At 71.4% G+C, this 57,127-nt stretch carries 52 protein-coding genes and 1 tRNA gene (1 of these 53 running past the window's edge); 38 read left to right on the forward strand and 15 right to left on the reverse strand.

The genetic code is table 11. The features are described from left to right. The 3 genes from AB0N02_RS02490 to AB0N02_RS02500 all read right to left on the reverse strand — a co-directional run. A protein-coding gene (locus AB0N02_RS02490; protein ID WP_363941725.1) for a hypothetical protein crosses the window boundary here: on the reverse strand, positions 1–509 show its 5' portion. Its footprint begins 49 nt before the window's first position; only the first 509 of its 558 coding nucleotides appear in the window; its start codon is at positions 507–509; the stop codon falls past the left edge of the window. A gap of 130 nt (positions 510–639) precedes the next feature. Further along, positions 640–1,029 carry a signal peptidase I gene (locus AB0N02_RS02495; RefSeq protein ID WP_363941727.1) on the reverse strand — a complete coding sequence of 130 codons (390 nt, stop codon included), beginning with the start codon at positions 1,027–1,029 and terminating at the stop codon, positions 640–642. A 33-nt stretch (positions 1,030–1,062) separates the two neighbouring features. Next, positions 1,063–1,827: a hypothetical protein gene (locus tag AB0N02_RS02500; RefSeq protein ID WP_363941729.1), complete on the reverse strand. Its 765-nt coding sequence runs from the start codon at positions 1,825–1,827 to the stop codon at positions 1,063–1,065. 233 nt (positions 1,828–2,060) lie between these two features. Between AB0N02_RS02500 and AB0N02_RS02505 the strand changes: the two genes are divergently transcribed. From AB0N02_RS02505 to AB0N02_RS02560, 12 genes are all read left to right on the forward strand, one after another. Further along, entirely contained in the window at positions 2,061–2,672 is a 612-nt protein-coding gene (locus tag AB0N02_RS02505; protein WP_363941732.1) for a flavoprotein, read from the forward strand. A gap of 206 nt (positions 2,673–2,878) precedes the next feature. Continuing rightward, positions 2,879–3,382: a hypothetical protein gene (locus AB0N02_RS02510; protein ID WP_363941734.1), complete on the forward strand. Its 504-nt coding sequence runs from the start codon at positions 2,879–2,881 to the stop codon at positions 3,380–3,382. Between the two features lie 177 nt (positions 3,383–3,559). Continuing rightward, positions 3,560–4,426, forward strand: coding sequence for a hypothetical protein (locus tag AB0N02_RS02515; RefSeq protein WP_363941737.1), 867 nt, complete (start codon positions 3,560–3,562; stop codon positions 4,424–4,426). Positions 4,427–4,764: 338 nt separating this feature from the next. Then, positions 4,765–6,834, forward strand: coding sequence for a glycosyltransferase family 2 protein (locus tag AB0N02_RS02520; protein ID WP_363941739.1), 2,070 nt, complete (start codon positions 4,765–4,767; stop codon positions 6,832–6,834). A gap of 68 nt (positions 6,835–6,902) precedes the next feature. Next, a complete protein-coding gene (locus AB0N02_RS02525) occupies positions 6,903–7,940 on the forward strand; it encodes an energy-coupling factor ABC transporter permease (protein ID WP_363941740.1) in 1,038 nt (345 codons plus the stop codon). Beyond that, the gene (cbiQ, locus tag AB0N02_RS02530) at positions 7,940–8,716 is read left to right on the forward strand and encodes a cobalt ECF transporter T component CbiQ (protein WP_363941743.1); all 777 of its coding nucleotides are present in this window, start codon (positions 7,940–7,942) and stop codon (positions 8,714–8,716) included. Before AB0N02_RS02525 ends, cbiQ begins: the two co-directional genes overlap by 1 nt. Beyond that, complete coding sequence (locus AB0N02_RS02535) at positions 8,713–9,444, forward strand: ABC transporter ATP-binding protein (protein WP_363941744.1); 732 nt, start codon at positions 8,713–8,715, stop codon at positions 9,442–9,444. The genes cbiQ and AB0N02_RS02535 overlap by 4 nt, the downstream gene beginning before the upstream one ends. Before the next feature lie 336 nt (positions 9,445–9,780). Beyond that, positions 9,781–10,119: an STAS domain-containing protein gene (locus tag AB0N02_RS02540; protein WP_363941747.1), complete on the forward strand. Its 339-nt coding sequence runs from the start codon at positions 9,781–9,783 to the stop codon at positions 10,117–10,119. A 46-nt stretch (positions 10,120–10,165) separates the two neighbouring features. After that, positions 10,166–10,939, forward strand: coding sequence for an SDR family NAD(P)-dependent oxidoreductase (locus AB0N02_RS02545; protein WP_363941749.1), 774 nt, complete (start codon positions 10,166–10,168; stop codon positions 10,937–10,939). Between the two features lie 9 nt (positions 10,940–10,948). Then, entirely contained in the window at positions 10,949–11,713 is a 765-nt protein-coding gene (locus tag AB0N02_RS02550; RefSeq protein WP_363941752.1) for a crotonase/enoyl-CoA hydratase family protein, read from the forward strand. A 351-nt stretch (positions 11,714–12,064) separates the two neighbouring features. After that, positions 12,065–12,709, forward strand: a complete 645-nt coding sequence (locus tag AB0N02_RS02555; protein ID WP_363941755.1) for a rhomboid family intramembrane serine protease — start codon at positions 12,065–12,067, stop codon at positions 12,707–12,709. A 350-nt stretch (positions 12,710–13,059) separates the two neighbouring features. Then, the gene (locus tag AB0N02_RS02560; protein ID WP_363941757.1) at positions 13,060–13,689 is read left to right on the forward strand and encodes a UTRA domain-containing protein; all 630 of its coding nucleotides are present in this window, start codon (positions 13,060–13,062) and stop codon (positions 13,687–13,689) included. A 213-nt stretch (positions 13,690–13,902) separates the two neighbouring features. On the opposite strand, the gene serC is transcribed toward AB0N02_RS02560, so the two are convergent. Beyond that, entirely contained in the window at positions 13,903–15,012 is a 1,110-nt protein-coding gene (gene serC / locus AB0N02_RS02565; protein ID WP_363941760.1) for a phosphoserine transaminase, read from the reverse strand. 169 nt (positions 15,013–15,181) lie between these two features. Then, positions 15,182–16,288 (reverse strand): citrate synthase 2, encoded by a 1,107-nt coding sequence (locus AB0N02_RS02570; protein WP_363941763.1) that lies wholly within the window; start codon positions 16,286–16,288, stop codon positions 15,182–15,184. 168 nt (positions 16,289–16,456) lie between these two features. Here AB0N02_RS02570 and pdxH point away from each other — a divergent pair, with 168 nt between their 5' ends. From pdxH to AB0N02_RS02595, 5 genes are all read left to right on the forward strand, one after another. Then, positions 16,457–17,110 carry a pyridoxamine 5'-phosphate oxidase gene (gene pdxH, locus AB0N02_RS02575; RefSeq protein ID WP_363941766.1) on the forward strand — a complete coding sequence of 218 codons (654 nt, stop codon included), beginning with the start codon at positions 16,457–16,459 and terminating at the stop codon, positions 17,108–17,110. Between the two features lie 112 nt (positions 17,111–17,222). Further along, on the forward strand, positions 17,223–18,434 hold the full coding sequence (locus tag AB0N02_RS02580; RefSeq protein ID WP_363941769.1) for an MFS transporter: 1,212 nt from the start codon (positions 17,223–17,225) through the stop codon (positions 18,432–18,434). Positions 18,435–18,593: 159 nt separating this feature from the next. After that, complete coding sequence (locus AB0N02_RS02585) at positions 18,594–19,298, forward strand: metal-dependent transcriptional regulator (RefSeq protein ID WP_363941771.1); 705 nt, start codon at positions 18,594–18,596, stop codon at positions 19,296–19,298. Between the two features lie 120 nt (positions 19,299–19,418). Next, positions 19,419–21,647, forward strand: coding sequence for a SpoIIE family protein phosphatase (locus AB0N02_RS02590; RefSeq protein ID WP_363941773.1), 2,229 nt, complete (start codon positions 19,419–19,421; stop codon positions 21,645–21,647). Positions 21,648–21,862: 215 nt separating this feature from the next. Beyond that, complete coding sequence (locus tag AB0N02_RS02595; RefSeq protein ID WP_363941776.1) at positions 21,863–22,639, forward strand: alpha/beta fold hydrolase; 777 nt, start codon at positions 21,863–21,865, stop codon at positions 22,637–22,639. Positions 22,640–22,650: 11 nt separating this feature from the next. Here the strand turns inward: AB0N02_RS02595 and AB0N02_RS02600 are convergent, their stop codons facing one another. Continuing rightward, on the reverse strand, positions 22,651–22,812 hold the full coding sequence (locus tag AB0N02_RS02600; RefSeq protein ID WP_363941777.1) for a hypothetical protein: 162 nt from the start codon (positions 22,810–22,812) through the stop codon (positions 22,651–22,653). A 125-nt stretch (positions 22,813–22,937) separates the two neighbouring features. Here AB0N02_RS02600 and AB0N02_RS02605 point away from each other — a divergent pair, with 125 nt between their 5' ends. Then, positions 22,938–23,459, forward strand: coding sequence for a hypothetical protein (locus tag AB0N02_RS02605; protein ID WP_363941779.1), 522 nt, complete (start codon positions 22,938–22,940; stop codon positions 23,457–23,459). Then, complete coding sequence (locus tag AB0N02_RS02610; protein WP_363941780.1) at positions 23,456–24,004, forward strand: hypothetical protein; 549 nt, start codon at positions 23,456–23,458, stop codon at positions 24,002–24,004. Before AB0N02_RS02605 ends, AB0N02_RS02610 begins: the two co-directional genes overlap by 4 nt. Here AB0N02_RS02610 and AB0N02_RS02615 read toward each other — a convergent pair. After that, entirely contained in the window at positions 23,979–25,124 is a 1,146-nt protein-coding gene (locus tag AB0N02_RS02615; protein WP_363941782.1) for an acyl-CoA dehydrogenase family protein, read from the reverse strand. The two genes, AB0N02_RS02610 and AB0N02_RS02615, sit on opposite strands and share 26 nt — an antisense overlap. 287 nt (positions 25,125–25,411) lie before the next feature. Between AB0N02_RS02615 and AB0N02_RS02620 the strand changes: the two genes are divergently transcribed. The 3 genes from AB0N02_RS02620 (at position 25,412) to AB0N02_RS02630 (ending at position 29,017) form a co-directional block, all read left to right on the forward strand. Then, on the forward strand, positions 25,412–27,004 hold the full coding sequence (locus tag AB0N02_RS02620; protein ID WP_363941785.1) for a hypothetical protein: 1,593 nt from the start codon (positions 25,412–25,414) through the stop codon (positions 27,002–27,004). A gap of 16 nt (positions 27,005–27,020) precedes the next feature. After that, positions 27,021–27,860: a class F sortase gene (locus tag AB0N02_RS02625; RefSeq protein ID WP_363941788.1), complete on the forward strand. Its 840-nt coding sequence runs from the start codon at positions 27,021–27,023 to the stop codon at positions 27,858–27,860. A 194-nt stretch (positions 27,861–28,054) separates the two neighbouring features. Then, positions 28,055–29,017 carry a threo-3-hydroxy-L-aspartate ammonia-lyase gene (locus tag AB0N02_RS02630; protein ID WP_363941790.1) on the forward strand — a complete coding sequence of 321 codons (963 nt, stop codon included), beginning with the start codon at positions 28,055–28,057 and terminating at the stop codon, positions 29,015–29,017. A gap of 25 nt (positions 29,018–29,042) precedes the next feature. Here the strand turns inward: AB0N02_RS02630 and AB0N02_RS02635 are convergent, their stop codons facing one another. Next, positions 29,043–29,825: a methylenetetrahydrofolate reductase gene (locus tag AB0N02_RS02635; RefSeq protein WP_363941792.1), complete on the reverse strand. Its 783-nt coding sequence runs from the start codon at positions 29,823–29,825 to the stop codon at positions 29,043–29,045. 116 nt (positions 29,826–29,941) lie between these two features. Beyond that, on the reverse strand, positions 29,942–30,733 hold the full coding sequence (locus AB0N02_RS02640) for a GNAT family N-acetyltransferase (RefSeq protein WP_363941794.1): 792 nt from the start codon (positions 30,731–30,733) through the stop codon (positions 29,942–29,944). A 264-nt stretch (positions 30,734–30,997) separates the two neighbouring features. On the opposite strand from AB0N02_RS02640, the gene AB0N02_RS02645 reads away from it, so the two are divergent. Beyond that, positions 30,998–32,281: a glycerophosphodiester phosphodiesterase family protein gene (locus AB0N02_RS02645; protein WP_363941796.1), complete on the forward strand. Its 1,284-nt coding sequence runs from the start codon at positions 30,998–31,000 to the stop codon at positions 32,279–32,281. A 21-nt stretch (positions 32,282–32,302) separates the two neighbouring features. Here the strand turns inward: AB0N02_RS02645 and AB0N02_RS02650 are convergent, their stop codons facing one another. Then, on the reverse strand, positions 32,303–32,701 hold the full coding sequence (locus AB0N02_RS02650) for a DUF4259 domain-containing protein (protein ID WP_363941798.1): 399 nt from the start codon (positions 32,699–32,701) through the stop codon (positions 32,303–32,305). Positions 32,702–32,978: 277 nt separating this feature from the next. Here AB0N02_RS02650 and AB0N02_RS02655 point away from each other — a divergent pair, with 277 nt between their 5' ends. After that, the gene (locus AB0N02_RS02655; protein WP_363941800.1) at positions 32,979–33,920 is read left to right on the forward strand and encodes an alpha/beta hydrolase; all 942 of its coding nucleotides are present in this window, start codon (positions 32,979–32,981) and stop codon (positions 33,918–33,920) included. 186 nt (positions 33,921–34,106) lie between these two features. After that, on the forward strand, positions 34,107–34,559 hold the full coding sequence (locus tag AB0N02_RS02660; RefSeq protein ID WP_363941802.1) for a hypothetical protein: 453 nt from the start codon (positions 34,107–34,109) through the stop codon (positions 34,557–34,559). A 71-nt stretch (positions 34,560–34,630) separates the two neighbouring features. On the opposite strand, the gene AB0N02_RS02665 is transcribed toward AB0N02_RS02660, so the two are convergent. Next, a complete protein-coding gene (locus AB0N02_RS02665) occupies positions 34,631–36,010 on the reverse strand; it encodes a carotenoid oxygenase family protein (protein ID WP_363941803.1) in 1,380 nt (459 codons plus the stop codon). A gap of 314 nt (positions 36,011–36,324) precedes the next feature. Here AB0N02_RS02665 and AB0N02_RS02670 point away from each other — a divergent pair, with 314 nt between their 5' ends. The 5 genes from AB0N02_RS02670 to AB0N02_RS02690 all read left to right on the forward strand — a co-directional run bounded on the left by AB0N02_RS02670 (position 36,325) and on the right by AB0N02_RS02690 (position 42,505). Then, positions 36,325–37,461: a glycerophosphodiester phosphodiesterase family protein gene (locus tag AB0N02_RS02670; RefSeq protein ID WP_363942499.1), complete on the forward strand. Its 1,137-nt coding sequence runs from the start codon at positions 36,325–36,327 to the stop codon at positions 37,459–37,461. 332 nt (positions 37,462–37,793) lie between these two features. After that, positions 37,794–38,723 (forward strand): hypothetical protein, encoded by a 930-nt coding sequence (locus AB0N02_RS02675; protein ID WP_363941806.1) that lies wholly within the window; start codon positions 37,794–37,796, stop codon positions 38,721–38,723. Between the two features lie 13 nt (positions 38,724–38,736). Continuing rightward, entirely contained in the window at positions 38,737–39,606 is an 870-nt protein-coding gene (locus AB0N02_RS02680; RefSeq protein WP_363941808.1) for a class F sortase, read from the forward strand. Further along, positions 39,603–41,120 (forward strand): DUF2079 domain-containing protein, encoded by a 1,518-nt coding sequence (locus tag AB0N02_RS02685; RefSeq protein WP_363941811.1) that lies wholly within the window; start codon positions 39,603–39,605, stop codon positions 41,118–41,120. Before AB0N02_RS02680 ends, AB0N02_RS02685 begins: the two co-directional genes overlap by 4 nt. 239 nt (positions 41,121–41,359) lie before the next feature. Then, positions 41,360–42,505 carry an acetyl-CoA C-acetyltransferase gene (locus AB0N02_RS02690; RefSeq protein ID WP_363941814.1) on the forward strand — a complete coding sequence of 382 codons (1,146 nt, stop codon included), beginning with the start codon at positions 41,360–41,362 and terminating at the stop codon, positions 42,503–42,505. 63 nt (positions 42,506–42,568) lie between these two features. Here AB0N02_RS02690 and AB0N02_RS02695 read toward each other — a convergent pair whose 3' ends face one another. Then, the gene (locus AB0N02_RS02695; protein ID WP_363941816.1) at positions 42,569–42,742 is read right to left on the reverse strand and encodes a hypothetical protein; all 174 of its coding nucleotides are present in this window, start codon (positions 42,740–42,742) and stop codon (positions 42,569–42,571) included. A gap of 265 nt (positions 42,743–43,007) precedes the next feature. After that, entirely contained in the window at positions 43,008–43,742 is a 735-nt protein-coding gene (locus AB0N02_RS02700) for a class I SAM-dependent methyltransferase (protein ID WP_363941819.1), read from the reverse strand. Positions 43,743–43,869: 127 nt separating this feature from the next. Between AB0N02_RS02700 and AB0N02_RS02705 the strand changes: the two genes are divergently transcribed. The 4 genes from AB0N02_RS02705 to AB0N02_RS02720 all read left to right on the forward strand — a co-directional run bounded on the left by AB0N02_RS02705 (position 43,870) and on the right by AB0N02_RS02720 (position 52,387). Next, complete coding sequence (locus AB0N02_RS02705; RefSeq protein WP_363941822.1) at positions 43,870–46,050, forward strand: NB-ARC domain-containing protein; 2,181 nt, start codon at positions 43,870–43,872, stop codon at positions 46,048–46,050. A gap of 79 nt (positions 46,051–46,129) precedes the next feature. After that, entirely contained in the window at positions 46,130–48,160 is a 2,031-nt protein-coding gene (locus AB0N02_RS02710) for an AAA family ATPase (RefSeq protein WP_363941824.1), read from the forward strand. A 32-nt stretch (positions 48,161–48,192) separates the two neighbouring features. Continuing rightward, the gene (locus AB0N02_RS02715; RefSeq protein WP_363941827.1) at positions 48,193–50,136 is read left to right on the forward strand and encodes a hypothetical protein; all 1,944 of its coding nucleotides are present in this window, start codon (positions 48,193–48,195) and stop codon (positions 50,134–50,136) included. A 61-nt stretch (positions 50,137–50,197) separates the two neighbouring features. After that, positions 50,198–52,387, forward strand: coding sequence for an AAA family ATPase (locus AB0N02_RS02720; RefSeq protein ID WP_363941829.1), 2,190 nt, complete (start codon positions 50,198–50,200; stop codon positions 52,385–52,387). Here AB0N02_RS02720 and AB0N02_RS02725 read toward each other — a convergent pair. After that, a complete protein-coding gene (locus AB0N02_RS02725; protein ID WP_363941831.1) occupies positions 52,372–53,448 on the reverse strand; it encodes an adenosine deaminase in 1,077 nt (358 codons plus the stop codon). The genes AB0N02_RS02720 and AB0N02_RS02725 overlap by 16 nt on opposite strands. Before the next feature lie 154 nt (positions 53,449–53,602). Beyond that, on the reverse strand, positions 53,603–54,805 hold the full coding sequence (locus AB0N02_RS02730) for a pyridoxal phosphate-dependent aminotransferase (protein WP_363941834.1): 1,203 nt from the start codon (positions 54,803–54,805) through the stop codon (positions 53,603–53,605). Between the two features lie 306 nt (positions 54,806–55,111). Between AB0N02_RS02730 and AB0N02_RS02735 the strand changes: the two genes are divergently transcribed. From AB0N02_RS02735 to rplK, 4 genes are all read left to right on the forward strand, one after another. Continuing rightward, positions 55,112–55,184, forward strand: a tRNA-Trp gene (locus AB0N02_RS02735). A 75-nt stretch (positions 55,185–55,259) separates the two neighbouring features. Then, entirely contained in the window at positions 55,260–55,508 is a 249-nt protein-coding gene (gene secE / locus AB0N02_RS02740; protein WP_363941836.1) for a preprotein translocase subunit SecE, read from the forward strand. 65 nt (positions 55,509–55,573) lie between these two features. Then, the gene (nusG, locus tag AB0N02_RS02745; protein WP_363941839.1) at positions 55,574–56,401 is read left to right on the forward strand and encodes a transcription termination/antitermination protein NusG; all 828 of its coding nucleotides are present in this window, start codon (positions 55,574–55,576) and stop codon (positions 56,399–56,401) included. Positions 56,402–56,516: 115 nt separating this feature from the next. Continuing rightward, positions 56,517–56,948 carry a 50S ribosomal protein L11 gene (rplK, locus tag AB0N02_RS02750; protein WP_184712590.1) on the forward strand — a complete coding sequence of 144 codons (432 nt, stop codon included), beginning with the start codon at positions 56,517–56,519 and terminating at the stop codon, positions 56,946–56,948. Positions 56,949–57,127: the final 179 nt, after the last annotated feature.

Consider the following 57,127-nt stretch of genomic DNA (forward strand, 5'->3'; position numbering starts at 1 on the left):
TCGAGGCTCTCCACATCGTCTTCGGGCATCTGGCCCGCCGGGCTCCACACGAAGCCTGCCGACGTCTGGATCAGCCAGTCGTCGACCGAGAAGCGGGCACCGCCGCCAGGTGTCGCCTCCGACCAGCAGACGCTGTAGAGGCCGACGAGCCGGCACTCGTGCGAGACCTGCCCGCTCTTGGCGACGGTCTCGGCGAAGGACGTCAGGGCGGGCTGCGACAACGCGAATCGTGCGTAGAACGGGGCGTCGACGAAGATCGAGAGGGCGACACCGCCGAGAATCATCCACGGTACGAACCAGCGCCATTGGTGCGCGGACACCGCGTTGGAGTCCGCCGCCGCCGCGAGGGTGATCCGTACGAGCCACAGCGGGAGGAGCACGCCACCCGCGCAGAAGGCGAAGATGAACAACTCGACGTACGGATAGGGAGCGCTGGCCCACCACAGACACACGAACGCCGCGAACGAGAATGCCATGAGCAATGGCCAACCGAGCGGCTTGGCGATCATTTCGTCACCCTAGCCCTCCGCCGGTGCCCGGCGACAGCGGCGATTCCGGACGTGCCGTTCGTGCGCCGAACACGAGGGCCACCGATCGGGGGGATTCGGCCGGCGGCGACCCAGGCCACCGCCCGGTCGGCTACTCGGACTCCGGAACGGCTTGCGGGGCGGGGGCCGCGTAGCCCGGGACGGAGGGCCAGCGGACGGTGAGCACCACCGACTCCTCCTCGGCGTACCAGGAGTGGTCGACACCGTGGCCCCACACGACGTAGTCGCCCCGCCGGGAGAGCACCACGCTGCGGCCCGGCAGCTCCACCCGGAAACGGCCGCTGATCAGCAGGAGCAGTGCCGTGCGCTTCTCGCCGGTGACCCACTGCGCGCGCTCGTCGCCACGGGGGTGCACGCCCCACTTGATCTCGACGTCCTCGCTGTGCCGGGCGTCGCCGGCCGGTTTGAAGTGCCCGAGCAGCCAGCCGCGGTCACCGGCCGCGTCCACGTCCGCGTTACCCACATATACGTTCTCCAGCACGAGCCGCGACGTTAGCACGGCACCCGGCCGGGCTCAGCGGTCCCGCCGCGGGGCGCATATCTCACCGGACAGGACGTCCTGCCAGGACGCGCCGGAGGCCTCTCCCGCGCTGCCCGTGCGCTTCGCCGGAACCATCCGCATGGAGGCGTAGGCCAGTGCCGGAGCACCGTCCTGTTCCAGCCTGATCGGGATCGGCCAGTCTCCCCTCGGTACGGCTCGGCAGTCGGTGACCTCGTACCTCAGGTCGAAGCCCGTGGCCTGCTCGGGTGGAAGGGAGTGGGGGATAGGCCTCCGGGAGGACAGCAGCCTCAGACCGGGACCGTTCCGGCCGACCCCGAAGACCGTCACGGGCCCGTCGTTCAGGTTCCGCACGTTGACCCGGACGCTGAACCGTCCGCGGCTTCCGCGTTCGGTGCGGACGGCCTCGCTGGAGGTCTCCGCGGACGCCAGCCCGAAACGGAGCGCCGTGCCGTCCGGGGAGAATCCCGTCCTCGCGGTCCTGAGCCGTGCCGTGGAGACGGCCGGGCGTGCCCTCGCGGTGCCCCGATACGCCCGTGGAAGGCCGGAGCGCGCTCGTGAGACGCCGGAGCGCGCCCGTGGGACACGGAAGCGTGATCGCCAGATGCCGGAGTGCGACCTCGACGCGCCGGAGGCGGAGCGTGAGGTGCTGGAGTTCGCCTTCGAGCCGCCGAAGCGCGTCTTCGAGCCGTGGGTCGGCGCGGAGGCGTGCGGCGCCGCGAGCAGCCCGCACGCCAGCATCAACGCCAGGGCGGACACAAGACCTGGATTGCCAGCCATGCCGGAGGTCATTCACCGGATCGGTCACCGGGAAAACCCATGGTGTGATCATGATCGGCCAAACGTTCGGGCAGGACTCCGGTGCGGGCCGTGAGCGGCGTGAGGTAGCGGCGTGAAGTTCCGGGGCCGCGCCGCGTTTCCGAGGACCGAGCGTTCCGGGACCGTGCCGCGTTTCCCGAGGGCCGGGGGTTCCCGGGCCGCGCCGCGCCTTCCGGAGGGCCGAGACTTGTGCCATGAGTATGCCTCCGCCCCCGTTCTCGCCCCCGCCTTCGTCACCGTCGCCGCTCCCGGTACCACCCTCGGCCTCCTCCGGGGCCAGGGGCGTGCTCTACGTGATCGTGTGCGCGGCCGGTGCCGCCGTCGGGGTCGGCGACCTGGTCGTGATCGCCCAGGACGAGGGATGGGCCGTACAGATCGTCACCACCCCCTCCGCGCTGGACTTCGTCGACGTCCCGGAGCTGGAGCGGTTGACCGGCCGTCCCGTCAGGAGCAGGTACCGCAGGCCGGACGAGCCGAAGCCGCCCCGGGCCGACGCGATCGTCGTCGCTCCCGCGACCTACAACACCGTCAACAAGTTCGCCCAGGGCATCGCCGACACCTACGCGCTCGGCCTTCTCGCCGAGGCTCCCGGGCTGGGCATCCCGGTGGTCGTGGTGCCCTTCGTCAACGAGGCGCTCGCCTCCCGGATCCCGTTCCGCCGCAGTGTCGAGACGCTGCGCGCCGAGGACGTGGCCGTGATCTTCGGCCAGGGGGAGGACGAGGGCCGGGGAGCCGGGGACGGTACCCCGTGGCGGTCCGCGCTGGACGAGATCGGGGCGCGGGCCGCCCGGAAGGCGAGCGGGTGAGGCTTCCACCGGGAGGGGCAGCCGGAACATGACTTTCCCCTCACGCGCTGACACATCTACATAAAAGGCCCTCTAGGGCGAGAACACGACCTCCAAGGAGCTTGCACTCCACGTCACTGCATAACTACTATCGGTGAAAAAGATCTTGGGGGGGTCTTATGTCATCGATCTTCATGTCAGTGGCGCCGAGAGCCAAATCACTTCTGTTGTCGCTGGCGCTGGCGGGGGCGACAGTCGCGGCACTGCCCGGGCAGGTGCCGCAGGCGCGGGCGGACTCCGACACCGGTAGCACGGTGGCGAACGTCCAGGTGGGTCTGTCGATCACGTTGAGCGACCTGACCGCCGCGTTCACCTTGGCGGGCAACCCCGGGCAGACCGTGGCGTCCGGCACCGGCCTGCCCGTCACGATGAGGGTGACGACGAACAACTTCGCCGGATACTCCGTCACGGTCCAGCCCCAGGCGGCCAACCTCGTCGGGGCGATCGCGGGCAACACCGACGTCGTCCCGGTGACCCTGTTGCAGGTCCGCGGGCCCGCCCAGGTCGCCTTCACGGCCCTGTCGTCCGCCACTCCGCTGGAGGTGGCGCGTAAGACCGCGGCCTCCGATCCCGCGGGGGACCTCATCAGCAACGACTTCCAGATCACCGTGCCGTTCGTCCGTCCCGACACCTACAGCGGCACGCTCAACTACGTCGCGACCACCCTGTAGCCCGCTCGATCTTCGTCAATCACTCATCCAACGATCGCAATGGGGGGCTGCGCAGTGGCCGGAAGGCTTCAGCGCGCGATTGCCGCGTTCCTGGCGGCAGGTGGCGTGGCGGTGGCGACGGGCCCGCAGGCGTCGGGAACGCCGGGCGCAGCCCCCAAGCCTGATTTCTCCCTGACGGTGAGTCCAACGCGGCTGATCGTCGGTCCGGAGCATCTCGATCGCGCCCAGACGTTCCAGGTGACGAACAAAGGGCGGCTGCCGATCGACGTCGTGGTGAGAACGGCGAGCTTCAGCGCGGGGCAGGACGGAAAGGTCGTCCTCGACGAGGACGCCCCCTACTCGGCGGCCGACTGGATCGAGGTCAGCCCGGCCGCGTTCCACCTGGCCCCCGATTCGGGACGGCAGGTCACCGTACGGATCGACCCTCCCCGTGACCCCGACAGCGGCGAGCACCAGGTCGAGGTGCTCTTCACGGTGCCCCCCGGAGCGAAGACCGGCGGCGACAACATCAGGATCAGCCGGGCGATAGGCACGCCGATCTACATCACCGTCCCGGGGCCGGTCGACACCTCGCTCCAGATCGGCGGCCTGCGCTCCCCGGGGTTCGCACTGGGCGGTCCCGTGGACTTCGGGGTCACCGTCGACAACCAGGGCACCGTGCACCGCGACTTCTTCGGCCGTGACGCCCTGAGCGTCGAGGTCGACGGACGACGGGTCCCGTTCCCCGACTTCACCGTGCTGCGCGGGGCCAGCAGGGACGTCACCCTCCGGTGGGCGGATCCCCCGTTGATGTGCGTCTGCCACGCCAGGGTGTCGGTCTCCGGCCCCGGCGGGACGTCCAGCCGGAGTGCCACCCTGGTCATCTTCCCGCTGCACCTGTTCGCGCTGCTGCTGGGAGTGCTGCTCGCGCTCTCCTTCCTGCTGCGGCTGGCGCGGCGGCGTTACCAGGCGCACGTGCTGGGCGTGGCCAGGTCGCTGCGGGACTCCGGCGGGGACGGGCTCCGGCGGGACGACGAGATGGACGACGAGATGGGCCGGGTGTAGGAACGGTCCTGCCGCCGGGCCGTACGGCCTGGGCCGTACGGCACCGGCCAGGAGGACGTGGGTCGTCGTCACGCTCGGCGGGGGGCGTCGTGTGAGCGCGCGGCCGTGAGCGCGCGGCCGTGAGCGCGCGGTGGGGGCGTCACGCGAGTGCGCGGCGGGAGGTGGCGGGACCGCCGGGGGCGGGGCGCAAGCCGTACCAACCGGATGTTTCCCTCGGTGTCGACGGCCCCGGCGCGAAGGTCCGGGGACCAAGACGGTGGATCGGCCACGCGGGAGTGGCTCTTCGTCACATACTGGAACGCTACATAAGCTCAGAGTGACCGACGAGGGGCACGGCGGTGACGGGGACGATCCTTCAGCCAGTCCGCACGGAACGGGACGGCCGGTTCGCGAGGGAAGGCGAGATCTCGCGGGAGAGCGGCGGAGGCACGCGTGAGGAGGCGGGCCGCCCCGACATAGACGTCACCGTGATCGTTCCCGTCTACAACTGCCGTCCCTATCTCGACCGCTGCCTGACCTCCCTGCTGGTCCAGCGGGTCAGCAGGGAGATCGTCGTCGTGGACGACGGCTCGACCGACGGCAGTGCCGAGCTGCTCGACCTCTACGCCTCCTACCACCGGGGCGTCATCAAGGTCATCCGGCAGGAGCACTCGGGTGGCGCGGGCCGGCCCCGCAACGTGGGGCTCTCCCAGGCCCGGGGCAGATACGTGTTCTTCTGCGACGCGGACGACTATCTCGGCCCCGAGGCGCTGGAGCGGATGCTCGCGATGGCCGAGCGCAACGGCTCCGACATGGTCCTCGGGAAGATCGTCGGGCACGACCGCAGGGCGCCGGCCTCGATGTTCCGGGAGAGCGCGGAGCGGGTCGCGCTCGGTGACAGCTCCGTCTACAACAGCCTGAGCTGCTTCAAGCTGTTCCGCAGGGAGATGCTGGAACGGCACGCCATCCGCTTCGACGAGACGCTGCTGGTGGGGGAGGACGTGTTCTTCACCACCCACGCCTACTGCCACGCCGGGGTGATCTCGGTGGTCGCCGACTACGACTGCTACCACCTGGTCGCCAGGTCCGACGGCAGCAGCATCATGCAGCGCTCCGGCAGCCGTGACCCGGTCTCCTGGCTGCGGATGATCAAAGGGCCGATCGAGCTGATGGTCCGGCACGTGCGTCCGGGCGCGCTCCGTGACCACCTGCTCAGACGCCACTTCCGGATGGACGCCCTCAGCAGCCTCGGCAGGCCCTTCCTGGAGGCGGAGGAGGTCCAGCGCAAGGAGATCGTCGCCGAGGTGGCCGACATGTGCGAGCGGTGGCTGACCGACGGGGTCCGCGAGCGCCTCAACCCCATCGACCGCAGCCGCATCGCCGCGCTCCAGGACATCGACCGCCTGGTACGGCTGGCGCACATCGAGTCCGCCGTGGTCCGCCGGGAGCTCACCGGCCTCCACTGGGACGGCGAGGGCAGCCTGGTCGTCTCGGGCAGGGTCGGGCTGAGCGCGCTGGAGCAGGGCGGCCGCCCCGATCTCGTCGCGGGTGGCCTAGCGCTGGTGCTGCGGTCGCGCGGCGGTGGCGGTGCCGACCGGCACGGCGGTGGGCACGGCGGTGGGCGGAGCGGGGGCGCGCCGCGCGGCGGGGGGAACACGGGCGGAAGGCGGGGTGAGAGCGGGAGGAAGGACGGGAGCGGGTGTGCCGAGCGGGGCGGGTGCGCCGACGGTCCCGTCGAGGTCGTGGTCCCGGTCACCGGTGACCACGAGAGGTTCACCGGTCTCGTGGACACCGCGAGACTGCCGTCCGGCGTCTGGGACGTCTACCTCAACGTCGAGTGCGAGGGCGTCAGCCGCCTCGCGCGCCTCGGCGCGGACCGGGACGGGCGGATCGTCCAGCCGGTGCCCCGCGTGATCGACGGGATCGTCGCCCTGCCATACTTCACCAGGCCGCACGGCAACCTCAGCCTCGACGTCGGGGGTCACGTGGTGAGCGTCCCCGGCAGCGCGCGGCTGACCCGGGCCCGCTGGGCGATCGGGCACAGGCTGGTGCTCGACGGCGAGGTCAGCGTGGGCGCGGCCATTCCGGGGGCGCGGACGGTGCGCCACCTGGTGTGGCGGGAACGGTGGTCGGGGCGGGAGCGGCGCGAACCGGTCGAGGTCGAGGCGGGCGGCGCCTTCGCCGCCCGGCAGGCCCTGGGCAGGCTGGGGCCGGGCACCTGGGACGCCTACCTGGAGCTGGACCTGGGCGGGCCTCCGGCGCGCTTCAGGATCGAGGCGGCGGCCGAGACGATCGCGCCGCCGCGCGTCTGGTGGCGGGGGCTGGTCAGGCGCAGCGTCAGGCCCTACGCCACCGCGGGTAAGGGGCGGCTCAGCACGGTGGTCCGCACCTTCACCCCCAGGTCGTTCGTCCGCAGGGTCTTCCGTTAATGCCACTATCTTGCAACTACAAGCCCATGGCGTAAGGTTGGAAGGATTTCGCACTTCGGAGGCTTGTGGTGCACGTACCCGATGGCTTTTTCAACGCAGCCGTGTCGATCTCGGCCGGGGCCGTCGCGGCCGCCGGTGTGGCGGTCTGCCTGCGCGGCGCCCGCCGAGAGCTCGACGACAAGACCGCGCCCATGGCGGGTCTGGTCGCGGCCTTCATCTTCGCCGTCCAGATGCTCAACTTCCCGGTCGCAGCGGGCACCAGCGGGCACCTGCTAGGCGGCGCGCTCGCCGCGATACTCGTCGGGCCCTACACGGCCGTGCTGTGCATCGCCGTCGTGCTGCTGGTGCAGGGGTTCTTCTTCGCCGACGGAGGCCTGACCGCGCTGGGGGTGAACATCACACTCATGGGCGTCGTCGCCGTCGTGACCGCCTGGGCCGTCTTCCGCCTGATCGCGGGCAGGGCGCGGGGCAGGGGCACGGTGGTCGCGGCCTCCTTCGTCGCGGCCCTGGTCTCGGTGCCCGTCGCGGCCGTGGCCTTCGCCCTGCTGTTCTGGATCGGCGGCACCGCGCCCATCGAGGTCGGCACCGTCGCCGCGGCCATGGGCGGCGTGCACGTGCTCATCGGCATCGGTGAGGGCCTGATCACCGCGGTCACCGTCAGCACCGTGCTGGCGATCAGGCCCGACCTGGTGTACGGCGCGCGCGGCCTGGCCGCGCCGCTGGTGCTGCGGGGGGCCGACGGCGACACCGCGGTCACCCGCGAGGCCGTGAGCCCGGTGGCGCAGGCGGGCCCGCGGCGCCCGGGCTGGTTCCTGCCGGCGGGCGTCGTGGTCGCGGCGCTGCTGGCGGGGGTCGTCAGCTTCTACGCCTCCTCCTCACCCGACGGCCTTGAGCGGGTGGCCGAGGACAAGGGCTTCAGCAGCCAGGCGGCGAAGCACCACCTGGCGGACCAGCCGCTGGCCGACTACGGCGAGGGGCACATCCCCGTGGGGGTCGCGGGCGTCATCGGCGTCGGGGTGACCCTCGCGGTCGGCGGCGGGCTGTTCTTCGTGGTGCGGCGCCGTACCCGGGGTGAGGCCCCGGCCAAGGACGAGGTCTCCGCGTAGTGGGGGCGGGCCACCACCACCGGCTCTACCGGGCGGGTGAGACGCTCGTCCACCGGCTGCCCCCGCAGTGCAAGCTGGCCGCGGTCGCGGCCTTCGCGCTGGTGGTGGTGGCGACCCCGCGCGAGTGGTTCTGGGCCTTCGGCGTCTACGCCGCGCTGCTGGCCTCGGTGGCGCTGGTCGCCCGGATCCCGCCGTCCTTCGTGCTGCGGCGGATGGTGATCGAGGTCCCGTTCGTGGTGTTCGCGGTGGCGCTGCCGCTGATCGGGTTCGGCGAGCGCGTGACCGTCCTGGGGATCTCGCTCAGCGCCGAGGGACTCTGGTCAGCCTGGAACATCCTGGCCAAGGCCACGCTGGGCGTGGTCGCGAGCGTGCTGCTGGCGGCCACGACCGAGCCCCGGCTGATGCTGCTGGGCGCCCAGCGCCTGCGGCTGCCGTCGTTGCTGGTGCAGATCGCCATGTTCATGCTCCGCTACATGGACGTCGTCGTCGACGAGATGCGCCGGATGCGGGTGGCCCGGGAGTCACGGGGGTTCGTGGCCAGGGACGTACGGCACATCCCGGTGATCGCCAGGTCGGCGGGGACGATGTTCATCCGCTCCTACGAGCGCGGCGAGCGGGTGCACCTGGCGATGCTCAGCCGGGGCTACACCGGCTCGATGCCGGTCATCCAGGATCTGTCGGCCTCCTCGCGCCAGTGGCTCGTCGCGGGTATGTTGCCGGGCGCGGCGCTCGTGGCGCTGCTCGGGGCACTGCTCGTGAACGGGGGACCGGCATGACACCGTCGCTTGAGGTGAGCCGTCTGGCGTACGCCTATCCGGACGGCACGCAGGCGCTGTTCGGCGTCGACTTCGAGATCGCACGGGGGGAGCGGGTCGCGCTGCTCGGGCCGAACGGCGCGGGCAAGACCACGCTGGTGATGCATCTCAACGGCATCCTGACCGCCGGGCACGGCACGGTGACCGTGGCGGGGCTGCGGGTCGGCAAGGAGTCGCTGAAGGAGATCCGCAGGCGGGTCGGCCTCGTCTTCCAGGACCCCGACGACCAGCTCTTCATGCCGACCGTCAGGGAGGACGTGGCCTTCGGCCCGGCCAACCTCGGGGTCGGGGGTGAGGAACTGGAGCGACGCGTCAAGGACGCGCTGGACCGGGTGGGCATGCTGGAGACGATCGACCGGCCGCCGCACCACCTGTCCTTCGGCCAGCGCCGCCGGGTGGCGGTCGCGACCGTGCTGGCCATGGAGCCGGAGATCCTGGTGCTGGACGAGCCGTCGTCGAACCTCGATCCGGCCTCCCGCCGCGAGCTGGCCGAGATCCTCAGGAGTCTCGACGTGACCGTGCTGATGGTCACCCACGACCTGCCCTACGCGCTGGAACTGTGCGACCGCTCGCTCATCCTGTCCGGCGGGGTGATCGCCGCCGACGGGCCGACCGGGGAGATTCTCGCCGACGCCGAGCTGCTCGCCGCCCATCGGCTGGAGCTGCCGTACGGCTTCGCACCCCGCTGAGCCGAACGGCCCGTGCGGTACCGGCATACATCACGACATGCTGAGAGAGTGCTTTATCCGCCTTTTCGGCCGTGTTCTTCATGATTTTTCCGGTATAAATCAGCGTGCGGTGTGACGGCGGGAGTGGCGGAGCCGCAGGGGCGGTTACGCGACGAGGGTGAACCCGGCCTGGCGGGTGCCCGCGGATCCCGTGTACAGCGGCCGCGAACGGGGAGAGGTGATATGCGGCGTTCGTGCCCCCACCTCCCCATCCATGTGAATGATCATAGAGTTGCATGACCTCACATACGGTGATGGCGAAGTAAAGTGGGTCTGCCTCATGGGCGAGGAGGACTGATGAAGCTACGGCTGGCTCGCCGTGCCGTCGGTGACGCCGTGGTGGTGGCCGTCGAGGGCGAACTCGATCTGTTCACCGCCCCCTTTCTGCGAGACGAGATCCGCGACGCCATCAAGCTCGACGGTGCCCGGCTGGTTCTCGACCTCACGGAGCTGTCCTTCATGGACTCCAGCGGCCTGTCGGTGCTCATCGAGGCCTGGCGGCTGGCCACGGGGGAGGGCGGAGGGGTCAGCCTGGCCGCCCCCCAGCCTCCGGTGGCCCGGATCCTGCGCACCACGGGGCTCGACCGGCGCATCAAGGTCTATCCCGACGTCGGCAGCGCGGTCGGCGAGATTTAACCCCCCTGAGAAGAACTTCATTCGGTAGCCGCGTTAAAGTCCGCTCATGGACCTGAACGGAGCAGCAGCAATCATCTCGGGCGGTGCCAGCGGCCTCGGCGAGGCGACGGCCCGTGACCTCGCCGCGCATGGCGCTACCGTGGTCGTCGCCGATCTCAACGAGGAGCGCGGCAAGTCCGTCGCCGACGAGATCGGCGCGGTTTTCGTCAAGACCGACGTGTCCGACGAGCAGCAGGTGCAGGCGGCGGTCGACGCGGCCGTGGCGACCGGCAGGCCGCTGCGCGTCGTGGTGAACAGCGCGGGCATCGGCTGGGCCGGCCGTACGGTCAACCGCGACGGCTCGCCGCACGACCTGGCGTCCTACCGGAAGGTCATCGAGGTCAACCTGATCGGCACCTTCAACCTCATGCGCATCGGCGCCGCGGCCATCGCCCGGACCGAGCCGGTCGACGAGGACGGCCAGCGCGGAGTGGTCGTCAACACCGCCTCCGTCGCGGCGCTGGAGGGCCAGACGGGCCAGGTGGCCTACTCGGCGTCCAAGGGCGGCATCGTCGGCATGACGCTCCCGGCCGCACGTGACCTGTCCGCCGCCGGCATCCGGGTCAACACGATCTGCCCCGGCATCATCGACACCCCGATCTACGGCTTCAACCCGAACGCCGAGGAGTTCAAGGCCAAGCTCGTGGCCCCGGTCGTCTTCCCCAAGCGCATGGGACAGCCCGCGGAGTTCGCCCGGCTGGTGCGCTCGCTGATCGAGAACGACTACATGAACGCCGAGACCATCCGTTTCGACGGCGGCATCCGCTTCCAGCCCAAGTAGGAGAGACCGGTGTCTGACGAGGTTCTGGTCGAGGTCGATGGCGGCGTGGCCGTCATCACGATCAACCGGCCCCAGGCGAGGAACGCCGTCAACGGCGCCGTCGCCAGGGGCGTCGCGGCGGCGCTGGAGGAGCTGGAACAGCGCGCGGACGTCGCCGCCTACGTTCTGACCGGGGCGGGCGGCACGTTCTGCGCGGGCATGGACCTGAAGGGCTTCCTCAAGGGGGACGTGCCGCACGTCGAGGGCAGGGGCTTCGGCGGCATCGTCGAGGCGCCGCCGAGGAAGCCGATCGTCGCCGCGGTCGAGGGCTACGCCCTGGCCGGAGGTTTCGAGCTGGCGCTGGCCTGCGACGTCATCGTGGCCTCCGAGGGGGCCAAGTTCGGACTGCCCGAGCCCAAGCGCGGCCTGGTCGCGGCCGCGGGAGGCGTGATGCGGCTGCCGCGGCGCATCCCCTACCACGTCGCGATGGAGATCGCCCTGACCGGCGACCACTTCCCCGCCGCCAGGCTGTACGAGGTGGGCCTGGTCAACCACGTCACGCCCGACGGCGAGGCACTGGCCAAGGCGGTCGAACTGGCCGGGCGGATCGCGCAGAACGCCCCGCTGGCGCTCGCCGCGACCAAGCGCCTGATCGTCGAGTCCGGCGACTGGAGCGGTGCGGAGATGTTCGCGAAGCAGGCGGACATCATCGACCCGATCTTCGCCTCCAAGGACGCGATGGAGGGCGCGGCGGCCTTCGCCGAGAAGCGCGCCCCCCGGTGGAGGGGCGAGTAGCCCTTCGACCTGTCCCCCCGGGCCCCGCTCCACGGTCCGCCACCGGTCGCTCCCGCGCCGGGGTGCTCCGCGGCGACGGTCCGCCGCCCGGTGTTCCGTCGCCGGACGCTCCAGGGGCGGCCCGCCGTCGGCCGTCCCGCGCCGGGGTGCTCCGCGGCGACGGTCCGCCGCCCGGTGTTCCGTCGCCGGACGCTCCAGGGGCGGCCCGCCGCCGGCCGTCCCGCGCCGGGTGCGGCCAAAGTGGCCGCACCCGGCGCATTCACGGCCTGAAGTGCGTACGGTAAAGGTGTGGACGAGTGCGGCGGGGGCACCTGACGTCCACGCGACCGCTCCGAAGGCCAGGAGAGTGCATTGAACGACTACGGGACCCGGATTCCTCCGACCGGGCGGTCCTCCGGTGAGCGGTTCAAGCGCAAGGCGGGTGACCTGGCCGCCGGCGCCGCCGGTGCCGCGATGATCGTCATCGTCCTGGTCGCGGCCATGTGGGCGATCGAGATCGTCGACTACGTGGTCCCCGGCGACCTCGACGGCTACGGCATCAGGTCGTGGAACATCGAGGGCCTGGGCGGCATCTTCCTGGCGCCGTTCCTGCACGCGGGCTTCGGCCACCTCATGGCCAACTCCCTGCCGCTGCTGATCCTGGGCTTCCTCGCCGCGCTGCGCGGGCTCGGCAAGTTCCTGCTCGCCAGCCTGATCATCATCGTCGTCAGCGGCCTGGGCGTCTGGTTCACCAGCTCGCCGATGGTGGTCACGGTCGGCGCGAGCGGGCTGATCTTCGGCTACTTCGGTTTCGTCCTCGCCAGGGGCCTGTTCGACCGTCGCATCCTCGACATTGTCATCGGTCTGGGCGTCGCCGCGGCGTACTACTCGATCATCTGGGGCGTGCTCCCCGGGGAGGCGGGCATCTCCTGGCAGGGGCACCTGTTCGGGCTGATCGGCGGGATCATCGCGGCCTGGGTCCTGCGCCGCAAGCGCAGGGCCGTCGAGACCTACTGACGCCCTGACGCCCTGACGCCCCGGCGCCCCGACGCCCCGACCGAGCCCCGGACCGGCCACGACTCCGGGTCCGGTTCCGCGTCCCGGGTGCCCCGGGCGCCCCGGGCCGGACGGTACGGCGGCGCACGCGGCCCCCTCCGCCCCCGCCGGGAGGCCTCCTCGGGGAGGCTAAAGTGGTCCGAGACCACCGGACCGGAGAACGAACGCCCGTGCACGAGACAACCCCCGACGACTTCACCTCCGGCGGCCCTCGGAAAGGGGGCGGGGAGGTCTCGGACGGCCTCCGCGGGGGACCGGCGGCGGAGGAGGGCTCCTCAGCGGGCTCCAGAAAGGCCGTGGAGGGACTTTCCATGGTATTTACCGACATCACCCGCCACGCGGTGAACGATGCCGCGAACCGCCTTTCTGGGGGGCTTCAGGGGACGCCCGGCGAGCCCCGGGTGACGGTGCGGCGCACGCTGCCCACCGAGCCCGCCGTACGCGCCTCCGCGTCGCTCTTCCTGACCGAGGCCGCCGGGCAGGGCGTCCGCCCCGGCCGCCGCATGCTCTACGTCGGCCCCGAGCGGCCCGCCGGCCACGTCGCGGCCGCGTTGCGCGTCGAGCCCGGCACCGAGGTCCTGGCCCGCAGGAAGCTCCTGCTGGCCGACGACGTGCCGGTGCGGATCGCCACGAGCTACTTCCGCCTGGACGTCTTCGGCGGCACCCCGATCTGCGTCCCAGAGTTCGTACGGCCGACCCTGCAGGCCGGGATCGAGGCCCTCGGCCACCGCTTCGGGCACGCCGAGGAGCACCTGATCGCCCGGCCGCCCACCGGGTTCGAGGCGGAGACCCTGGAGCTCGACCCGGGCGAGTGGATCGTGCAGGTGCTGCGCGCGAGCTACGGCGACGACGGCACCCCGGTCCACACCCTGGAGACGATCTGCGCGGCCTCCCGCCACGTCTTCCCCATCACCCAGGTCACCGGCGCGGACGAGTTCTGACCCGCGGAAGCCGGCGTCCGGCGGCCGGGAGCCCTCGACAGGGGCACAGGAGGGCACAGTAGGGCACGGAAAGGCACCGAAAGGCACGGAAAGGCGCAGGGGCGGGGCATCGTTCGAGTGGGGCGGGCAGGGGTGCGGTCCTGCCCGGCGCCCGTGGCGGTGTCCGGTCCGGGAACGTCGCCCGAGGAGGGGGAACGCTCCCGGACGGGGTGACTACAGGCGCTCGACCACGTGGTCGATGCACTTGGTCAGGGCCTCGACGTCGTCGGGGTCGACGGCCGGGAACATCGCGATGCGCAGCTGGTTGCGGCCGAGCTTGCGGTAGGGCTCGGTGTCCACGATGCCGTTGGCGCGCAGGACCTTGGCGACCTGGGCGGCGTCGACCTCGTCGGCGAAGTCGATGGTGCCGACCACGTTCGAGCGGAACTCGGGGGCGGCGAACGGCGTGGTGTAGGAGGTCTTCTCCGCCCACGTGTAGAGCCGCTGGGCCGAGTCGGCGGTGCGGGCGGTGGTCCAGGCCAGGCCGCCGTTGCCGTTCATCCACTCGATCTGGTCGGCCAGCAGGAACAGCGTGGCGACCGCCGGGGTGTTGTAGGTCTGGTCCTTGCGGGAGTTGTCGATCGCCGTCGGCAGGCTGAAGAACTCGGGGACGTACCGGCCGCTGCCGGAGATCTCCTCGACCCTGGCCAGCGCGGCCGGGGACATCAGGGCCAGCCACAGGCCGCCGTCGGAGGCGAAGCTCTTCTGCGGGGCGAAGTAGTAGACGTCGAACTCGCTCGCCTCGACGGGCAGGCCGCCCGCGCCCGAGGTCGCGTCGACCAGGACCAGCGAGCCCTCCTCACCCACCCGCCTGATCGGCATCGCGACGCCGGTCGAGGTCTCGTTGTGGGTGAGGGCGTAGACGTCCACGCCCTCCTCGGTGCGGGCCTCCGGGTGGCTGCCGACCTCGGACTTGATCACGGTCGGCTCGCCCAGCCACGGGGCCTTGGCCACGACGGAGGCGAACTTGGAGGAGAACTCGCCGAAGTTCAGGTGCTGCGACTTCTCACGGACGAGCCCGAAGGCGGCGATGTCCCAGAACGCGGTGGTGCCGCCGTTGCCGAGGACGACCTCGTATCCCTCGGGGAGGGAGAACAGCTCCGTCAGGCCCGCGCGGACGCGTCCCACGAGCGACTTGACGGGCTTCTGGCGGTGAGAGGTGCCCAGCAAGCTGGAGCCGGAGGCGGCCAGAGCCGAGAGCTGCTCAGGGCGCACCTTCGAGGGCCCGCAGCCGAAACGGCCGTCGGCGGGCTTGATGTCAGAGGGAATCACGATGTCAGCCACCTGACCAGCCTACTGAGCCCACCGGCCGTCCCCGTCCAGGGTCCGGATTTTGAGACGGGCGCGCCGCCGGAAAGATCGGTGGACGGGGCGGGGGCGGAAGGTGGTCGGGTGCGCGAAACGGCTGCCGCGCGAAGGGGTCGCGCGGCAGCCGTACGGGCATGAGTGGGGGTCAGAAGGAGTCGATGACCTCGGCGGCGCCGGGGACGTCGTTGATCGAGCGCTGCGGCGGGCCCACGTAGTTGGCGCTGGGGCGGACCAACCTGCCCGTGCGCTTCTGCTCCAGGATGTGAGCGGCCCAGCCCGCGGTGCGGGCGCAGGTGAACATCGAGGTGAACATGTGCGAGGGGACTTCGGCGAAATCCAGGATGACCGCGGCCCAGTACTCGACGTTGGTGGCGAGCACCCGGTCGGGCTTGCGGGCGTGCAGTTCGTCGAGGGCGGCCTGCTCCAGGGCGGCGGCGACCTCGTAACGCGGGGCGTTGAGCTCCTTGGCGGTACGGCGGAGCACACGCGCCCTGGGGTCCTCGGCGCGGTAGACCCGGTGACCGAAGCCCATGAGGCGCTGGCCGTTGTCCAGCTCCTGCTGGACGTACTTCTTGGCGTCGCCCATCTTCTCGACGCCTTCCATCATGTGCAGCACGCGGGCGGGGGCGCCCCCGTGCAGCGGACCGGACATGGCTCCGATCGCACCGCTCAGCGCCGCGGCGACGTCGGCGCCGGTCGAGGCGATGACGCGGGCGGTGAAGGTCGAGGCGTTCATGCCGTGCTCGGCGGCCGACGTCCAGTAGGCGTCGATGGCCTTGACGTGCTTGGGGTCGGGCTCGCCCCGCCAGCGGACCATGAACCGCTCGACGATGCTGTCGGCCTTGTCGACCTGGCTCTGCGGGACCATCGGCAGGTTGAGGCCACGCGCGGACTGGGCGACGAAGCTGAGGGCGGTCACACTGGCGCGCGCCAGGTCGGCGCGTGCCTGCTCGTCGTCGATGTCGAGCAGCTGGCGGAAGCCGTACGCGGGGGCCAGCATGGCCAGCGCGCTCTGCACGTCGACGCGGATGTCACCGGAGTGGACAGGAATGGGGTACGGCTCGGCCGGGGGGAGCCCCGGCTGGAACTTGTTGTCGACCAGCAGGCCCCACACGTGGCCGAAGGAGACACGGCCGACCAGCTCTTCGATGTCGACGCCCCGGTAGCGGAGGGCGCCCCCTTCTTTGTCCGGTTCCGCGATCTCCGTCTCGAAAGCTACTACGCCTTCGAGCCCGGGTTTGAAGTCGGACATTCTCGGCCGCCTCCCTTTCTTGAAGTCAAAGCCTTGATGTCGAGATACCGGCGGGTCTTATTCAACCCCCTAGGGCGCGGTGGTCTGCCGCCGGACCCGCCGGAACGCGATCGTCCCAGGTGGGGGCGGTGCGCATGCTCTCCGTCAAGCACGGGAGAATACCTTCCCGTGGATGCCACCTCGCGCCCGCCTTCGCTTGCCGGGCTTCGCCGCACCTACGAAGGTCTTCCTCTGCTGGAGGAGGACCTCGCATCCGACCCCGTGACCCAGTTCGCCCGGTGGTTCGACGACGCCGTGGCCGCCGAGCTTCCCGAGCCGAACGCGATGGTCGTCGCGACCTGTTCGGCGGGCGGGCGGCCGACGGCCAGGACCGTCCTGCTCAAGGGTTACGACGAGGACGGGTTCGTCTTCTACACCAACTACGAGTCGCGCAAGGGCCGCGACCTCGCGGAGAACCCGCGGGCCAGCCTGCTGTTCCCCTGGCACTCCATCCGCCGCCAGGTGCGGATCGAGGGGCAGGCGGTACGGCTGCCGCGGGAGGAGTCCGCCGCGTACTTCAGGTCGCGCCCCTACGGCTCCCGCATCGGGGCCTGGGCGTCGCGCCAGTCCGCCGTCGTGCACTCCCGGCAGGAACTGGACGACCGCTACGCGGAGCTGGCCGAGCGCTGGCCGGAGGACCCGCCGGTGCCGGACTTCTGGGGCGGGTTCCGGGTGGTGCCGTCGGAGGTGGAGTTCTGGCAGGGACAGCTCGATCGCATGCATGACCGTCTCCGTTATCGCCGCCTGGGACCCTCCTGGACCGTCGAGCGTCTGGCACCCTGACGTGCCACAACCTGAGCTCTACTGATATATCCCCATAAGTCCGAAGGGCTAAGGGGGAAGTGTGGGGTTCGGGGATTTCACGCGGCGGCTCGCGTTCATACAACGGTTCGCGGTGGACACCCGCCCGCTGAAGGTCCCGGCCTACCGGCGGCTCTGGGCCGGGCAGGGTGTGTCGTTCATCGGCTTCCAGCTCACCTCGGTCGCGGTCAGCGCGCAGGTCTACCACACCACCGGCTCGTCGTTCTGGGTCGGCATGCTCGGCCCGGCCAACCTCGTCCCCCTGGTGGTCTTCGGCCTGTGGGGCGGGGCCGTCGCCGACGCGGTAGACCGGCGCAGGCTGCTCATCACCGGTTCGCTGATCGCCTGGACCGCGACGCTCGCGTTGCTGGTCCAGGCGGCCCTGGGAACGGCGAACATCGGCCTGCTGCTGGCCACCGTGGCCGTGCACGCCACCGGGTTCGCCATCACCGGGCCGACCAGGGGGGCGATCATCCCCAGGCTGGTCCCGGTGGAGTACGTCCCGGCGGCCAACACCCTCAACTTCCTGGTGAGCAACCTCGGCACGGTGATCGGCCCGCTGATCGGCGGGATCGTGCTCGTCCAGGGCTACGCCGTCGCCTACCTGATCGACGCGCTGCTGTTCGGCGCCGGTTTCTACGCCGCGCTACGGCTGCCGCGGCTCGAACCGATCGGCGAGGTGACCCGTCCGGGCCTGCGCTCCGTGCTGGACGGCCTGCGCTACATCTCCGGCCACCCGGTCGTCATGATGTCGTTCGTCGTGGACATCATCGCCATGGCGTTCGCGCTGCCCAGGGCGCTGTTCCCGCAGATCGCCGCCGAGCGGTTCGGCGGCTCGCCGCTCGCGTTCGGCTGGCTGTCGGCGAGCATCTCGATCGGCTCGGTCATCGGCGGCCTGCTGTCCGGCTGGGTCGGCCGGGTCAGGCGCCAGGGCCTGGCCCTGACGTTCGTGATCTCCGCCTGGGGGCTCAGCGTCGCCGCGGCCGGCCTGGTCGGCCAGCTGTGGCTGATGGTCGCGCTGCTGGCGCTCGGGGGCGCGGCCGACCTGGTCTCCGCGGTGTGGCGGCAGACGATCCTGCAGACCCACGCGCCCGACGACATGCGGGGCCGGATGCAGGGCGTGTTCATGGTCGTGGTCGCGGGCGGCCCCCGCATCGGGGATCTGCGGGCCGGCGCGACGGCCGTGTGGGTGGGCGCCACGGGAGCGTGGGTCGGCGGCGGCATCGCGTGCGCGGTCGCGGTGCTCGCCGTGGGGCTGGCCATTCCCGCTTTCAGGAGTTACAGGGCGACCGCCGAGGGTGTTTGAGCAGGCCGGGAAGGATTCCGCGGCCTCCGGTGTTGCCGTCCTTGGCCATCGTGGGTGGATCTCGCAATAGGGTCGGAGTCTGAGACTTTTCGATCCCCGCGCCGCCCTTCGGGGAGGACACCGCGACGGACTCGAAATCGAGATAGGGCGGGAGGAGCCTTGACCGCACACGGCCTGATCGACACCACGGAGATGTACCTCCGCACGATCTTCGAGTTGGAGGAGGAGGGGATCACCCCTCTCCGTGCGCGAATCGCCGAGCGGCTTCAGCAGAGCGGCCCGACCGTCAGCCAGACGGTCGCCCGGATGGAACGCGACGGCCTGGTCAGGGTGGAAGGAGACCGGCACCTGACCATGACCGATCTGGGCCGTACGCTCGCGACGCGCGTAATGCGAAAGCACCGCCTCGCCGAATGCCTGCTCACCCAGGTGATCGGGCTGCCCTGGGAGGAGGTGCACATCGAGGCGTGCCGCTGGGAGCACGTCATGTCCGAGTCCGTCGAGGCGCGACTGGTCAGCCTGCTGAACAATCCGACCGAGGACCCGCACGGAAACCCCATTCCGGGCCTTGAGGAACTGGGGGTCACGGGGCTGGCGGGGGCCGTGTGGCAGTCGTTGCCGTCGATGGCGGCTCTGGCCGGACCCAGGGATATACCCGTTGTCGTCCGCCGAATTAGCGAACAAGTGCAAAGCGATCCGGCTGTGATGCTTAAACTCAAGCAAGTTGGGATACAACCCGGACGCGAGGTAACGCTCGCGGCAAGCGACGACGGTGTGCGGGTGACAGGTGACGACGAGGCGGAGAACACTCTGGCGGAGCTTCCGCGAGACATCGCCGCGCACGTTTTCGTCTCCACACGCTGACCAAGACCACTCCGCTTGGTTGAATCCCCCCCGGGAGACCCTCCACTCCCCTGCCGACACCGCAGCAGGAGCAACCGTGGTTCGCTTTGCGCACAGCCGTCCCCGAGGGGTGGTCACCGGATGAAACGGTGGGGGGACCTCTCACAGGACGCCGCCGACCACCTCTCGGCCGGCTCCGTGCTCGACCATGCCGAGATGGCGGTGGTCGTCACCGACCGTTTCAGCAACGTCGTCTACTGGAATCCGTTCGCCGAGAAGCTGTTCGGCCGGCCGGGTCCCTCCGCCCGCGACCAGTCGCGCTCCCTCGGGATCATGGAGAAGGACCACCCGCTCGCCGTCGAGCTCGCCAAACACGTGCTCAAGGGCGGTGTCTGGGAGGGCACCTTCGACGTCAAACGCGGCGACGGCACGATCATCTACGTCCGGGCCCAGGCGGTGCCGCTGCGGCACCAGTCGGGCTCGGTGGCGGGCATCGTCATCACCGCCCGTGAGGCGATGCGCAGCAACGAACGGGAGAAGGACCGCTTCGGCCTGCTGGAGCGGATCGGCGAACGGCTCGCGAGCTCGCTGTACGTCGAGGAGACGCTCAAGCGCGTCGCGGAGATCCTCGTCCCGCAGTTCGCCGACCACTGCTTCATCGAGCTGATGGACGGCGGCCGGATGATCAGGAAGGTCTCCAGCCACGTCCAGGGCTGGAACCCGCCGCCCAACACCTGGGCCCCGGTCGGCGCCGAGATCCGCTACCCGGCGGGGCACTACGCCGACATCGCGCTGCGGCGCCAGGAGACGATCCTCGTCGAGGACTTCTCGCAGACCAACTATCCGAGCCCGGGCGAGGCCAACACCCGCCTCGCGGCGGAGATCGGGATGACCTCGGCCATCGTGGCGCCGCTGTGCGTGCGCGGCGAGGTCCTCGGGCTGATGTACCTCGGGCTGTCCAACCTGACCGACCGGCGCAGCCCGCACTACGACGCCTTCGACCGCGACTTCGTCGGCACCATCGCCACCCGGGTCGCGCTGGCCGTGGACAACGCGCTGCTGTTCGAGGAGGAGCGGCACACCGCCGAGTCCTTCCAGAAGAACCTGCTGCCGCCCGCGCCGCTGCCCGAGCTCGACGGGCTGGAGATCGCGGTCCGCTACTACCCCGCGGCGCCGCTCGCCTCGCACGGCCAGGGCATCCAGACCCAGGTGGGCGGCGACTGGTACGACGTCATCCCGCTGTCGGCGGGCCGGGTCGGCATCGTCATCGGCGACGTCGAGGGCCGGGGGGCCAAGGCCGCCGCCGTCATGGGCCAGCTGCGGGCCGCGCTACGGGCCTTCGCGCAGGACGACAAGCCGCCCGCGGAGATCCTCGCCCGGCTCGACGACTGGACGCACGGCATCGCCACCCCCGAGTGGGACGACAGCGGCGCCGACATCAGCGTCCCGCCCATCGTCACCTGCCAGTACCTCGTCTACGACGCCTGGTCGCGGCAGCTGTCGTTCGCCAACGCCGGTCACGCCCCGCCGCTGCTCCTGGTCGACGGCACCTGCAGCGAGCTGGAGATCGAGGAGGTCGGCAAGCCGCTAGGCGTCCGCGCCCGCGGTATGAACGCCGACCTGGTCTACAAGGAGGAGACGCGGACGCTGCCCGCGGGGGCCGCGCTGCTGCTGTACACCGACGGCCTCGTGGACCGCCGTCCCGTCCGCGACGCCGACGGCAAGCCGCCCAGCGACGAGGAGACCCTCGCGGCGCTCTGTGGCAAGCTCATCGAGGTCTCCGACGAGTCGGTCGAGAACATCGCCGACGCCGCGACGGGCGCGGTGGCCGGAGAGATCGACGACGACATGGCCATCCTGGTCGTCCGGTCGGCCCGCGACGAGCTCGACGTCGAGGAGCGCACGTTCCCCGCGCAGCCGATCATGGTCGGTGAGGCCCGCCGGATGGCGGCGGAGGCGTTCACCGGGTGGAACGTCCCCGAGGAACGCGCCGAGCTGGCCTGCCTGCTGGTCTCCGAGGTGGTGACCAACGTGGTCCTGCACGCGGCGAACGCCAGCGTCCCGCGTCGCGACCTGGTGATCGACACCACCGCCCCCATACCGTTCGACGAGTCCTGGGACATCCCCGGCTTCGAAGACGAGGTCGTCAACGAGAAGGAGTTCACCCTCCGGCTCCGCAGGGGAGGGGAGTCGGTCTGGGTCGAGGTCTTCGACCAGGACCTCCGCCTTCCCCGCATCCGCAGCGCGGGGGAGAACGACGAGGGCGGCCGCGGCCTCTACCTCGTCGACCAGCTCGCCAAGCGCTGGGGCTCGCGCCCGACCAAGGAGGGCAAGGCCGTCTGGTTCGAGATCCCCACCAAGGCGCGCTGACCCGGTACCGTCCCCGTCCGGGCCCGCGATCTTCGGGGAGGACCGTGCCCGCGGCGCCCCTGTAGGGCGGTGCCCCTGGAGCACGGCGCGTCCACGGCCGCGGAACGTCGCGCGGGATGTGACGGGGTGTCCGCGGCGATCCCTCCGCGGGCCGATCCGGTGGGTGACGGCGACCGTTCTAGAAGATGACCGCGATCGGTGCTTCACTCAAGGGCATGGATTTGGCCTTCGAACGGCACGGGGCCGGAGCGCCCCTGGTCCTGCTGCACGGCCTCGGGCACCACTGGCAGGCATGGCTGCCGGTGCTCGACAGGCTCGCCGCCGAGCGAGATGTGATCGCCGTCGACTTTCCCGGATTCGGCGCCTCCCCGCCGCTGCCGCCCGGCTCGCCGTACACGGCCGAGAGCCTCGCCGACGCGGTCGAGTCGTTCTGCGCGAGGCTCGGCGTCCGCGAACCGCACGTCGCGGGAAACTCCCTGGGCGGTTACGTCGCCCTGGAGCTGGCCTCCAGGGGAGTGGTCCGCACCGCGACCGCGCTGTCTCCCGCCGGGTTCTGGAACCGGAGCGAACTCGCCTACGCGCGGGCCGTGCTCCGCGCGACCCGGGCGTCGGTGGTGGCACTGCCGGAGGAACGGGCCCGGGCCGTCGCGGAGCACCCGCTGGGCCGGGCGATCTCGATGGGCCTCATGACGGCCCACCCCTCCAGGCTTCCCGCCCGCGCGCTGCTCGCCGCCGGGCGGGCGCTGCGGGACGCGCGGGGATTCGACGACACCCTCGACTCGTTGGCCTGGCTGCTGCCCCCGGCTCCGCCGAAGGTGCCGATCACGATCGCCTGGGGGGAACGCGACCGGCTGCTGCCACGGCGGCAGGCCGTACGGGCCGGCAGGTGGTCGGGCCAGCGGGTGAAACTGCTGCGGGGCTGCGGGCACCTGCCGATGAGCGACGACCCCGCGCTGGTCGCCGGAGTCCTGCTGGAGGGATCCAGCCGGTGACGCCGCGGGCGCTATCGGAACGTCTGCCCCCACATGGCGAGCATCACCAGGATGAACACGATCATGATGCCCGCGTAGGCCACGGGGCCGAGCCGGAAGGCCCGCCGTACCCGGTTGAGTCCCCAGGCGAACAGGAACGCCAGGAAGACCAGCAGGATCAGTCCGCTGTCCATCAACACCGCCTCAGGGGGGAGCCTACGATCACCAGTATGCGTCGGCTCCGCGGATCCCGTGATGATGATTGGGTGCGACGCGGAACCTCGTGACATGGTTGCCGTTCGTGAGGAGATCGGGAAACGTGACGCGCGTCCTGTCCGCCCTGCCCGTGACCGCGCCGGTCGTCGTGCCGGTCGTCGCGCTGGTTGTGAGCCTGTCGGGGTGCTCCGGCGGGAGCGGCCCGTCCACCGTCGCGGCGGACGCCCTGGCGGGTGCCCCGGCGGCTTCCTCCGGCACTGTGCCGTCCTCAGCGTCGTCTTCGGTGCCGTCTTCGGTGCCGTCCTCCGCCGCCGCGGCGCCCGGGGCGGGGCCGTCACGCGACGGCGGGACCGGGACGGCCGACGCCGAGGTGACGGGGTGGCTCAGCCCGCTGGGCACCGGGGCGATCGTGGTGGACACGGGCCGGAGCGTGCGCGAGGTGCGTCTCGCCGCCGGCACGGTGGTGCTCGACGCGCAGGGAAGCGTCTGCGACGAGGGGGAGGCGCCGCACAGGTGCTCGTCCGAGCAACTGGTCACGGCGCTCAAGGCGGGGGTGGCGTTCCGGGCCACGGTGTCGATCGGTGACGGTACGGCCGTGCGGATCGAGGAGGTCGTCCGGGAGTGAACAGGGTGCTGATCGCCGGCATATCCGGCGCGGGCAAGACGACGCTGGCGCGGAGGCTGGAATCCCGGATCGGGCTGCCCCACCACGAGCTCGACGCGCTGCACCACGGTCCCGGCTGGCGTAAGCGGCCGGAGTTCGAGTCCGACGTCGAGGCGTTCTCCGCGGGCCCGCGCTGGGTGACCGAGGACCAGTACCACTCCGCGCTCGGAGACCTGCTGTGGGAGCGGGCCGACACCCTTGTCTGGCTGGACCTGCCCCGCCTGACGGTGATGCGGCGCGTCGTGTGGCGTTCGCTCCTGCGGGCGGTCACCCGCAGGGAGCTGTGGAACGGCAACCGGGAGAGCGTCCGCGACTGGCTGGACGCCGAGCACCCCATCCGGTGGGCCTGGTCCCAGCACGACCGGAGGAGGCAACGGACCGCCGAGCGGATCCTGCGGCACCCCCACCTCGGGGTGGTCAGGCTCCGTACGGCCCGGGCCGCGCGCCGCTTCGGCCGGACGGCCGGGGAAGCCGGAGGCGTCAGAAGCCGAACGAGCGGCCGATGATCTCCTTCATGATCTCGGTCGTGCCGCCGTAGATGGTCTGCACGCGGCTGTCGATCCAGGCCTTGGCCACGGGATACTCCATCATGTAGCCGTAGCCGCCGTGCAGCTGGAGGCAGCGGTCGACGACCTTGGTCTGCAGCTCGGTGGTCCACCACTTGGCCTTGGCCGCGTCCACGGCGCTCAGCTCCCCGGCGTTGAGCGCCAGGATGCACTTGTCCACGTAGTGCCGGGCGATCTCGACCTCGGTGTCCAGCTCGGCCAGTACGAACCGGGTGTTCTGGAAGGCGCCGATGCTGCGGCCGAAGGCCTTGCGGGACCCGCAGTACTCGATGGTCGTCCGGAGCACGGTCTCCGCCACCGCCACCGCCATCACGGCGATCGACAGCCGTTCCTGCGGCAGGTTGGCCATGAGCTGGAAGAAGCCCTGCCCCTCCTGCGCGCCGAGCAGGTTGGCCACCGGAACCCTGACGTTGTCGAAGAACAGCTCCGCCGTGTCCTGGGCGTGCATGCCGATCTTCTCCAGGTTGCGGCCCCGGCTGAAGCCCTCCATGCCCCGTTCGACGACGAGCAGTGAGATGCCCCGGGCGCCCGCCTCCGGATCGGTCTTGGCGACCACGACGACCAGGTCGGAGTTGACGCCGTTGGTGATGAAGGTCTTCTGGCCGTTGAGCACGTAGTGGTCGCCCTCGCGCACGGCGGTCGTCCTGATGCCCTGCAGGTCGCTGCCCGCGCCCGGCTCGGTCATCGCGACGGCCGTGATCAGCTCGCCGCTGACGAACCCGGGCAGCCAGCGGGCCTTCTGCCCGTCATCGGTCAGGCCCACGAAGTACGGCGCCATCACGTCGTTGTGCAGGGAGAAGCCCAGACCGGTCGCGCCGATCCGCATGACCTCCTCCACGATCACGGTGTTGTAGCGGAAGTCCGTGATCCCCGCCCCGCCGTACTCCTCCGGGACCCCGAAGCCGAACATCCCGATCTCTCCGGCCCTCTTCCACACCTCACGGGGGACGATGCCGTCCTTCTCCCACCGGTCGTGATGGGGGACCACCTCACGGGCGAGGAACTCGCGCACGGTCTCCCGGAAGAGCACGTGCTCCTCCTCGAAGAGGTCTCGCTGCATTACTGCCTCCTTGGGATTCGAAGACAGAATACGATTCTGTTACTGAGAGGTATACCCGGTTGGCGCGACTCGCACGGCTCGCCGGCGCGACTCACACGGCTCCCGCCCGAAACCGGAGGCGGATCACAAGTGCGCCACGGTCTTCAATCGTCTCTTCCATCTCGCTGCGCTCAAGATGGTGCAAACCGTACGATCTACTCTTGGTTTGCTAGGGCTGTAATCCCAATTGGTGCTCCTCCCGAACGGAGTGTGTGGTGGTGTGGCGATCTGGGCTCCGTAGGTCTGTCGTGATCTCGGCCTTGGGCCTGGTGGGTGGCGCGCTGTTCGTGCTGCCCACGGCGCCGGCCGGTGCCAACAGCGCCGACCTCGTGGTCGACTACAGCTGTACCGGAGGACCGGCCTCGGTCGCCTCGCACGGTCCGGTGAACCTCACGACCAGGCTGTCGGTCCCCACGACGCTCACCGTCGGCGAGCCCCTCAACGTCAAGTGGGCGCTCGGCTACAAGGGGGACCCGACCAGGTTCGGCTCCCCGGACTACTTCGCCAAGGGCGGCAAGGTCACGGTCACCGGCAACGTGCAGCTGGCCGGTGTCTGGAACGGAATCCTTCAGCCGTCGGGATCGGAGGACCAGCCGGAACTCCGGGCGGACGACGTTCTGAAGCTCCCCGAGAGCATCTCCGACTCCGCGCACACCGACCGGGTGGGGAAGCTGAAGATCACACCCCAGCAGCTGTTCGTGGACTTCACGCCGCCGGAGGGTGAGGTCATGGTCAACGACGACGAATACAACCGGGTGGAGTACACCGGCGCGTGGAAGGACTTCAACGACCAGCCGTGGAACCGCAGCGACTACCACTTCGACATCCATCGAACGCTGGACAAGGGCGCCACGGCCTCTCTCACGTTCACCGGTACCGGGATCGAGTACGTCGCGCAGCGTGACTACCGCGCGAGCCGGGTCCTGTTCTACATCGACGGCAAGCCCGCGACGCCGGCTTTCGTGGAACCCTCGAAGAACTCCGACGGCACGACGTCGAACGACGCCCACAAGGGCGGGCAGACGCTGTGGAAGTTCCACGGCCTGAAGTACGGCAAGCACCTCATCCAGGTCGTGAACGACGAGCAGGGCACGAGCGACGACCTGGGCAAGTGGGCGCAGCTGGACGCCTTCCGGGTGGTCACGGAGAAGCTGCCGGAGCCGCCCCAGGAGCACCGGGCCACCTGCACGCTCGTCAGCGCGCCGGTGTCGGTCGACGTCACCATCTCAAGCGGGGCGACGGCCAGCCCGACGATCAGCCAGAGCCCCGTGGGCACCCCGACGTCGACGCCGACGTGCACCCCGACTCCGTCCCCCACGACGTCGACACCGGCGTGTCACTACCCGACGCCGACGTGCACCCCGGCGCCGTACTCCACGACGTGTCACTATCCGACGCCGACGTGCACCCCGGTGTCGTATCCCGCGACGCCGACGTGTTATCCCTCGACGCCCACCCCGACGTGTCGCCTGATCACCCCGGTCCCCACTCCCACGGGCACCCCGGCCGTCACTCCCACCCCCACTCCGACGTGCTACGTCACTCCGACGACCGTCTACACGACTCCCGCCCCCAACGGCGGGCAGGGAACGGGCACCACCTCCACGCCCAAGCCGACCCTGACCGTGACGGCGACCGTCACCCCCACCAGGGCCACGCCCACCGCCCCGCAGGTGGTGGTCACCCCCTCGGGTGGCGCGCAGACCGGTGAGGCCCCCGACGAGCGCCCCTCGGGGATGGGGCTGATCGGGGCCGGAGCCGCGATGGTGCTCGGAAGCGCCTGGGGCGGAGTCGCGCTGAAGCGGCGGCGGGCGGCGCACGTGCGCGGCGGCCAGGGCTAGGAAGGGGACGCCGCGAATGTACCCAGGGTCCTCTCAGGGCGGTCACGACCCGTACCACGGCTACGGCCGTCCTCCCAAGAGCGTCGGAGGCAGGCTGCTTCCGGCCCTGCTCGTGGTGGGATCGCTCGGCGGCATCGGCGCGATCATGGCGGGGCTGCTCACATACATGACGCCGGTGGCCGACCAGGAGCCCTACGGGCCTCAGGTCCCGCAGGCGGTGGGCAACATGGAGCCGGTACCGCCGCCCGCCGCCGGGCAGCCGGGGGCGGATCCGGTGGTGGCGCCGCCGCCGGGCGTGGGCCCGGGCGGGCTGGAGGTGCCGCTGACCGCCGCCGACCCCACGGCGCCGCCGCCGCTGCCCGTCGTCCAGCCTCCGGCGCCGCTGAAGAGCAAGGGCGTACGGCCGAGGAAGCTGGCCATCCCGAGGATCGGCGTGCTCGCCCCGCTGATGCCGCTCGGGATCGACGCCAAGAAGGAGATCCAGACCCCTCCGCTGAGCAAGCCGAACCAGGCGGGCTGGTACAAGAACGGCCCGATCCCCGGCCAGCAGGGGCCCTCGGTGGTGCTCGGGCACGTGAACACCCGTGGCGGGGCCGCCGTCTTCAGCCGCCTGAAGGAGATCCGGCGCGGAGACAAGATCAAGATCTCGCGGACGGACGGGAGCGTCGCCGAGTTCACGGTCGACGGGGTCGAGCAGGTCAGCAAGAAGGCCTTCCCGTCGAAGCGGGTCTACGGCAACACCGGGGAGGCGACCCTCCGGCTGATCACCTGCGGCGGTGTCTACAACCAGCAGACCCACCACTACACCGACAACATCATCGTCTACGCGACGCTGTCGGCCACCCGCCGCGCCTGACCTCCGCGCGGGGCGCCCCGGCCTCCGGGGCGCCCTCCGGCGGGACCGGGAGGCGGAAGCGGGCGGGGCCCGGACCAGGGGTGCCGGACCCGCGCGGTGGCGATGCGCATGCCAGGATCTCCTCAGAAGACGTTTCTGTCTCACGGATCTCCCGCGAACTCTCACAGACCCCGCGAAGCCAGAGGAACCGGCCAATGCCTCAGCCGCCGACCTACGACGACGTCCGGAGCGCCGCCGCCCGCATCGCGGCCCACGCCCACCGCACCCCGGTGCTGCGCTCCCGCCTCGTCAACGAGAGCGTCGGCGCCGACGTGGTGTTCAAATGTGAGAACTTCCAGCGCATGGGCGCCTTCAAGTTCCGCGGCGCCTTCAACGCCCTGTCGCGGTTCACCCCCGAGCAGAGGCGCGCGGGCGTGGTCACCTACTCCTCGGGCAACCACGCCCAGGCGATCGCGCTGGCCGCCCGGCTGCTGGACATCCCCGCCACGATCGTCATGCCGCACGACGCCCCCGCCGCCAAGCTGGCCGCCACCCTGGGGTACGGCGGACAGGTCGTCCGCTACGACCGCTACACCAAGGACCGGGAGGAGATCGGCCGCGCGCTGGCCGCCGAGCGCGGTCTCACGCTGGTCCCGCCGTACGACCACCCCGACGTCATCGCCGGTCAGGGCACCGCCGCCATGGAACTGTTCGAGGAGGTCGGCGACCTCGACGCGCTCTTCGTTCCCCTGGGCGGCGGCGGGCTGCTGTCCGGTACCGCGCTGGCGGCGCGGGCGCTGTCGCCCGGCTGCCGGCTGTACGGCGTCGAGCCCGAGGCGGGCGACGACGGCAGGAGATCCCTGCGCGAGGGTGCCATCGTCCACATCGACACCCCGGAGACCATCGCGGACGGCGCGCAGACCCAGCACCTCGGCGTCCACACGTTCGCCATCATCCGCCGTGACGTCGACGACATCCTCACCGCCACCGACGCCGAACTCGTCGAAGCCATGAGGGTCTTCGGATCCATCATGAAAATCGTCGTCGAGCCCACCGGATGCCTCGGCTTCGCCGCCGTCCGCGGACTCGCCGCCGACCTGGGCGGCCGGAGAGTCGGTGTGATCGTCAGCGGTGGCAACGTCGACCTCGGCCGTTTCGCCTCCCTGCTGGCCTCCTGACCGCGGACCGGACCGTCCGCCGCCCTCAGCCGAGCAGGTGTTCCAGCCGGGCGGCCACCTCGCGGTAGCGGCTGACCGGGATCAGGTGCACACCGTCGAAGGCCCCGGAGTCGCGGATCCGGAGGACCTGCTCGCAGGTGGCCTCGACCCCGGCGAGGCGGTCGGCGGCGACCTTCTCCACCAGTTCGTCCGGAATATCGATGTCGGGGATCGCGGCCGCGAGACGCCGGGCGTGGTTCTCGCTGGCGAGGACCATCACGCCCGCGTACACGGGGACGTCCACCGGGTTGGCCTCACGCCACCTGAGCAGTGTCTCCAGCGAGAAGCCGACCTGGACGAACACGAAGTCCGCCGCGCGCTTCCAGGCGGGCAGCGGACGGAGCCCCGCGGCCGTGCCGACCTGGAAGGGCCGTGTTCCCGCGAACGCGGGGTCCTGCGGCAGGGCGCGAACCTCCTCGATCATCGCCCGGACGTTCAGGTCTCCGGTCCGGTTGCCCGAGGCGGGCTTGTCCCCGTAGACGAACAGGAACCGGTCGACGCCGTACGCGGCCGCGGTCAGCAGGTCACGGCGCAGTCCCAGCAGGTTGCGGTCGCGCGAGTTGAGACACGCGATGCTCCGTCCGCCCATCGACTCGACCTCGTGCGCGACCGCCACGCTGGAGACCGTGGCGCGGCCGATGTGGTTGTCGGGGACGAGGAAGGCGTCGGCCACCTTGCTCAGGGTGCCGATCTGGTGCCGGACGTGCATCAGGTCCGGCCGGGTGGGCGGCTCGATCTCGCAGATCACCTGGAACGAGGGATTGGTCATGGGGCCAATCTAAGGACGAGGGGAGGGAAAGGGAGGCGGATCCGGATCTTCGCCGTACAGGACGCCCCGGGCCTCGCGCCGGTGCCGCGCCGCGTCGAACAGGGCCCGCCGATCTTCTAGGAAGGCGGAGCCGGGGTCCACACGTACGGGGTGGTGGTGGTCACGGCCCGGAAACCCAGGCGACGCAGGATCGGGGCGCTGTCGTCCGAGGCGTCCACGTGCAGATACCGCACGCCGCGCGCGGCGGCGTGCCGGGCGCGGTCGGCGACCAGCGCGCGGTAGATCCCCCGGCCCCGCCATTCGCGCAGCGTCGAGCCGCCCTGCAGCCCGGCGAAGTCGGTTCCCGGCCGGTGGGAGAGCCAACCGGCGGAGACGAACTCCCCGCCGGCGTCGGCCGCCACGACGACGAGTTCGTCGGGGGCGGCGGCACGGTCTTCGATCAGCTGCTCACCGACCCAGCTCAGATCCTGATCCCAGATGACCGACTCCATGGCGGCGATCCTCCGCATGTCGTCGTCCGCGGTCACCTGGCGCAGCACGACCCCGTCCGGCAGTACGGGCTCCACCGCCAGCTCCTTCGCCATCCCGATGAGCACGGTCTCCTGCGGCTCGGGTACGAAGCCCGCGTCGCGGAGGCGGTCGACGAGGTCGGCGGGCTCGTCGTGACCCCAGGTCTTCCACTGGACGGCCTGCCCGCGCTCGGCGAAGCGGTCGCGCTGCCGGGCGATCAGCCGGTCGAGTTCCGCGCCGCGCGCCCCCACGTCGCGGGGGGCGACGACGAAGCCGCGGAAGCGGCCGACCACCCGCAGCAGCGGCCCGTCCTGTTCGTGCACGACCCCGGGACCCGGAGCGGGCACGCTGCCGCGCATCTGCTCGTCGTAGGTCGCCAGCAAGGCATCTGTTCCCATCGTGGAAACCCTATGTGCCGTGTCCACGGGTTTTCCGTGGGTTTTCCGCCGGAGAACGGCGGCGCTCCATGGGGATCTGGCGCCGGGCGAACCGGGTGGCGGGGCGAGATACCGGTGGCCGGTTCGGTGGCCGGTTCGGTGGACGGTGAGAAGAGTGTCGGTGATGTGCTTTGTTGTCCGGAGAAGAGTCTTCTTCTCCTATCCGGGTAGATGTGTGGTGATACCAGTGTGCCCCCCGTGTAACCAGAAAGCGGGGGTGCGAAAGTGGCGAGCAAGGTGGTGCGGGCCGGTATGCCGGCCGTGCTCACGGGGGCGGTGCTCACAGGGATCATGCTCGTGGCGGGGGGCGCGTGCGCCGACCCCCGGTCCGGGGGCGTCACGGAGGCCACGGGCGCCACGGGCGCCACGGGCGCCGCGGGGGACGCGGGGGACGCGGGAAACGCGGGAAACACGAAGGCGTCGGGTTCCGAGCCCGGGGCGGTCACGGACGAGGGAGGGACGACAGCCGAAGGGGAGGCCGAACGGTCCCGGTGCGGCGACCGGAAGCTGAGCGTCATCGCGCATCGCGGTGCCAGTGACTTCCGGCCCGAGCACACGCTCGCCTCCTACCGCCTCGCCATCCGCATGGGGGCCGACTACATCGAGCTGGACCTGGTCCCCACCAAGGACCACGTGCTGGTCGCCCGGCACGAGAACGAGCTCTCGCGGACCACCGACGTCGCGGATCATCCCGAGTTCGCCGACCGCAGGACGACCAAGACGATCAACGGTCACCAGCGGGCCGGATGGTTCACCGAGGACTTCACACTCGACGAACTGCGCACCCTCAGGACGAAGGAGCGCTACCCCAGGCGACGGCCGCACAACAGGGTCTACGACGGGCGGGAACGGATCCCGACGCTGGACGAGGCCGTCACGCTCGCCCAGCGGCGCGGTGTGGGCGTCTACGCCGAGATCAAATACTCGACCTATTTCGCCTCGATCGGGCTGCCGGTCGAAAAGCCGCTGCTGGAGACCTTCGCGCGGCACGGCTGGAAGGACGGCACGGCCCCGGTGTTCATCCAGTCCTTCGAGACGAAGAATCTCAGGGACCTGCGTTCGGCCACGCGGTTGCGTCTCATCCAGCTCATCGGCCGGCGCGGCACGCCGTACGACCTGGCGGCGGCCGGTGAGCGCCGGACCTACGACGACCTGGCCACCCCGGAGGGGCTGCGGCGGATCGCCGAGTACGCCGACGCCGTCGGCGTGATGACGTCGAGGATCCTGCCCGCCGGTTCCGACGGGAGGCTGGGGACGCCCACCTCGTTCGTGGAGGAGGCCCACCGGCAGGGCCTCCAGGTTCTCGTCGCGACCATCCATGACGAGAACGCGGGGCTTCCGGTGGAGTATCGGCGGGGGGATCCCGGCCGTCCGGCCTACCGCCGCGCCGTCGGCGACGCGGCGAGCTGGGTGGAACGGCTCTACACGCTCGGGGTGGACGGCGTCTTCGCCAACGACCCGGCCACCGCGCGCCTCGCGAGAGAGCGACTGTGCGGCGAGGATCATTGATCGCCTGACCCGCGGTCGCCGTCAGGCGAGTGCCCGCCGGTAGGGGGTCAGGGTTTCCAGCCACGCCCGGCTGCCGTCCGCCTCGTCCCACAGTTCGTACAGCTCGTTGTCGTCGGGACGCGCGGCCCTTTCGAGGGTGCGCGCGGCGAGGCCGCGCAGCTCGGCGTCGACCTCGAACGGGTTGGCGTCCAGCCACCTGGCCGCCACGGGGGCGGGTTCGGCGCCGACCAGGCGCGCGCCCACGACGCAGGCCGCCGCCACGGCGCCGGACATCTCCGGGCCCTCCACGTAGTCGTCCTGGGCGAGGATCTCCCGCATCGCCCCGGCGAGGGCGGCCGCCGGGTCCGCCGTACCGTCGAGATCACCGAGCAGATCGAGGGCACCGTCGTTCTCGAACGGTCCCAGGTCCCAAGCTCCCACATCACACCTCTGCCATCCGTCGTTCACGCCGTTGTCCGGGCAGCGCCGAGCGTAGGGGAGCGCCCCGTCAAAATCGGGTGCCGCCGCCCGCGCTCTCCGGCATGGCCGAAAGGATTCCTTCCGGCGGATGAGAAGACGGCGGTCCATGAGGCGGCGGTCGCACGACCGGTCCCGCTGCGCGGAGGAGGAAACGGGCAGACCGTCTCCCTACCGTCAAGACATGGCGGACGAACGGCTTGAGAGCTCACCGGTGGCGCGGTCTCGCGGAAGGCGACGGATGTGGCGTGCGCTCCTGCGGATCGTCGCCGTGGGCGCCGCGCTGCTCGTACTGGCGGCGGGAGCGGGATTCGCCTACGAGACGAGCGCTGGGCGGGGGGACGCCGCCCGGCACCCGGCACCCGGGCGGCTGATCGATGTGGGCGGCCACCGCCTGCACCTGTACTGCACCGGCGGCGGCGCCCCCACCGTGGTGCTGGAGGCGGGACTGGCCGAGTCCAGTGCGAGCTGGGAGGTGATCCAGCGGCGGCTGTCCGCCCGTAACCGGGTGTGCTCCTACGACCGGGCCGGATACGCCTGGAGCGAGGAGGGCCCGTCACCCCGTACGGCGGAGCGCACCGCCGGGGAACTGCACGCGCTGCTGGCCGCCTCGGGGGAGGCGGGGCCGTACGTCCTGGTGGCGCACTCCTACGGCGGCAACACCGCGCGCCTCTTCGCCGACCGCTGGCGGAGCCTGACCGCGGGACTGGTGCTGATCGACGTCACCGACGAGACGGCCGTCACCGCGCTGCGGATCTCCCGGCCGCTGCTCGGCCTCCAGTTCACCGTCAACCGGTTCGTCGCCCGGCTCGGCCTTCTCAGGCTGTGGACCGGCGCCTTCCTGCCGCCCGAGGCCACCGCGGAGGCGCGGGCCGCCGCCACCGTCGTCTACGGCTCGGCGAGCATGGCGGCCGCCCGCGCCGAGGCGTGGGCCTCGGTGGACAGCGCCGCCCAGGTCGGTGCGACGGTCCGCCCCGGAGCGTGGGGGGATCTGCCGGTAACGGTCATCTGCGCGGCGGGTCAGCCCGAGGCGGACACCGAGCACGCCAGACGTGTCGCCGCGCTGTCGAGCCGGGGGCGCCTGGTGGTCGCGGCCACGACGGAGCACTACGTCCAGAACGCCCAGCCCGACCTCGTCCTCGACGAGATCGGCCGGGTCGCCGCCGCCCGCGGACGGGGATGACCGCGGACGGAGACGGCTTGCGGGCGGAGGCGGCTTGGGGGAGACGCCCGCGGGGAGGTGGCCGTGGGAGGGGCTACGAGAGGGGTTGCGAAGGGAGACGCCCGCGGGGAGGTGGCCGCGCGGGGGAGGCGATCCCCCGGCGGTGACGGTCTTGTCGTGGTCGGTGGGAGTGGATACGGTGCGGTCATGGAACGTAGGCGCTGGGACAGCGACGATCGCTTCATCGGTATCGCCTCCGGAAAGGCGATCGCCCCCTCCGTGGAGCAGCTCCTGGCCCACATGGGCCGTGACGGCTGGGTCACCGAGGAACCCGACGTGCACCTGCTTCCCCGGCTTCGGCAGGTCGCCGACGGGCCGGACTCGCCGTGGCGCATCACCGGGGCCCATCTGACGGACGACAGCGTCTACGTGGTCGACCTCGCACCCGCGTCCGGGGCGGACGGGGCGGATCGGACGGACGGGGCGGCGCGTGGGCTGCCGATGGGCGACGTCCTGCGCCTGCTGTCCACGATCGCCGAGGCGGCCTTCTTCGCCCGCCAGATCGACGACAGGACGGTCGACTGCGCCATGGGCATGCTCGACGGCGACGGCGTCTTCGCCACCCACGGCCACCTGATCCGCCTGCGCCTGACCGACTGACCCACCCCCCTTTCCAGCTCGCCCCTTTCGCCGGACCGTTCCGTTCCGCCGGGCCGTGCTCCCGGTGACGGTCAATCTCCTCGCCGCGGCGACCGGCGTCGTCCGGGTATCCAGTTGCCGTGGAAACCGGCCGGGACGCGCACGGGGAGGCGGACCTGCGCGACCGGGTCCGCGTCGAGGTCGGCGGCGTCCAGGATCGCCAGGTAGCCGGTCCCCCTGGAACGGTCGTGGGCGAAGGTCAGCAGATAGCCGTCGTCCTCGTGGCGGCCGGAGGCCCTGGGGACGAAGACCGCCTCGCCGCAGGTGTGCCCGGCGGGCAGGCGGTGAACGCCACGTGTGCCGGAGGCGAGGTCGTACTTGTAGATCTCGGTGCGTTCCGGCTCGGCGTCCATGGAGAAGGAGACCGTGTAGCCGTAGCGATGGGGCAGCCCGATCCTCGTGTCGGCCAGTCGCGGATACTCGCTGGGCGCGTCGTCCAGGCGGCTCTCGGTGACCGTTCCCGAGGGCAGGTGCAGGGTCCACCGGTGCAGGCTGGGCAGCCCGCCGCCGACGTCGGCGGGTCCCCGACGCCACAGCGTCTCGACGCGGGTGCCGGTCACGACGATCGAGTCCTCGGTCCCGAAGGCGTTCAGGGTATGCCACACGTAGCAGGGGTCGACGTCGAACCAGCGCACCGGGGCCTCGCCGTCGGCCCGAGGCAGGACGCCGAACCGGGCACGGTGCCCCTCGTCCCACCTCCACGGAGGGCCGCCCGCGGCCGCCTGCCGCGCGTCGAAGACGACGGGCAGGTCCATGAAGACCACATGGTGCGCGGTGACCGCGAAGTCGTGCATCATCGTCGCCCGCGGTACGTCCACGACCTGTGTCTGGAGCACCCGGCCGTCCGGGGAGGCCCGGTAGTAGGTGAGGTGGGGAGGCCGGAGCCGGTAGCCGAAGAACAGCAGCTCCCCGGTGATCGGGCAGGTCTTGGGATGCGCGGTCATCGGCGTCCGCAGCGCCCCGTCGAAGGTGAAGGGCCCGATCGTGGCCAGCTCCGGGGTCACCTCGTAGGGGAAACCCCCTTCCTCCAGGGCGAACAGTCGGCCGGCGTGGGCGATCAGATGGGTGTTGGCGGTGGTGACCCGGTAGTCGACGCGTGAGGTGACCGGGTCGAAGGCCAGGGCGAACCGGGACTCGCCCGGGTGCTCGTACAGCGGGGTGCGCACGTACCGGTTGCGGTACCAGGCGGCCCTGCCGTTCTCCAGCGCGACGGTGTGGATCATGCCGTCCCCCGCGAAGAAGTGCGGTGACCACCCCGCGCGCGGGTTGGGGCCGTTGCGGAAGAACTGTCCCGACAGTTCCTCGGGGATGGAGCCGATCACCTCGCTCGGCTCCAGCGTCACCTCCTCGGCGATCGGCGCGTTGTTGCCCGCCAGGTGCAGCGGTACGGCACCGCCTGTCTCCACGGTCATCGCGATCTCCTGTCGTGAGGGGCCGGTGGCGCCGCCCACAGTGCCCGGACGACCGTCGAAGGAACAGTCTTGTTCTTGCCGCCCGCGTCAGCCGTCCCGTTCCGCCGCAGGTCACGCGGCTCTCGAATGTTCTCCGCGGAACGCGTCCGGCTGGGCGGGCGTGGTGGGGCACGGCGGGCCCCGTGATCGTTAATGGGCCGGTACAGAAGTGGATCTTCGTGCTCCCTGATCGTTTGGCCGTCTCGCCGTGCCGGGTAGGTGGTGAGCGATGTCGGCGTCCCCCCGCGAGAGCAGGAGAGCGGGGTGTGCCCGGGATGGTGGGCAGGGTGCCGGCCGGGATGCTGGTCGTGCTCGTGGGAACCGGAGTCGCGGGGCCCGCGGAGCCGGCGGCGTTCGCCGGGTCCCCGGCCACCGCGGTGACGGCCGTCCGGCGGGTGTGCGGCGACCGGGAGCCGATCGTCATCGCGCATCGCGGTGCCAGCGCCTTCCGGCCCGAGCACACGCTCGCGGCCTACCAGGCCGCCATCCGGATGGGGGCCGACTACATCGAGCCCGACCTGGTCCCCACCAGGGACCACGTGCTGGTCGCCCGGCACGAGAACGAGCTCTCGCTGACCACCGACGTCGCCGACCACCCCGAGTTCGCCGGCCGCAGGACCACCAAGATCGTCGAGGGCGTACGGCGCACCGGCTGGTTCACCGAGGACTTCACGCTCGGGGAACTGCGCACCCTCCGGGCCAGGGAGCGTTTCTCCAAGCTGCGCCCCGCCAACACGGCCTACGACGGGCGGGCGTCGATCCCGACGCTGGACGAGGTCATCGAGCTCGCCCGGCGGAACGGGGTGGGCGTCTACGCCGAGACCAAGCACCCGAGCTACTTCGCCTCGATCGGGCTGCCGTTCGAGGAACCGCTGGTGGAGACCCTCAGGAGGCACGGCTGGGACGACGCGTGCGCTCCCATGTTCGTGCAGTCCTTCGAGACGGGAAACCTCAGGCGACTGCGTTCGGTCACGCGGGTGCGGCTCGTCCAGCTCATCAAGGCGTCCGGCGCGCCGTACGACCTGGAGGCGGCCGGTGACCGGCGTACGTACGAGGACATGATCACCCCGGAGGGCCTGGAGTGGGTCGCGGGGTACGCCGACGTCGTCGGCGTGGTCACCTCGCGGGTCGTGCCCACCGGCCCCGACGGGAGGCTGGGGGCGCCCACCTCGCTCGTCCGGGACGCTCACGGCAGGGGGCTGGGGGTTCATGTCGCGACCATCCGCGGCGAGAACGAGCATCTCCCGCCCGAGTACCGGCGTGGGGATCCCGCGAGCCCGGACTACCGGCGCGCCGCCGGAGACGTGGCCGGCTGGCTGAGGCGGCTCTACGGGCTCGGCGTGGACGGGGTCTTCGCCGACGACCCCGGTGCCGCACGTGCCACGCGCGACGACTTCCTCGCGGGTGGCTGAGCCGCCGGGGAGCTCGGCGGCGGACGGCGGAGGAGACCGCGGGGTTTCGGGCGCGCCGGTGGCCGTCCGGAGACTGACAGGCCTGTGCGTTCCGTGCCGTTTTGAGGAGCGGAGCGGAAGCGGCGAGCGGTGATCATCCCTGCTCCCGGCGTGTTCATTTGAGAGACAGGTGAATACGGACACAGTGGGACGGGAGAGAATTTGTGCCCGTTTTGCTAACTGGCGCGCATCTCACGGTTTGTGTTCATAGGATCTATGCCGGACTGTGACCATCGCCTGGAATCGTGGGCAACCGCGCCAAAGCGGTCAACTGTGCCGAAGTGGAGAAAACTGTGCTGAAGTCCAAGGCGCGGCGTCGCGTCACGGTCAAGACGGCCGTCATTGGAATACTAGGCGCGGGCATTCTTTTCGGCGCGGTTCCGGCGATCGCCTCGCTGACGGCCGCTCCCAAGGGGGTCACCTACACGTGCACCCCGTCCTCGGGCACCGTCACCAACAACACCTACAAAATGCAGATGGACCTGTCCGGCCCCTCCCTCTCCACGCCCAACTCCACCATCGTGGTGACCTGGAAGCTGGGACAGCCCACCGCGTCGCCGTTCCTGGTCGCCCCGTCGGCCATCGCGGCCGGTGACCGGCTCGTGGTCGAGGCGGACGTGGTGATCACCGGCTCGCCGCTCCCGACCCCCGCGGAGACCCGGTTGATCACGACCTCGGCGACCCCCGGAGCGGTGACCGCCAACGGCGCGCTGCCGGTTCTCCCCAGCGTGCTGATCACACTGACCCCGACCGCGACCGGGGTCATCGGCGTCCAGCCCGCCGGTTTCACCCTCGTGCACGCCGCGGGGACCGGAGTGGGGACCGGAGTGGGCGACAGCATCTACGACTGCACGGTCGCGACCACCGCGTCGGCGGAGGCGTCGGCCGCGGCGCTGCTGATCACGGTGAAGCCCTCGATTTCGGGATCGCCGACGAGTTCGAACAGCCCGACGGGGACCACCACGCCGACCACGACCCCGACCCAGACCCCGACCGCCACGGAGACCACGCCGGAGCCGACGGTCACCATCACCCGCACCAAGACGGCCAAGCCCCGGGAGGTCGGGCAGATCGGCGAGACTCCGGGCGGCGGCGCCTCAACGGGCGGAGGTGGAGAGGCCGGACCCGACGCGCGCATGATCATCCTTGCGGGCTCGATGATGATCGCGGCGGCGGGGGCCGGCGGGCTGGTGCTGCGCCGCCGTACCGCGACCAGGGGCTGACCGGAGCCGCTGGATGACCATTCCGACGCCGGACAACTGGCCGACGGGGCGTCCGCCGAGGCCGGTGCCGCCCTCCTCCCGGGGACCCGTCCAGCCACCTCACCCTCACCCCCATCCCCAGCAGGGATATCCGGGGTACGGCCCGCCGTACGAGCAGCCGTACGGGGAGTGGCCGGGCCACCGAGGCGACGGCGGCAGCCGGATCCTGCGTTCGGTGCTCATCCTGGCCGGGGTGGCCGGAGTGGTCACGGTGCTGGTCGGCCTGCTGTTCGTGGCGGTCTCACCCGACCAGTACGGCCTGGCCGAGCGGCGCACCACGCTGCCACCCCGCAGCCAGGCCAACGCGGCCGAGCCCTACTTCCAGGCACCTCCCACCGTGCCGCCGCCCCTGCCGAACCTCCCGCCGGCCCCTCCGATGCAGCCCTCGACCCCGGTGCGCCTGGTCATCAAACGGCTCGGCGTCAACGCGCCGATCACCTCGGTCGGGCTCGACAAGCAGGGCGCGATCGAGGTGCCGCCGGTCGGCGACCCGAACCTGGTCGGCTGGTACCGCTCCGGCCCCACACCGGGAGAGGCGGGACCGGCGATCATGCTGGGCCACAAGGACACGCGGTCGGGGAGCGCGGTCTTCAGCCGTCTCGGGGAGATCCGGAACGGCGATGTGATCGAGGTGCACCGCAAGGACGGCATCATCGCGATTTTCACGGTAGGCGGACTCGAACAGGCGGAGAAAACGGTGTTCCCGACGCAGCGTGTTTACGGCGAATCGCCCAACCCCCAGCTCCATTTGATCACGTGCGGCGGCACTTACGATCACACCACGGGTCACTACACGGACAACGTCATCGCGTACGCGACGATGACGAGCACCCGCAGAGCATGAGCGCCGTGACCGCGGCCGCCGAAGAGCCGCTGAGGAAGACCCCGAGGACCCTGGACGTCCCGGCGTTCGTGCGCGGGCGGCGCCACGGGCTGACGCTGGGAGCGCTCGCGGCGCTGGCCGCGACGGCCTACGCGGTGCTCGGCCTGGTCAAGCTCTCCACGTTCAAGGCCAGCATCTTCGACCTGGCCATTTTCGATCAGGCCGTGCGCGGATACGCGAGCTTCGGGCCGCCCACGGCGCCCTCGGTCGGCATGCCCTACGGCCAGGGAATGGACTTCCTCCAGCTCGCCGACCACTTCTCCCCGATCCTGGCGGTCCTGGCCCCGCTGTACTGGATCCACAACGGCCCGGAGACGCTGATCGTCGCGCAGGCCGTACTGCTCGCGCTGGCCGCGGTCCCCATCTGGCACTACGCCAAGCGCCGCCTCGGCCCGGTCTCCGCCCACCTGGTCGCCGTGGCCTACCTGCTCTCGTGGCCGGTGGCGCAGGTGGCCGGGTTCGACTTCCACGAGGTGGTGTTCGTCCCGCTGCTCAGCGCGATCATGATCGAGCGGGCGGACGCGGGCCGGATGCGCTACGCGGCGCTCGCGGCCCTGGGCATCCTCATGGTCAAGGAGGACATGGGCCTGCTGGTCGCCGGGTTCGGGGTGTACCTGTTCCTCACCAGGCGGCGCCTCGAAGGGGTGGGGTTCGTCCTGTTCGGGGTGGCCGCGCTCCTGAGCATCCGCGGCCTGCTGATGCCGCTGGTCGGAGGGGGAGGCGAGGGGTTCCACTGGGCGTACGGCAGCCGCGGCGCGACCATGGGGGAGGTCGGGCTGTCCATCGTCCGTGACCCGCTGGGCACGCTGTGGCAGATGGTGAGCCCGGAGGTCAAGGTGGACACCCTGGCCTTCCTGCTGTGGCCGATGCTGCTGACCGCGCTGCTGTCGCCGCTGGTCCTGGTGGCCGTCCCGCTCGTCGCCGAGCGGTTCCTGGCCGACCGGCCGCAGTGGTGGGGGCCGGACTACCAGTACAACGCCTTCGTCGTCGCCATCCTCGTCTGCGCCGGGGTCGACGGTGTCCACCGGCTCGCCGGGTGGCTCTCCGGACGCTTCCCCGACGGCCTGCCCGGGCGTTTGACCGCGCGGGGGCTGACCGGGCGCTGGGCGTTCGCGGTCTGCGTGATCGCGATCACGCTCGTGCCCCGCTTCGCGATGGGCCAGCTCCTGAGGGCGTCGTTCTACGAGGGCGAGCCGTACGTCGCGGCGGCGCGGGAGGCGGTGGCCAAGGTCCCGGACGGGGTGGTGGTCGAGGCGGCCAACAACGTCGGACCGGCGCTCACCGAGCGGACGACGGTGCTGCTGTGGGGGCCGCAGTCCTACGGCGCGCCGTGGATCGTGGCCGACGTCGCGCGGTGGACCTATCCGTTCGGTGCTCCCGAGGTGCAGCAGCAGCGGGTCGACGAGGCGCTGCGGACCGGCTACGTCAAGGTGTTCGACCGCGACGGCTACATCGTGCTGAACCGGCCGTCCTGAGCCCCCCTGAGCCCCCCTGGGCCGTCCTGGGCCGTCCTGGGCCGGGCTCTGGTCGCTCTGAGCCGCTCGCGTCCATTCGCGGTCCCTCACGTCCGCCCGCGGTCACTCGGTGGGCGCCGCCGGGCGCCGCCGGGCGCCGCCGGGTGGCGGCGCGGGGCTCGGGAGAGGGACAGAGAGGGAGATTCTGGGGTAGCCTCCAAATGACCGAACAATGCTCGGTTTCATGAACGGGAGGCACTGTGGCAGAGGCGTACATCGTCGGAGCGGTCCGCACCCCGATCGGTAAGAAGAAGGGCGGCCTGTCCGCCGTCCACCCCGTCGACCTGGCCGCGCACACCCTCAGGGCCCTCGTCGAGCGCACGGGCGTCGACCCGTCCGCGGTCGAGGACGTGATCATGGGCTGCGTCATGCAGTTCGGCCCGCAGAGCATGGACATCGCGCGCAACGCCTGGCTGTCGGCCGGCCTGCCGGAGAGCGTCGCCGGGGTGACCGTGGACCGGCAGTGCGGCTCCTCCCAGCAGTCGATCCACTTCGCGGCCCAGGGGGTGCTGTCCGGCACCCAGGATCTCGTGGTGGCCGCCGGAGTGGAGTCCATGAGCATCGTGCCGATGGGCTCCTCGGTCACCGCCGCGCTGGAGAAGGGAATGCCCTTCCCGTTCGGCGACCTGTGGGTCGAACGGTACGGCAGGCAGGAGATCTCCCAGTTCCGCGGGGCCGAGCTCATGTGCGAGAAGTGGGACCTCGGCCGCGAGGAGCTGGAGCGGTTCGCCTACGAGAGTCACCGGCGCGCGGCCGAGGCCGTGGCCGCCGGCCGCTTCCGGGACCAGATCGCCCCGATCGACGGCGTAGAGGACGACGAGGGCCCGCGCGCCGACACCACGCTGGAGAAGATGGCGTCGCTGAAGCCGCTGCGGGAGGGCGGCCGGATCACCGCGGCGACCTCCTCGCAGATCTCCGACGGCTCCGGAGCCCTTCTGATCGCCTCGGAGCAGGCGGTCCGCGACCACGGCCTGACACCGCGGGCCCGCGTCGTCACCCTGACGCTCACCGGCGACGACCCGGTCTACATGCTGACCGCGCCGATCCCGGCGACGAGGAAGGCGCTGAAGAAGTCGGGCCTGTCCATCGACGACATCGACGTCGTCGAGATCAACGAGGCGTTCGCCCCGGTCCCGCTGGCGTGGATCAGGGAGATCGGCGCCGATCCGGCCAGGGTCAACCCCAACGGCGGCGCCATCGCCCTGGGCCACCCGCTGGGCGGGACCGGCGCCGTCCTGATGACCAAGCTCCTGCACGAGCTGGAGCGCACCGGCGGCAGGTACGGCCTGCAGACGATGTGCGAGGGCGGCGGCCAGGCGAACGTCACGATCGTCGAACGCCTGTGAGAGCGCCCCGGTCCCCGCGAGAACCCGGGAGTCCGGGAAGCGGGGACCGGGGCGTTCACGCCGTCAGCGACCGCCCTTGCCGGGGATCCGGCGCGGTTGCCTGGTCGGCCTCGCCGGCATGGGCGGCATCGGCACGCGCCGGGGCGCCGCGGGAGGCAGGTTCCGCTCGGGAAGGGGCGTGCGGGACGGGGTGGTCTTACCGTCACCGTCGGGGTTCTGGGCAACACGAATTCGCATATGGGACTCCTTGAAGATCATGACGACGCGGTCGATGCCGTGCCGGAGACTCAGCCGCCGCGTCAGACGAACGGGCCAGAGAGCTGAGCGCGGGCGGATCAGACGAGGCTGATCGACGCCGGCTTCTTAGGAGTTAATCCACATGCGAGCACCGTATGGCGGCCTCGCCGGGCGGTGCAACCCATTTATTTCGGACACCCCTCCAGCGGGCCGCGCCCGCCGGGGCGGGCGTGACTCCGAGGAGGCCGGGACTACTTCGCCGGGACTACTTCTTCGGGACGCGGGCCACGCAGAAGACGGTCTGACCGAACGGCGGCCGGATGAAGCGCTCGATGAAACGGGTGACCGGGACCACCGTGCGGTCGTAGATCTTGACCAGGCGGGGGTCGGGGTAGCCCACGCCGCCGCGGCGGACCGCCACCCACCAGGCGATGCCGCCCAGGAAGTTGATCGGCTTGAGCACGTCGATGTCCAGCCCGGCCTTGGAGACCGTGCTGCGCAGGGTCGCGGGGGTGTAGCGGGTGACGTGGCCGACCTTGCGGTCGAAGTCCCCGTACAGCTGCATGTAGCCCGGAACCCAGATGACGATCCGGCCGCCGGGCACGGTGACCCTGGCCAGGGACCGCAGGGCCTCGACGTCCTCCTCGATGTGCTCCAGCACGTTCATCATCACGACCGTGTCGACCTTCTCGCCGATCGGGATCTCGGTCGGCAGGCCGAACTGCAGCACGTCGATGTCGTCGCGGCCCGCGAAGCGCTTGCTCAGCTGGTCCACGCAGTAGGGGTCGAAGTCGCTGACCACCAGCCTGTCCAGGCGGGGCAGGAACGCCTCGGCGAAGTGCCCCAGGCCCGAACCGATCTCCAGCATGGACCGGCCCACGTGCGGGGCGACCATGTCGAGCTCGTACTGCCGGTAGTTCTTGGCCTCGTCCCCACCGAGGTGGTTCTCCAGGGCCTCGTCACCGGCCGCCGGCTGCACTACACGGTCATACCCAGACATGCGGTTCCGTCCAGCTTGTTCACGGGAAACCGTGGAGACCACGGCTAGGGACAGGCAGAGAGTCTACTGGCGCTTCCCCCGGAGCGGCCCCCCAAACGGCCCGTGGCGCCCTAGCATGGGCATCCGCATGGATACTGCCTTCGTCGGCCGGCGCGTGGAGATCGCGCAGGTGATCCGTCTGCTGCGGGAGTCGCGCCTGGTCACGCTCACCGGGCTGGGCGGCGTCGGGAAGACGCGCCTGGCGCGCCGGGTCGTCGAGGAGATCTCGGAGGATTTCCCCGGCGGCTTCTGGCAGGTCGAGCTCTCCCGCCTGACCGATCCGCACCTGCTGCCGGGAACCGTCGCCGACAGCGTCGGCGTGGCCGACCAGTCCCCCCGCCCGCCGCAGGAGCTCCTGGCCGACTGGCTGAGCCCGCGCAGGGCCCTGCTGATGCTCGACACCTGCGAGCACCTGGTCGGGGCGGTGGCCTCGCTGGCCGACACCCTGCTGCGCGCCGCGCCCGGCCTCCGGGTGCTGGTCACGGGCCGACAGCCCCTCGGCGTGTCGGGCGAGCACGTCTACCCGGTCCCGCCGCTCCCGATCGAGGACGCGGTGGCGCTGCTGCGCGACCGCGCCGGCCTGCCGGAGGATTTCGGAGGCCCGCGAAGCCCGGCGCCGCCCGCGGCCCCCGGGATCCCGGCGCCCGCCCGGACGGGCACGCCGGCGGCGTGGGGAGACGGAGCGGAAGGCGCGGGCGTCCTGGCCGACCTCTGCGCGGCACTCGACTGCGTCCCGCTGGCGATCGAGCTGGCGGCCGTACGGCTGCGCACCGTCCCGCCGCGGCACCTCGCCCGCGAGCTGGCCGACCGCTACCGACTGCTGGGCGGAGAGGACGGCGAAGACGGGGACGGGCACGAGAGCGTGGGCCACAGACGGCACGCGTCGCTGCGCACGGCGGTCGGCTGGAGCCACGAGCTGTGCACCCCCGCCGAGCGGCTGCTGTGGGCCCGCCTGTCGGTGTTCGCCCTCGGCTTCGACCTGGAGGCCGCCGAACAGGTCTGCTCCGGCGGGCCGTTGCCGGTCCCGCTGGTGCTGGAGGCGCTGACCGGGCTGGTCGAGAAGTCCCTCGTGCAGCGTGAGGAGCATCCGAGCGGCGTACGGCTGCGCATGCTGGACACCGTCCGGGAGTTCGGCGCCGAGTGGCTGCTCAGGCTGGGGGAGACCCAGGTGGTCCAGGGCCGTCACCGTGATCACTACCTCGGGCTGGCCAGGCGGTGCGCCACCGAGTGGCCGGGGAGCCAGGTGGAGTGGTACGGGCGCATGCGGGCCGAGCGGCACAACTTCCGCAAGGTATTCGAGGTGTGCCTGGCCGACCCCGGAGGGGTGCGGACGGCCCTGGACCTGGCGGGGGCCCTGTGGTTCCTGTGGGTCTGCTGCGGCATGGCGCGTGAGGGCCGCCACCACCTGGAGGCCGCGCTGCGGTCCGAGACCGAACCCGGCAGGGAGCGGACCAGGGCGCTGTGGGTCTGCGCGTGGGTCGCGCTGCTCCAGGGCGACCTCGACGCGGCGCGGGAAAGGCTCGCCCGTTGCCGCGCCGAGGACTCCGAGGGCGCGGCCGCCGGATACGTCGCCCAGATGGAGGGTTTCCTCGCCCTGACGCGCAGGGACTTCGCCCGCGCGGCCGACCTGCTGCGGGAGGCCATCGTCTGGCACACGGCCGAGGGCGACGTGCTGTCGGGGCTGCTGCCCTGCCACACGCTGGCGGCCCTGAGCCTGCTGGCGGCGGGCAGGCCCGAGGAGAGCGGCAGGATGCTCGCGAGGGGACAGGCGCTCTGCGACAAGCACGGGGAGGAGTGGAGCCGCGCCCAGATGGAGTACGTCCTCGCCTGGGCCGAGCACGTCAAGGGCCGCGCGCCGGGGACGCTCCGGCACGCCAGGGCCGCGCTCGCCGGGGCCGGGCTCTTCGAGGACGTGCTCCTGACGGTCGCCTGCGTCGAACTGGCCGCCTGGGCGGCGACGGCGGGTCCGGAACACACGGCGACGGCGGGTCCGGAACGCATGGCGACGGTGGGTCCGGAACGCACGGTGACGGCCGCGGTCGCGGCGGCGCGGGAGGGCGCCCTGCTGCTGGGGGCGGCCCAGGCCGTCTGGGATTCCTCGGGGCTGCCGCAGTTCGGCTCGCCGATCCTCGTCGTCGTCAGGCAGCGGGCCGTCGTCCGGGCCGTCGAGGTTCTCGGCGGGGGAGAATTCGCTACCCGCTTCACCGAGGGGAAGGCCCTTGACCTGCGCCTCGCTGTGAAATATGTACTGGGGGAGAAGATCTCGTAACCGGGGGTGCCCGATCTCACCGGGTCTGTCACCGGTTCCGTGGTTGGCTTGCCACCTCACGCGGAGGGGCGAGGATTCGGTGGCGGAGACGCGGATACGTCGAGACAACGTCCCGGCGGAGACGAGCAGCCTCGTCGGGCGGGAAGAGGAGCTCGACGAGATCGCCGTGCTCATCGGCCAGTCACCCCTGGTGACCCTCACCGGAGTGGCCGGTGTCGGCAAGTCCAGACTGGCCGTCAGGACGGCCGAGCGGCTCCGCGACTCCTTCAGCGACGGGGTATGGGTCGTCGAGCTGTCCGCGGAACAGAACGGAAACCTGGTCGGCCACGACATCGCGGCGGTGCTCGGCCTGCGTGAGCAGGCGGCGCGGCCCCAGGCGGAGGTGCTCGCCGACTTCCTCGCCGACAGGCGGCTGCTGCTGGTCCTGGACACCTGCGACCACCTGATCGACGCGTGCGCGGCGCTGCTGCGCCGCATCCTGTCCGACGCCCCGCACACCCGGGTGATCGCCACCAGCCGCCGGCCGCTCGGCCTGCCGGGAGAGCGGCTCATGCCGATCGAGCCGCTGGCGGTGCCCGAGGAGGACGCCACCGGGTCGGCGGCGGTGCGGCTGTTCACCGAGCGGGCCCGGGCGCTGGTGCCGGACATCACCCTGGATCCGATGGAGGTCGCCGACCTCTGCCGTCGCCTGGACGGCATCCCGCTCGCCATCGAGCTGGCCGCGCGGAGGCTGCGGGCCCTGTCGGTCCGGCAGGTCATCGAACGGCTCGACGACCGGTTCACCCTGCTCGCCGGCGGAAGCGGCATCCCGCTGGGCCGCCACCAGACCCTGCGCACCGCGGTCGGCTGGAGCCACGAGCTCTGCACCGCCGCCGAACGCCTGCTCTGGGCCAGGCTCTCGGTCTTCGCGGGCTGGTTCGACGCCGACGACGCGTGGGCGGTGTGCGCCGACGGGCGGCTCCCCGCGCTCCCGCTGGCCCAGCTGGTCGACAAGTCGATCCTCGTCGCCGAGGGGTCGCGCTACCGGATGCTCGACACGATCCGCGACTATGGCAGGCAGTGGCTGTGCCGGCTGGGCGAGGAGGAGAGGCTGGCCGGGCTTCACCGCGGCCACTACCTGGCGCGGGCGCGCAGGGCCGAGGCCGAGTGGTACGGTCCGCGCCAGCCGCAGTGGGCCGACTGGGCCCGCAGGGTGATGCCGGACCTGGAGGCCGCCCTCGACCACGACGACGGCTTCGAACTGGTCACCGCGCTCTGGTTCGTCTGGTGCTGTCTCGGCCGGGTCCGGCTGGGGCGCCGTCACCTGGAGCGGGTGCTGAACAGGCACGCCGCCCCCGGCCCCGCCCGTACCAAGGCCCTGTGGGTGTACGCGTGGGCGGCGCTCGCCGCGGGCGACACCGCGGCCGCCCGCGACCGGGCCGGCGAGGCGTACGAGGCCGCGATGGCCGAGGGCGACCTCGCCGCCGCCGGGTGCGCCCGGCAGAACGCCGCGGCGACCGCCCTCGTCCTCGGCGACCTTGACGAGGCGGCCCGCCTGGCGGTCGAGTCGGCCGGGCTGTTCGAGCGGGCGGCCCACGTTCACATCGGGCTGCCCGTCGCCGAGATCACACTGGCGACCGCCCACAGCCTCAGGGGCGAGTTCGACCTTGCCGTCGAGGTGCTCATGCGGCAGTGGGCCCGCTGCGTCGAGCGGGGCGAGCTGTGGGCGCGTTCCTCGGGCGACCACGTGCGCTCGCTCGCCGAACTGGGCAGGGGGGAGCACGACGCGGCGGAGGCCTACGCGCGCGCCGCGCTCGGCGTGAAATGGCGCCTGGGCGACGTGGTCGGCGCGGCCATGGCGATGGACCAGCTCGCCGCGACCGCCGTGGCGCGCGGCGACGGGCGGCGGGCCGCCCGCCTGCTCGGCGCGGCCTGGCGGATGTGGACGACCTCCGGTCTTCCCGGACCGGAGCCGTCGCCGTACCTGATCCCCCGCGCGCGCACGGAGGGCCGGGCCAGGGCGCTGGTCGGCGACACCGCGTACGAGCACGCCTTCGACCAGGGAACGATCATGGATTTGGACGTGACCGTCGCGCGAATCCGGGATACCGAGGGCTTCGATCACCTTTAGCATGAATGCGCACGCCGCGAGGAGACTGTGGGATGAGCGCGTTCGTCGGTAGGCGGGGCGAGGTCGCGGAGATCACGGCCCTGTTCGAGCAGGTGCGGCTCGTCACCCTGTCCGGCGCCGGTGGCGTGGGCAAGACGCGGCTGGGCCTGGAGATCGTCCGGAGGATCGCCCCGGGGGCCGCGGTCGTCGACGTCGCCGAGATGGACGGCCCGCAGGCCCTGGTCGTCGCCGTCACCGAGGCCCTCGCCGGATCCACCGGCTCCCTGCTCGTGCTGGACACCTGCGAGGCGCTGGTCGAGGCGGTCGCCCCGCTGGTGAGCGACCTGCTCACCAGCGACCCCGACCTCCGCGTCCTGGCGATAGGCCGCCAGTCGCTCGCGATCCCCGGCGAGCACCTGCGGGTGCTGACCGGCCTGTCCGGCGAGGACGCGTGCGCCCTCCTCGCCGGGCTGAGCGGGGCCTGGCTTCCCGAGGTGTGCGAAAGGCTGGACGGCCTGCCCCTGGCGATCGAGCTGGCCGCCGTACGGCTGCGCACGATGCCCGTCGCGGACTTCCTGGCCGCGCTGGACGACCGGTTCGGCCTTCTCGTCGACGAGGACAGGCCGGGCCCGTCCCGGCACCGGGCGCTGGCCACCTGCATCGGGTGGAGCCACCAGCTGTGCACCGCCGCCGAACGCCTGGTCTGGGCGCGGGTCTCGGTGTTCGCCGGGGAGTTCGACCTGGAGGCGGCGGCCTACGTCTGCCGGGACGACACGCCCGGCGCCGGGGACGGCCGGGGAGACGGTCAAGGGGACGGCCAGGGAGACATGGTCGACGTGGTCGCGGGCCTGGTCGACAAGTCCGTGCTGCTCCGGCACGAGACCGCGGCGGGGGTCCGCTTCCGGATGCTCGACGGGGCACGCGAGTTCGGCGCCGGATGGCTCGCCCTGCTCGGCCAGGAGCACGCGGTACGGCTCCGCCACCACGACTTCTACCTCGGCCTCGCCCGCCGCGCCGAGCGGGAGTGGCCGGGACGCCAGGTGCGCTGGCACCGCAGGCTGCGCCTGGAGGCCGCGAACCTCAGGCTGGCGCTGGAGACGGGCATGGACGCCGGGACCGGCCTGGAGCTGGCCGGAATGCTCTGGTTCCTGTGGGTGTGCTGTGGCATGCACGAGGAGGGACGGCGCTACCTCGACCGGGCGCTGACCCTGGACCGCAAGGCGGGCCCCGCGCGGACCAGGGCGCTGTGGGTCTGCGCCTGGGTCGCCAGCGTCCAGGGCGACCTGCCGGGGGCGGAGGAACGGCTCTCCGAGTGCCGCGCGGGCGACCCCGGCGGCGCCGCGACGGCCTACGTCACCCAGCTCAGCGCGCAGGTCGCGGCCCAGCGCGGCGAGGCCGCCCACGCCGTGCTGCTCATCAGGGACGCCCTCGACCGTCACCGCTCGGCGGGGTGGGTCTTCCCCGGCCTGCTGCCCAGCTACGCCGTCGTGGCCACCTGTCTGCTGGCCCTGGGGGACGTCGACGCCGCGATCGGGATCCTCGCCGACGGTCTTGAGCTCAGCGAGGCGTGCGAGGAGTTCTGGGCCCGATCCCACCTGTGCCATCTCCGTGCCCAGGCGGCCTGCCTGCGCGGGGACGTCACCGCCGCGGGGGAGCACGCCCGCGAGGCCCTGCGGACCGCCCGCCTCTTCGACGACCGGGTGGCCCAGGCCTCCGGGGTCGAGCTGCTCGGTGTGCTGGCGATCGCCGAGGAGCGGATCGACGAGGGCGTGACGCTGCTGGCGGCGGCCCGCGACGCCTGGGCCGCGCTCGGCGGCGAGCACCTGCGCTCGCCGGTCCTGGCCTCGATCGGAGACTCGGCCGCGTCCGTGGTCGAAGACCTGCGCTTCGAGAGCATCGCCGCGCGCCGGGGGAAATTCGACCTCGAAACCGCGGTGAGTTTCGCACTCGGGGAGAAGGAAACCCCACCTGGAGAGGGCAGGCTGACCCGTTCGTGACCCTGACGGTGTGCGATGCGCGCGGAGTGCGCCGCGTGCCGAGTGGAAGGAGCGCGAGCCGATGGAGGGCAAGCCGTGGTGGCGCGGGAACCTCCCCGCGGAGACGAGCGGCTTCGTCGGCCGTGAGAGCGAGGTCAGGCAACTGCTCAAGCTCCTGGGCGAGACGCCGCTGGTCACGGTCACCGGCGCCGGGGGAGTCGGCAAGTCGCGGATCGCCGTCAGGGCGGCCGAGGAGTGTCACGACTCCTGTCCCGACGGCACCTGGCTGGTCGAGCTGTCGGGGGAGCGCGACGGCGACCTGCTCGCCCACATCGTCGCGGCCGTGCTGGGACTGTGCGAGCAGTCGGCCAGACCCCAGACGGAGGCGCTGGTCGAGTTCCTCACCGGCAGGAACCTGCTGCTGCTCCTGGACGCCTGCGACCACCTCACGACCGCCTGTCGCGACCTCGTCACCGGCATCCTGGCCGGGGCCCCCGGGGTGCGGATCATCGTGACCTCCCGGCAGGCGCTCGGGCTGCCGCAGGAGGCGCTGCTGCCCGTCGAGCCGTTCGAGGTGCCCGCTGCCGGCCCGGTGCCGGTGGCGAACGACGCGCTCCGGCTCTTCCTCGACCGTGCAGGGGCCGTACGGCGCGGCCTCGGCGCGGCGGGCACGGGCGAGTCCGCGGCGGAGGGCACAGCGGAGGGCGCAGGGAAGGGCGCAGCGCAGGGCGCGGGGAAGGGCGCAGGGAAGGGCGCGCTCCCCGAGGCTGCGGCGCCGGCGGCCGCGGTGAGGATCTGCCGGAGGCTGGACGGCATCCCGCTCGCCATCGAGCTCGCCGCGGGATGGCTCGGGGACCTCCCGGTCGAGCTGCTCGCCGACCGCCTGGACCGCCGGTTCGAGGACCTGGCCGCGGGCCTGTCAGCGGGCACGACAGCGGGTACGACAGCGGGCACGGCAGCGGGCACGGCGCCGCTCCCGCGCCACCGGATCCTGCGCGCGGCCCTGAGCTGGAGCCACGAGCTGTGCGGCCCGAGGGCGCGGCTGCTCTGGGCCCGCCTGTCGGTCTTCTCCGGAAACTTCGACACCGAGGCCGCCCGATGGGTGTGCGGCGACGAGCACCTGGCCGACGTGCCCGGCCTGCTGGTCCACCTGGCCGACAGAGCGCTGCTCGTGCGGGTCCCCGGCGGTTACCGGCAGCCGGACGCGGTCAGGGAGTACGGCGGGGAACGACTCGTCCGGCTCGGTGAGAGGGCCAGGTTCGTCCGGCGCCACCGCTGCTACCACCTCGACCTGGCCCGCCGCGCGGACGCCGCCTGGTACGGCCCCCGGCAGGAGGAGTGGGCGGCCCGGCTGAGCTTCTCGATCGCGAACCTCCGCCTCGCGCTGGGCACGGGCCCCTCCTCGGCCCCGCCGTCGGCCGAGCTCGCCGGGGCCCTCTGGGTCCTGTGGTCCTGCCTGGGCAGGCTGCGGGAGGGACGCCACCATCTGAGGCGGGCGATCGAGGCCGCGCCCGTCACCGACCCCGCCCTGCCCAGGCTCCTGTGGGCCGACGGCTGCGTGGCCCTGGCCCAGGGCGACCTGGAGTACGGCCGCCGCCGCGTCGAGGCGGCCCTGCCCGCCGCCCTCGGCTGGGACGACCACGCGGCGGCCGGGCACGCCCGGCTCCGGCTCGCCGGAAGCCGCCTGCTCACCGGCGACCTCGACGAGGCCGAGGCCGAGGCCGAGGTGGCCCGCGAGCACTTCGGGCGGGCCGAGGGCGCGACCGTCGGCGAGCCGCTCGCCCTGGTGACCCTCGCCATGGCCGCCACCTGGCGCGGGGAGTTCACCAGGGCCGTCTCCACACTGGAGGAGATGCGGCGGCTGTGCGACGCGCGGGGCGAGCGCTGGGCCCGCGCCTGCGGTGACTACGTGCTCTCCGTCGCCCAGCTGAGCCTGGGCCGGGTGGCGGAGGCGGCCGTCGCCGCCAGACGGTCGCTCGACGTCAAGTGGCGCTTCCGCGACGCGACCGGCGTGGTACTGGCCCTCGACCAGCTCGCGGTGATCGCCGCGATCCAGGGGGACGGCTACCGTACGGCCCGGCTGCAGGGCACGGGAGTGCGGCTGTGGGCGCTCTTCGGGCTGCGCGGGCGCGGCTCCGAGAGCGTGTCGGAGCCCAGGACGGTCGCCGAGCGCACGGCCAGGCAACTGCTCGGCGACGACGTCTACGACGCGGTCTTCGCCCAGGGACGCGACGACGATCCCGGCTCGGCGGTCGCCTACGCCCTCGGCTGACCCGGAGCCGGCGCGTCCGCCGGGCGGCCCGGGCCGGGCGCCGGATCGGGGGCCGCCAGCCAGTCGTCGACCTCCCGGAGCAGCTCCTTGCGCACCCCCTCCGGCGCGGCCGACGCCCTGATGGACTGCCTGGCCAGCTCGGCCAGCTCCGCGTCGCGGAAGCCGTAGACGTCTCTGGCCAGCTCGTACTGGGGCAGCAGCCGCGCGCCGAACAGCAGCGGGTCGTCGGCGCCCAGCGCGATGGGCACCCCCGCCTCGAACAGCCGCCGCAGCGGCACGTCCTCGGCCCGCTCGGCGACCCCGAGCCCGACGTTGGAGGTCGGGCAGACCTCGCACGCGATCTGCCGGGCGGCCAGGCGTTCCATCAGCCTCGGCGACTCGGCCGCCCGCACGCCGTGCCCGATCCGGTCGGCGCCCAGCTCGTCGAGGCACTCCGCGACGCTGTCGGCGCCCATCAGCTCCCCGCCGTGCGGCACGGCCAGCAGCCCGGCCCGCCTGGCGAGCCTGAAGGCCCCGTCGAAGTCGCGCGCCCGGCCGCGGCGCTCGTCGTTGGAGAGCCCGAACCCGACCACGCCCCGGTCCATGTGCCGGGAGGCGAGGCGGGCGAGCGTCTTGGCGTCCAGGGGGTGCCGGGTCCGGTTCGCCGCGACCACGACCGCGACCCCGACGCCCGCGTGGAGGGAGGCCCTGCGCGCGGCGTCCAGCATCAGCTCCAGGGTCGGGGTGAGCCCGCCGAACCACTGGGCGTACCCGGAGGGGTCCACCTGGATCTCCAGCCACCGCGACCCCTCGGCCGCCTCGTCCTCGGCGGCCTCCCGCAGCAGCCGGTAGACGTACTCCTCCCGCTTCAGGACGGCCCGCGCGATGTCGTAGAGCCGCTGGAAGCGGAACCAGCCCCGCTCGTCGGTCGCCCGCAGCCGGGGCGGCCAGTCCTCCTCGAGGGCGTTCGGCAGGTGCAGTCCCTGCTCGCGGGCGAGCTCGATCAGGGTGGTGTGCCGCATCGAGCCGGTGAAGTGCAGGTGCAGGTGGGCCTTGGGCAGGTCGGTGAGCGGGCGTGGCATTTCCATATGGTGCCGTACGCCGGGCACTCCGCGGTCGTTTTCGCCTGTGGTGACGGTGGTGACCGGTGGTGACGGTGGTGATGTACACGACGGGCCCGGGCCGTCACGGCCCGGGCCCGTCGATCCGCGCGGGCGCCGTGTGGACGCCGTGCGGTCAGCTCTGGCTCAGGAACTTGGCGACCCGGCCGACGCCCTCGACGAGGTCGTCGTCACCGAGCGCGTAGGACAGGCGGAAGTAGCCGGGGGTGCCGAAGGCCTCGCCGGGCACGAGGGCGACCTCGGCCTCCTCCAGGATGAGCTCGGCCAGCTCGGCGGACGTCCCGGGACGCCTGCCGCCGAAGTCCCTGCCCAGCAGCTCCTTGACCGACGGGTAGGCGTAGAAGGCGCCCTTCGGCTCGGGGCAGAACACGCCCGGGATCTCGTTCAGCATGCGGACCATGGTCTGACGGCGGCGGTCGAAGGCCTCGCGCATCTTCGCCACTGCGGACAGGTCGCCGGAGACGGCGGCCAGGGCGGCGATCTGGGCCACGTTCGAGACGTTGGAGGTGGCGTGCGACTGCAGGTTGGTCGCGGCCTTGACGACGTCCTTGGGGCCGATCAGCCAGCCGACCCGCCAGCCGGTCATCGCGTAGGTCTTGGCCACGCCGTTCAGGACGACGACCTTGTCACCCAGCTCGGGGACGACGGTCGCGATGCTCGCGAACGTGGCGTCGCCGTAGGTGAGGTGCTCGTAGATCTCGTCGGTGACCACCCACAGGTCGTGCTCGGCGGCCCAGCGGCCGATCTCCTCGACCTGCTCGGGGGTGTAGACCGCGCCCGTCGGGTTGGACGGGGAGACGAACAGCAGGACCTTGGTGCGCTCGGTGCGGGCCGCCTCGAGCTGCTCGACGCTCGCGAGGTAGCCGGTGGTCTCGTCGGTCACGACGTCGACCTGGACGCCGCCGGCCAGCTTGATGGCCTCGGGGTAGGTCGTCCAGTAGGGAGCGACTACCAGCACCTCGTCACCCGGGTCGAGGAGCGCGGCGAACGCCTCGTAGACGGCCTGCTTGCCGCCGTTGGTGATCAGGATCTGGGCGGCGTCGACCTGGTAGCCGGAGTCGCGGAGCGTCTTGTCCGCGACCGCCTGCTTCAGCTCGGGCAGGCCGCCCGCCGGCGTGTACTTATGGAACCTGGGGTTGCGGCACGCCTCGACGGCCGCTTCGACGATGTAGTCGGGAGTCGGGAAGTCCGGCTCGCCCGCGCCGAAGCCGATGACCGGGCGGCCCGCCGCCTTCATTGCCTTGGCCTTGGCGTCCACGGCGAGCGTGGCGGACTCGGAGATCGCGGAGATGCGCGCTGAGATGCGAGGACGGGTCATGCATCCATGGTTACAGACCTGTGGCGCGCTTTCCGCGCCGCGGTGGTGTCCCGGAGAGGTGGCGCGCGCCCGCGGGAGGCGGGAAGTCCGTCCGGAGAGCCCGGCGCGGGCCCGGTGCGGGGCCGGTGAGGGGCCGGAAAGGGCCGCGACCTGGGCGATCACCGGGCGACCCCCCGCCGGTTCGACGTGGGGGCCATTCCCACGTAGACTCCCGCATGGTCGCGACGCCGAAAGCGTGAATCGGCGGTCAAGACCGTGAGCCACGGACAAACTTCGGTCCAACCGATGTATGGTGGTTCATGTCTTAGGGCACTAGCGCAATTGGTAGCGCACCGGTCTCCAAAACCGGCGGTTGGGGGTTCGAGTCCCTCGTGCCCTGCGAGGAGCGGTCCGCGCATCAGGGCGTCTAGCGCGCCGCAGACATGCGTTGGACTCGACGGAGCAGGTGAGGACTGTGGCGATCGACACGCGCGGCGAAACCGCAGACAAGCCGAGCGGTGAGAAGAAGACCAAGCGCACTTCTCCCGCCCTTTTCTATCGGCAGGTCATCGCCGAGCTGCGTAAGGTCATTTGGCCTAACCGCAAAGACCTTCTTTCCTATACCACGATCGTCCTGGTCTTCGTTCTGATCATGGTCGGAATCGTGTCCGCGCTCGACGCGGTGCTCACCGAAGGTGTGCTGCGGGTCTTCGGCGGAGCCTGAGCCGCATCCGGCGGATCGCCCCCCGTAAACTTCATCAGCCCATCGACGAAAGAGAATGAGCCACCGTGTCCGAGTCTGTACAGCCGGCCGGCGAGTCCCGCGAAGAGCGGACGGGCGAGCCGGAAGAGGTCGTCGGCGTCGCGGAGGACTCGCTCGCCGAGTCCGCCGAGTCTGACGTCGATGCCGACACCGAGACCGATGAGGTCGCGGCCGGCGGCATCGACGAGGACGAGGACGACGAAGAGGAGGAGGCCGAGGAGGTCTCCGCCGGGCAGGTCGACGAGGACGGTGACGTCCTTCCCGACGTCGACCCGATCGAGGAGTTCAAGCGCCAGCTGCGCAGCCAGTACGGCGAGTGGTACGTCATCCACTCCTACGCCGGCTACGAGAACCGCGTGAAGTCCAACATCGAGACCCGCACGCAGTCCCTCAACATGGAGGACTACATCTTCCAGGTCGAGGTGCCCACCCACCACGTGACCGAGATCAAGAGCGGCAAGCGCCAGCTGGTCAAGGAGCGGGTGCTTCCCGGCTACGTGCTGGTCCGGATGGAGCTCACCGACGAGTCCTGGTCCGCGGTCCGCAACACGCCCGGTGTGACCGGTTTCGTCGGCCTGTCGAACAAGCCGAGCCCGCTGAGCATCGACGAGGTCGCCAAGCTGCTGGCACCCGAGCCGTCCGAAGAGGTCAAGAAGTCGACCGCCAAGGTCTCCACGGCGACCGTCGACTTCGAGGTCGGCGAGTCCGTCACGGTCATGGACGGCCCCTTCGCCACCCTGCCCGCCACGGTCAGCGAGATCAGCGCCGAGTCGCAGAAGCTCAAGGTGCTGGTCTCCATCTTCGGTCGTGAGACCCCGGTCGAGCTCTCGTTCAACCAGGTCTCGAAGATCTGAGCGGTCACATAAACTAAGACGTTCGGAGGCCGTGTCTCGCGAAGCACGGCCTTCCGACATGCTCCCCGTGTCTGCGTGGGAGCCGCATCACCCCGATTAGGACCCGGAGAGAACCATGCCTCCTAAGAAGAAGATCGCGGCACTGGTCAAGGTCCAGCTTCCCGCTGGCCAGGCCACGCCCGCCCCCCCGGTCGGTACCGCCCTCGGTCCGCACGGCGTCAACATCATGGACTTCGTCAAGCAGTACAACGCTGCCACCGAGGCCCAGCGCGGCAACATCATCCCCGTTGAGATCACCATCTTCGAGGACCGCAGCTTCACCTTCGTCACGAAGACGCCTCCGGCGCCTGAGCTGATCAAGAAGGCCGCCGGTGTGGCGAAGGGCTCGGCCGTCCCGCAGAAGGACAAGGTCGGCAAGCTCACCAAGGAGCAGCTGCGCCAGATCGCCGAGACCAAGATGCAGGACCTCAACGCCAACGACATCGAGGCGGCCGAGAAGATCATCGCCGGCACCGCCCGGTCGATGGGCATCACGATCGCCGACTAGCGGAAAACGGCGAGCCGGGACCCCGAGGCCGGTGACGTGGACGCGGATCGATGTCCACGGGACCGGGTGAGGGCCCGACATCGGCGGGTGCGACGGTGATCGCGCTCGTCACCACAACCTCGAAGTAAGTGGAGGGGCCACGCGCTGGCCCGGACCACGGACACTCGGATTCACAGGAG

This window comes from Streptosporangium sp. NPDC051022 (assembly GCF_040683035.1).
Classification (GTDB): domain Bacteria; phylum Actinomycetota; class Actinomycetes; order Streptosporangiales; family Streptosporangiaceae; genus Streptosporangium.

Excerpts from the sequence above, each read along its gene's own strand:
- AB0N02_RS02500 (WP_363941729.1), bottom strand. The coding sequence starts at position 1,827 with ATGGCTGGCAATCCAGGTCTTGTGTCCGCCCTGGCGTTGATGCTGGCG.
- AB0N02_RS02505 (WP_363941732.1), top strand. The coding sequence starts at position 2,061 with ATGAGTATGCCTCCGCCCCCGTTCTCGCCCCCGCCTTCGTCACCGTCG.
- AB0N02_RS02535 (WP_363941744.1), top strand. The coding sequence starts at position 8,713 with ATGACACCGTCGCTTGAGGTGAGCCGTCTGGCGTACGCCTATCCGGAC.
- AB0N02_RS02540 (WP_363941747.1), top strand. The coding sequence starts at position 9,781 with ATGAAGCTACGGCTGGCTCGCCGTGCCGTCGGTGACGCCGTGGTGGTG.
- AB0N02_RS02545 (WP_363941749.1), top strand. The coding sequence starts at position 10,166 with ATGGACCTGAACGGAGCAGCAGCAATCATCTCGGGCGGTGCCAGCGGC.
- AB0N02_RS02560 (WP_363941757.1), top strand. The coding sequence starts at position 13,060 with ATGGTATTTACCGACATCACCCGCCACGCGGTGAACGATGCCGCGAAC.
- AB0N02_RS02570 (WP_363941763.1), bottom strand. The coding sequence starts at position 16,288 with ATGTCCGACTTCAAACCCGGGCTCGAAGGCGTAGTAGCTTTCGAGACG.
- AB0N02_RS02590 (WP_363941773.1), top strand. The coding sequence starts at position 19,419 with ATGAAACGGTGGGGGGACCTCTCACAGGACGCCGCCGACCACCTCTCG.
- AB0N02_RS02595 (WP_363941776.1), top strand. The coding sequence starts at position 21,863 with ATGGATTTGGCCTTCGAACGGCACGGGGCCGGAGCGCCCCTGGTCCTG.
- AB0N02_RS02600 (WP_363941777.1), bottom strand. The coding sequence starts at position 22,812 with ATGGACAGCGGACTGATCCTGCTGGTCTTCCTGGCGTTCCTGTTCGCC.
- AB0N02_RS02615 (WP_363941782.1), bottom strand. The coding sequence starts at position 25,124 with ATGCAGCGAGACCTCTTCGAGGAGGAGCACGTGCTCTTCCGGGAGACC.
- AB0N02_RS02625 (WP_363941788.1), top strand. The coding sequence starts at position 27,021 with ATGTACCCAGGGTCCTCTCAGGGCGGTCACGACCCGTACCACGGCTAC.
- AB0N02_RS02630 (WP_363941790.1), top strand. The coding sequence starts at position 28,055 with ATGCCTCAGCCGCCGACCTACGACGACGTCCGGAGCGCCGCCGCCCGC.
- AB0N02_RS02635 (WP_363941792.1), bottom strand. The coding sequence starts at position 29,825 with ATGACCAATCCCTCGTTCCAGGTGATCTGCGAGATCGAGCCGCCCACC.
- AB0N02_RS02640 (WP_363941794.1), bottom strand. The coding sequence starts at position 30,733 with ATGGGAACAGATGCCTTGCTGGCGACCTACGACGAGCAGATGCGCGGC.
- AB0N02_RS02655 (WP_363941800.1), top strand. The coding sequence starts at position 32,979 with ATGTGGCGTGCGCTCCTGCGGATCGTCGCCGTGGGCGCCGCGCTGCTC.
- AB0N02_RS02660 (WP_363941802.1), top strand. The coding sequence starts at position 34,107 with ATGGAACGTAGGCGCTGGGACAGCGACGATCGCTTCATCGGTATCGCC.
- AB0N02_RS02665 (WP_363941803.1), bottom strand. The coding sequence starts at position 36,010 with ATGACCGTGGAGACAGGCGGTGCCGTACCGCTGCACCTGGCGGGCAAC.
- AB0N02_RS02670 (WP_363942499.1), top strand. The coding sequence starts at position 36,325 with ATGGTGGGCAGGGTGCCGGCCGGGATGCTGGTCGTGCTCGTGGGAACC.
- AB0N02_RS02680 (WP_363941808.1), top strand. The coding sequence starts at position 38,737 with ATGACCATTCCGACGCCGGACAACTGGCCGACGGGGCGTCCGCCGAGG.
- AB0N02_RS02685 (WP_363941811.1), top strand. The coding sequence starts at position 39,603 with ATGAGCGCCGTGACCGCGGCCGCCGAAGAGCCGCTGAGGAAGACCCCG.
- AB0N02_RS02695 (WP_363941816.1), bottom strand. The coding sequence starts at position 42,742 with ATGCGAATTCGTGTTGCCCAGAACCCCGACGGTGACGGTAAGACCACC.
- AB0N02_RS02700 (WP_363941819.1), bottom strand. The coding sequence starts at position 43,742 with ATGTCTGGGTATGACCGTGTAGTGCAGCCGGCGGCCGGTGACGAGGCC.
- AB0N02_RS02705 (WP_363941822.1), top strand. The coding sequence starts at position 43,870 with ATGGATACTGCCTTCGTCGGCCGGCGCGTGGAGATCGCGCAGGTGATC.
- AB0N02_RS02715 (WP_363941827.1), top strand. The coding sequence starts at position 48,193 with ATGAGCGCGTTCGTCGGTAGGCGGGGCGAGGTCGCGGAGATCACGGCC.
- AB0N02_RS02720 (WP_363941829.1), top strand. The coding sequence starts at position 50,198 with ATGGAGGGCAAGCCGTGGTGGCGCGGGAACCTCCCCGCGGAGACGAGC.
- AB0N02_RS02725 (WP_363941831.1), bottom strand. The coding sequence starts at position 53,448 with ATGCCACGCCCGCTCACCGACCTGCCCAAGGCCCACCTGCACCTGCAC.
- AB0N02_RS02730 (WP_363941834.1), bottom strand. The coding sequence starts at position 54,805 with ATGACCCGTCCTCGCATCTCAGCGCGCATCTCCGCGATCTCCGAGTCC.
- rplK (WP_184712590.1), top strand. The coding sequence starts at position 56,517 with ATGCCTCCTAAGAAGAAGATCGCGGCACTGGTCAAGGTCCAGCTTCCC.